The organism is Dyella subtropica, from assembly GCF_026283965.1.
Classification (GTDB): Bacteria; Pseudomonadota; Gammaproteobacteria; order Xanthomonadales; family Rhodanobacteraceae; genus Dyella_D; species Dyella_D subtropica.
Genome location: NZ_JAPDPD010000013.1, coordinates 1 through 55866 on the forward strand (window position 1 = coordinate 1; position 55866 = coordinate 55866).

Consider the following 55866-nt stretch of genomic DNA (forward strand, 5'->3'; position numbering starts at 1 on the left):
CGCTGCCGCGTGGCGAAGCGCCTGACTGGCCGTCAGGTCGAGCCGCGCGGCAGCGGCAACGCCCTTTCTGGATATCACCCTGTCGTTAAATTCATAAGTGAGGGCCGTTGCTGTTTGCGCGCAGTTCACCGCCACGCTACCTCGACAGACGTCCAGTCTGCTGTCGGCAGCGCAACGGCGATCTGCGCGCAAACAGCAACGGTGACGCCTGCGTGGAATCGATCAGAGGATCCCTCTCCACGGGTAAGACGGTGTATGTACCCACCGAGCCTACCCCACATGTAGACGCCATGAACCGTGCCAGATGAGACGGGCCCCTCGTTCGGCTAAAATGCCCGCTTTGGCAGCCGGGACCCGGCTGCTGCCCGTCATCACACCGGAGGACGCTGTCTCATGACCATCAAGGTCGCCATCAATGGTTACGGTCGCATCGGCCGCAATGTTTTGCGCGCGCTGTACGAATCCGGCCGCACCAACGAGTTCCAGATCGTTGCGGTCAACGATCTCGGCGACGCCGAGACCAACGCCCACCTCACCCAGTACGACACTGCCCACGGCAAATTCCCAGGCACCGTGTCGGTGGACGGCGGCGATCTGATCATCAACGGCGACCGCATCAAGGTCTGCGCCGAGCGCGATCCGTCGAAGCTGCCGTGGAAAGACCTGGGCGTGGACGTGGTGCTGGAATGCACCGGCTTCTTCACCTCCAAGGCCAAGGCCAGCGCGCACATCGCCGCCGGCGCCAAGAAGGTGGTGATCTCCGCCCCGGGCGACAAGGACGTGGACGGCACCTTCGTCTACGGCGTGAACCACGACCAGATCAAGCCCACCGACCAGGTCATCTCCAACGCCTCTTGCACCACCAACTGCCTCGCGCCGCTGGCTAAGGTGCTGCACGACAAGATCGGCATCGTGCACGGCCTGATGACCACCATCCACGCCTACACCAACGACCAGGTGCTGACGGACGTCTATCACTCCGACCTGCGTCGCGCTCGTTCGGCCACGATGAGCCAGATTCCGACCAAGACCGGCGCCGCCGCCGCGGTGGGCCTGGTGCTGCCGGCGCTCAACGGCAAGCTGGACGGCTTCGCCATGCGCGTGCCGACCATCAACGTGTCGGTGGTTGATCTCTCCTTCGTCGCCGCCCGCGAAACGACCAAGGAAGAAATCGACGCCGCCATTAATGAGGCCGCCAACGGCGCGCTGAAGGGCATCCTCGCGGTGAACACCAAGCCGCTGGTGTCGATCGACTTCAACCACAACTCGGCTTCCTCCACCTACGACGCCACCCAGACGCGCGTCATGGGCGGTACGTTGGTGAAGGTGTTGAGCTGGTACGACAACGAGTGGGGTTTCTCCAACCGCATGCTCGACATCACCAAGGCGCTGATGGCGGCGAAGTAAGTTTCGCCATCACGCCAATGAAAATGCCGGGCTTTCGCCCGGCATTTTTTGTTTCTATAGGAGCGCACCCTGTGCGCGATGGGTGCTTGGAAAGGCGCCGCGCGAAGAGCTTCGCGCACAGGGTGCGCTCCTACAGGGGAGTCAGCTCAGCGTCGCGAGCGCCGCATCGTAATTCGGCTCGTTGGCGATCTCGCCGACCATTTCAGCGTGCAACACCTGGTCGTTCGCATCCAGCACTACCACAGCGCGCGCGGCGAGGCCGGCCAGCGGGCCAGAAGCGATCGCCACGCCATAGTTCTTCAGGAACTCATGGCCGCGCTGGGTGGACAGCGTCACGACCTTGTCCAGACCTTCGGCGCCGCAGAAACGCGCCTGCGCAAACGGCAGGTCGGCGGAGATGCACAGCACCACAGCGTTATCCAGCTGACTGGCACGCTCGTTGAAGCGACGCACCGAAGTGGCGCAAGTCGGCGTATCGACGCTTGGGAAAATATTCAGCACTTTGCGCTTGCCGACAAAACTGGCCAGCGCGACGTCCGACAGATCCTTGGCGACCAGGGAAAAGGCCGGGGCCTTTTCGCCGGCGGCTGGAAAGTGACCGTCGACCTGAACTGGGTTGCCCTTGAGGGTGACTTGGGACATGGAGGGAACTCCTGGCGGGTGAGAGGACGGTGCTCGTGCTTCGTATCGATCACCAAGCACAGGGCAACCGCGTGACAATAGCGCCGCTACCGCGGCGCGTCACTCACTCCATGCTCATCCCGCCATGCTCATCGCAGATGGCGCCGGAATGACATCACTGCTTACGCCTTCGACGACGCAATCACCTGCTCGATCGAACCGAAGATCGAAGCGCCGCTCTTGTCAGTGACATCGATGCGCAGACTGTCGCCAAACTTCAGGAACGGCGTGCTCGGCTTGCCATCACGCAGGGTTTCCACTGTGCGCTGCTCGGCCAGGCAGGAGGCGCCCTTGCTGGTGTCTTCGTTGGCAATGGTGCCGGAGCCGACGATAGTGCCGGCCGTGAGCGGACGGGTCTTGGCCGCATGCGCCACCAGCTGCGCAAAGTTGAACTGCATGTCCACACCGCACTCGGCTTCGCCGAACCACTGGCCGTTGAGCCAGGTGCGCATCGGCAGGTGCAGCTTTTCGCCCTGCCACGCGTCGCCCAGTTCGTCCGGCGTCACCAATACCGGCGACAAGGCGGAGCGCGGCTTGGATTGCAGGAAGCCGAAACCCTTGGCCAGCTCGCCCGGGATCAGTCCGCGCAGCGACACGTCGTTGACCAGACCCACCAGCTGGATATGACCGGCGGCTTGCTCCGGCGTTGCCGCCATGGGCACGTCGTCGGTGACCACGACGACTTCGGCTTCCAGGTCGATGCCGTAATCCTCGCTGGGTACCACGACGGGATCGCGCGGCCCCAGGAAACCGGCGCTGACGGCCTGGTACATCAGCGGATCGACGTAGAACGATTCCGGCACTTCCGCGCCGCGCGCGCGGCGCACGCGCTCCACGTGCGGTAGATAAGCGCTGCCGTCGACGAACTCGTAGGCCCGCGGCAATGGCGAGGCCAATGCGGCCATGTCGAGCGCGAACACGCCGCTGGCCTTGCCGGCATGGAGGTCGTCGGACAGCGCGTTGAGGCGCGGAGCCACATTCGACCAATCATCCAGCGCCGCCTGCATCGTCGCCGCTATGCCAGTGGCTTTCACGGCCTGCTTCAGATCGCGGCTAACCACGATCAGCGTGCCATCGCGACCACCTTCCTTAAGACTGCCCAGTTTCATAGTTCCACTCCGTTGTGCCGCGCTCAGCCGCAGCCTTCGACGTAATCGATCTGCGGGGGAATACCCACCCGCCACTTATTTACTTTGCCTTCGGTGCCGATCTCGAACAGCAATACGCCGTGATCGTCACCCGCGACGCGAAGCGTGCTCGCGCCGGGTACATATTTGTCGGGCTGCTCCTGCGTCTTGCCTGCATACAGCGACAGCAGCCTCGCCTTCTCCATGCCCACCATGCCGCCGCCCGGCGCCGTTTCCTTCGTCGTCGTGACGTCATAGCGGACGAATTTGCCGCCCTCGAACATGAAGCCGATCTCGGCCGGCGCCTTCACCCATGTGGGATACAGGTAGGTGCAAGTCGAGCCAGCCGCCGGCGACTGACCTTTCAGGTCGCCGCCCCATGCCTTGCGAAAGGTCGATTCGTCCATGTCGAAACGCATGTCGCCGTAGCCTTCATACGTAGCCGGTGCCAAAGGCGGCGTGACGGATGCGCTCGGCGTTGCCGCCGTCACCGGCGCAGGCGGAGCCGATGCCTGGGGCGCCGGCTCGCCTGCACTGCAGGCCGCGAGACCTGCTGCAAGTAAAGCGATGGCCATCATGTGATGCAGCTTCATGCGGCTCACTCCTTGTGGAAGTGCTTCTGAATGCCCTGCCAGCACTCGTAGTAGTTGCGCTGCAGCTGCGGCGCATCGAGCGCCTGCTGGGTCGGGCGGATCACTTTGCGCGTTTCGAACATGAAGGCCATAGTGCCGGTGAGATGGTCCGGCTTGATCAGCTCGGCGTTGGTCGCCTTCTCGAAGCTCGCTGCATCCGGACCGTGGCCGCTCATGCAATTGTGCAGGCTCGCACCGCCCGGCATGAAGCCACCGGCCTTCGCATCGTAGACGCCTTCGATCAGGCCCATGAACTCGCTCGCCACATTGCGATGGAAGTACGGTGGGCGGAAGGTGTGCTCAGCCACCAGCCAGCGCGGCGGGAAAATCACAAAGTCCACGTTGGCCGTGCCTGGCGTGTCGCTGGGCGAGGTGAGCACGGTAAAGATCGACGGATCAGGATGATCGACACTGATCGAGCCGACCGTGTTGAACAAGGTCAGATCGTACTTGTACGGTGCGTAATTGCCGTGCCAGGCCACCACATCCAGTGGCGAGTGGCCGATCTTTGCGGACCACAAGGTGCCCTGGAATTTGGCGATCAGCTCGAAGTCGCCTTCAACGTCTTCATAGGCAGCGTGCGGCGTGAGGAAGTCGCGCGGCAAGGCCATCGAGTTGGCACCAACTGGGCCGAGGTCGGGCAAGCGCAGCAGCGCGCCAAAGTTCTCGCATACATAGCCGCGCGCCTCGCTATCCAACAGCTCGACGCGAAAACGCACGCCACGCGGGATCACCGCGATCTCCAGCGGCTTCACTTCCAGCACGCCGAACTCCGTCGCCACGTGCAGGCGCCCCTGCTGCGGCACGATCAGCAGCTCGCCATCGGCGTCATAGAAATAGCGCCCTTGCATGGAGCGGTTCGCCACGTACACGTGGATGCCGCAGCCAGCCTGCTCGGCCGGACTGCCATTGCCAGCCAGGGTGACCAGGCCGTCGACGAAATCGACGGCTTCCGTCGGCATGGGCCATGGGTCCCAGCGCAGTTGGTTCGGTGTCGCCGGCGCTTCATCGAAGCGGTTATGGAAACGCGCATGCGCACGCGGCTCGAACGGCTGATGTACCGCGGCGGGACGAATGCGATACAGCCAGCTGCGGCGGTTGCTGTGACGCGGCGCGGTGAACGCGGTGCCGGACAGCTGTTCCGCATAGAGACCGTGCGCTACACGTTGCGGCGAGTTCTGCCCCACTGGCAGCACGCCGGGAATCGCTTCGCTGGCAAATTCGTTGCCGAAGCCGGATTGATACTGCTGCTTGCTTGCTGACATGGAAGCTCCACGATCTGCCCAGTTGGCGGCACCGCACACGGCGACGCACGATCCTATTACTCTTGGCCCCGCCTCGCTCAAGGACTGAGGCCACATCCATTTACTGCAACGATTGCAAAGGGGAAAACATGTCCGATCAATTCGCCTCGCTCAGCCAGGCCGAATCGAACCATTCTGTCAGCGAACTCAGCCAGCCACTCGCCTCGGGCAGCGGCTGGATGAAGTTCGTCGGCATCATGTTCATCATCCAGGGCGCCATCACCGCCATCACCATCGTCGGCATCATCATCGCCTGGTTGCCGATCTGGATCGGCGTACTACTGATGCAGTCCGCTGGCTCCATCGAACGTGCCCAGCTGAGTGGCGATGCCGTTGCGCTGAAAGAAGCCCTGGCCAAGCTGAAAACCTACTTCGTGATCCAGGGCGTGTTGTACCTGGTCGGTATCGCGCTGATGGTGCTGTACTTCATCCTCTTCGGCGCGATATTCGCCGCGATGATCAAGAGCGGCGGCTTCCCTCACACGGACTGATCTCCAAGCGTGGCCGTCCGCAACGGACGGCCACGTCAGGCGTTTTACAGCACGCCACGCTTCATCTGGTCGCGCTCGATCGACTCGAACAGGGCCTGGAAGTTGCCTTCGCCGAAACCTTCGTTGCCCTTACGCTGGATGATCTCGAAGAAGATCGGGCCGATGTTGTTCTGGGTGAAGATCTGCAGCAGCTTGCGCTGCTTGGTCTCCGGGTCGGCGTCGATCAGGATCTTATTCTTGGCCAGACGCGGCACATCCTCGCCGTGGTTCGGAATGCGCATGTCGATCACTTCGAAATAGCTGTCCGGCGTATCGAGGAACGCCACGCCCTTCGCACGCATCGCCTCCACCGTGTCGTAGATGTTGTCGGTGAAGCAGGCGATGTGCTGGATGCCTTCGCCGTGATAGGCGTCGAGGTATTCGTTGATCTGCGACTTCGGGTCGCTCGACTCGTTGAGCGGAATGCGCACGATGCCGTCCGGCGCCGTCATCGCCTTGGACACCAGGCCAGTCTTGGCACCCTTGATGTCGAAGTAGCGAATCTCGCGGAAGTTGAACAACCGCTCGTAGTAGTCCGACCACTTCTGCATGTTGCCGAAGTAGAGGTTGTGCGTCAGGTGGTCGATGAAGGTGAGACCGAAACCGGCGGGGTTCTGGTCAGCGCCCGGGATCGGCGCGTAATCGCCGTCGTAGATGCTGCCCTTGTCGCCATAGCGGTCGACCAGATAGAGCATGCAGTCGCCGATGCCCTTCACCACCGGCGCGTTCACCGCCTTGCTGGCTTCCTTGTCGGTCAGGGCTTCGCCGCCGTTGCCGAGCACGGTCTGATTCACCTCGGCCGCCGGCTTCTTGAAGCGGATGGCGAAACCACAGGCGCAGGGACCATGCTTGGCGGCGAAGTCCGCGGCGAAGGAATCCGGGTCTTCGTTGACCAGGAAATTCACCCCGCCCTGGCGGTAGACGGTGATCGGCCGGCTCTTATGCTTGAGTACGGGGCTGAAACCCATACGCTCGAACAGGGCGTGCAACTCACCACTGCGGCCCGCCGGGGCGGCGAATTCGACGAATTCGAAGCCGTCGATGCCCATGGGGTTCTCGAAAGTGGTCACCTGCATGCCAAGATTGGGCTGCGTGCTCATGGGGAAATCTCCTGGGTTCGATGCCTGGGGTCGGTTATACGGCTCACTACATGTTGGTCGCTGCGACTAGCGTGCGACCAACCGGATAATCTGAGTGTTATAGTTACATATGAAACCATTTGCAAGGAGTGGTGCAGCAGTGTCTGCCGAATCCAAACCTGACCACGCGCCGCTGGAGCTGGAACGCTTCCTGCCCTACCGCCTGTCGATCCTGTCCAACACCGTCAGTCAGGCCATTGCCGACGACTATCAGCAACGCTACGACCTGACCGTGACCGAATGGCGGGTGATGGCCGTGCTGGCCCGCTTCGACGGCCTTTCGGCACGCGAAGTGGCCGAACGCACGGCGATGGACAAAGTGGCGGTAAGCCGGGCGCTGGCGCGACTGGTTGAAGCGGGGCGCGTCCATCGCGGTACCCATGACGGTGACAAGCGCCGTTCCGTGCTCAGCCTCAGCGAGAACGGCTGGCAAGTTCACGATGAAGTGGCGCCAATGGCGCGGGCGCGGGAGCGCGAAGTGCTGGCGAAGCTGGATGATGAAGAGCAGGCGTGGCTGACGCGGATTCTGGACAAGCTGCAGCCGCTCTGAAGCCCGGTTCCTCCCCCTGCCCTCGGGACTAGCCTTGCGTCGCAAGCAGGGGGAGGAAAAGGGCTTACTTCACACCGTGCATCAGCTTGTTGATCAGCGGCGCGATCAGGAACAGCAGCATGCCGGCGCCCAGCAACAACCAGAAACCGAAGGTATAGCCCGATAGCGCCGAGGCCACGGTCATGCCACCCGTGCCGCTGACGTGCCCGGCGAAGATGCCGGACAGGTTGTTGCCGATGCCGGTGGACAGAAACCAGCCACCCATCCCGAAGCCGACCAGGCGCAGTGGCGCCAGCTTGGTGACCATCGACAGGCCGATCGGCGACAGGCACAGCTCGCCCACCGACTGGATCACGTAGACCATGAACAAGGTCCAGAAGGGGATCTTGCCCAGTTCATTGACCAAGCTGGACAAGGCGAACATCAGCAGCGCGAAAGCCAGTCCATTGAAGATCAGGCCCAGACCGAACTTGCGCGAAATCGACGGATTGGCCCGCCCCAACCTCACCCACAGCCAGGCCAGCACCGGCGCGATGGTGATGATCGCCAGCGAGTTGACCGACTGGAACCAGGCCACCGGGAAGGTCCAGTCGCCGAACTCGCGGGTGACGATCTTTTCGGCGAGGAAGTTGAACGAACTGCCTGCCTGCTCGAAGAACATCCAGAACAGCACGTTGAACACGAAGATCAGCAGCATCGCCAGCGCGCGGTCGCGCTGCACCGCGCCCTCGCGCACACCTTCGGCGATGATCAATGCACACAGAACCACGAACATCGGCGTCAGCACCCACCAGTTGAGGGTGTGCGCATCGATGGTCAGCAGAAAGTAGATCGCCGGGATCGCCACCAGCGCGCCGACCAACGTGAGCAGCACGCGGCCACGATGCTCGCCGCCGGCCGGTGGACGGCCGATGCCGCTGAGCTGGCGGCGACCGAACCAGAACCACACCAGGCTGAAGATCATGCCTATGCCGGCCGTGATGAATACCACCTTGTACGCCGGCATGCCTTCGCTGCCGAACACCTTGTCCGATAGCCAGCCGGTCAGGATGGGCGAGATCATCGCACCGAGGTTGATCCCCATATAGAAAATGGTGAACCCCGAGTCGCGGCGCTCGTCACGCACGCTGTAGAGCTTGCCGACCATCGTCGAGATATTGGGCTTGAACAGGCCGTTGCCGGCGATGACCGTCGCGAGGCCCAGCTTAAATACCTCCTGATTCGGCACCGCGATCAGGAACAAGCCGGCGGCCATGATCAACGCGCCGAGCAAAATGGAGCGCTGATAGCCGATCACCCGGTCGGCGACATAGCCACCGAAAATCGCCGCTGCATAAACCAGCGCGAGGTAAGCGCCATAGAGCTGATTGGCAGGCTGCTCGCCAGTACCGCTGCCTTGGTAGAACTGAGCGACGATATACAACACCAGCGCCCAACGGATGCCATAGAAGGAGAAGCGCTCCCAGAACTCCGTCATGAACAGCATCCACAAGGGGCGCGGATGGCCCAGCGTCTGCGGGAAATCCGGCACCGTAGGCGCCGTGGTTGTGGTGGTGTCGGTCATGGTTCCCTCTCTGATGTGAACCGGCATGTCTTGTGCCGATCAAGATGAACGCAACCTAGGTGATGTACCGGCCGAAGGAGCTTCCGGTCAATAGCTGCACAAGAACTTTCGGATTTTTACTATCCACAGATGCCGTTATGACTCACGTAGCAAGCTGGCCTCAAGTGCTCGCCCGCAAGATAGGGCACCCTCCCCTGCATGCGTCGATTAAGGGGTGCCCTTCGATCGCAGCAGAGGAGGGTAAGGGTGGGATGTGGCCGTCACGCCATGGAGGCGTGCAAGCTCACTTCACGCCGTGCATGAACCGGTTGATCAACGGAGAAACCAGCAGTAGCAGCACGCCAGAGCCTGCCAGCACCCAGAAGCTGAAGGTGAAACCGCTCAAGGCGGACGCTGCCGTCATTCCGCTTTCACCGCTGATCCGCGCAGCCAGCATGCCCGACAGATTGCCGCCCACGGCCGTCGCCAGGAACCAGCCGCCCATCGACAAGCCCACCAGCCGCGGCGGTGCCAGCTTGGTCACCATGGACAAGCCGATAGGCGACAGGCACAGCTCGCCGACGGCCTGCAACATGTAGCAAGCGGTCAGCGGCCAGAACGGGATCTGGCCCCGAGGGTCGATCAAGTGCGACAGCGCATACATCAGCGCCAGGAAGCCGAATCCGTTGAAGATCAAGCCCAGGCCGAACTTGCGCGGGATCGACGGCTCCTTGTGCCGCTTTGCCAGAAGAGCCCACACCAGCGAGACCAGCGGCGCAGCCAGGATGATCGTCAGCGGACTCACCGACTGAAACCAGCCCACCGGGAATACCCAGCCACCGAACATTTCGCGGTCGACCATGTTCTGCGCGAGGAAGCTGAACGACGTGCCCAACTGGTAATAGAACATCCAGAACAGGATGTTGAACGCAATAATGGTCAGCATGGCAATCACGCGCTCTACCTGCACGCGATCGTGGCGCACCGACTCGATAATCAGCATCGCCGCCACGCCGACAAACAGCAGGCCCAGCAGCCACTGTAGGCCCACCGCACCGATCGACGACAACAGCCAATACACCACTGGCACCGCCACGACCACGCCCGCAGCCACCCACGCCACGCGCATGCGGCTGGTCGCGCCCGCCGCCGGACGCCCTACGCCGCGCAGCCCGCGCCGACCGAACCAGAACCAGAGCAGGCTCAGCACCATGCCTACGCCCGCGGCACCGAATACCAGCCGGTAGTTCTGCTGCAGCGGCGTATCGGTGACGTAGCTGGCCAGCCAACCGGTGACCAGCGGCGCGACAAACGCACCGCTGTTGATGCCCATATAGAACAGGGTGAAGCCACGATCGCGGCGCTCGTCACCAGGCGGATACAGCTGCCCCACCATCGAGGAAATATTCGGCTTGAACAGGCCGTCGCCGACGATCACCATCGACAAACCCAGCAGCAAGGCCGACTTGCTCGGTACCATGAGCGCAAACAGGCCCGCCGCCATCACGGTCGCGCCAAGCAGGATCGTGCGCTGATAACCAATCAGCTTGTCCGCCACGTAACCGCCGAAAATACCGGAGCCGTAAATCAACGCGGTGTAGGCACCGAAGATGCCGCTGGCCCAAGCCTGCCCGGACGGATCACCCTGATAGAACTGCGCCACGATATACAGCGCCAGCGCCCAGCTCACGCTGTAGAACGCGAAGCGCTCCCAGAACTCGGTCATGAACAACATCCATAGCGGGCGTGGATGGCCTAACAGTTGCGGAAAATCCGGCACCGCCGGCGCCCGGTCGTTGATGGTGTCGCTCATGCTTTCCCCTTGTGATTGGCCGGCATCCCCTGCCCTGGCCGATGATTTTGGCGCGCGCGCAGATGTAGCCGGCAGCCCGCCCAACGTCAATTTGCCGCGCGGGTCAGTTGCCCAGCACGGTGCGCACATCCAGCAATTCGGGGAAGAATTCCAGCTCCAGCGCCTTCTTCAGGAACGCTACCCCGGATGACCCGCCGGTGCCGCGGCGATGGCCGATGATCCGCTCCACCGTCTTCATATGGCGGAAACGCCAGAGCTGGAAACTGCCCTCCACATCCACCAATTGCTCGCACATGTGGTATTCGGGCCAGAAATCTGCACGGTTCTCGTAGATGCGCTTGAACACCGGCAGCAAGCCTTCGTGGCGCTGATAGGGCTGGGTCCAGTCGCGGTCCAGCAACTCCGCCGGTACGGCGTGGCCGCGACGCGCGAGGTAGCGCAGGAATTCGTCATACAGACTCGGCGCTTCCAGCACGACGCGCAGGGCGGACTCCGCCGCAGGATCATGCGAAAACACCGCCAGCATCTGCGTGTTCTTGTTGCCGAGCAGGAACTCGATCTGCCGGTACTGCAGCGACTGGAAGCCGGAAGACGGCCCCAAGATGTCGCGGAATTCCAGGTATTCCGACGGCGTCAGCGTCTCCAGCACCGCCCATTGCTCGAACAGCTGACGTTGCACGTGCTTCACCCGAGCGAGGATTTTGAGGCAGGGGTCGAGGTCGTCCTGGCGCAGGTGCTCGATCGCCGCCTTCAGCTCGTGGATGATCAGTTTCATCCACAGCTCGGCCACATGGTGCTGCACGATAAACAGCATCTCGTCGTGGTGCGGCGGCTGGCTCAGCGGTTGCTGGGCGGAGAGCAGCACGTCCAGGCGCAGGTAGCCGCCGTAGGTGAGTCGCCCGGTCAGGTCGAGCTCGATGCCAGCTTCGAGGTCGCGCCGATTGTCCGTCATGGTCGTCCGTTGAGGCGGGGGAAAAGCCCATGTTACCTGCGTTTAACACCCTGCCCGTACCGTCCCGCATGCTGCACCGTACCTTGCAGCGCAACATCTCCCCCTGTTATCAAATGCGGTCTTGTCTGGGACTTTTGCGCGCGCTAGACCTCACTGGATGGGTCGCCGCCAACCCGCTAACTCACACCCATCCCCTACCCACCTCCGGGAGCGAGTCGTGTCAATCGCCGCCAAGTTCGAAATCGAATATCTGCAGTACCTCGATGCCGAGGGCAAACAGGTCCGTGACGACCTGCCTGCCTTCGCCAACGATCTGCCGCACATGGTCGAGCTGTACAAGCTCATGTTGTCCACCCGCGTGTTCGACGCCAAGTCGGTCGCCCTGCAGCGCACCGGCAAGCTCGGCACCTACGCCAGCTGCCTCGGCCACGAAGCCGCTCACGTCGGCATCGGCAGCGCCATGAAGCCGGAGGACGTGCTGGCCCCCAGCTACCGCGAATACGGCGCGCAGCTGTATCGCGGCGTGCAGCCGCGCGAGGTGTACATGTACTGGGGCGGCGACGAGCGCGGCAACGACTACCAGAAAGAACCGGCGCGCCACGACTTCGCGTGGTCAGTGCCGATCGCCACACAGTGCCTCCATGCCGCCGGCTCTGCGCTGGCGTTCAAGATCCGCAACGAGCCGCGCGTGGCCGTGTGCACCATCGGTGACGGCGGTTCGTCCAAGGGCGACTTCTACGGCGCCATCAACATCGCCGGCGCGCAGAACCTGCCGATGGTGGCGGTGATCGTCAACAATCAGTGGGCGATCTCGGTGCCGCGCAAGATCCAGTCCGGCGCGCCCACGCTCGCACAGAAGGGCATCGCCGCCGGCCTGTTTTCGATCCAGGTGGACGGCAACGACATCATCGCCGTGCGCAAGGCGATGGAAGACGCGCTCGAGCGCGCCCGCACCGGCAAGGGCGGCAGCGTGATCGAGGCGGTGACCTACCGCCTCGCCGACCACACCACTGCCGACGACGCCCGCCGCTACCGCGGCGAGCAGGAAGTGAAGGACGCCTGGGCCCGTGAGCCGATGAAGCGCCTGCGCAACTGGCTCGTCGCCAAGGGCGTGTGGGACGACGCGAAGGAAGAAGCCTGGAAGACCGAGTGCGACGAGTGGATGGACAACGAGGTGAATGCCTACCTCGAAACCAAGACGCAGCCGGTATCGGCGATGTTCGACTACACCTTCGCCGAAGTCCCCGCCGATCTCGCCAAGCAGCGCGATTACGTCCTCTCGCTCGAAACCAAGGGTCACTGAGCCATGGCACAAATCACTCTTATCGAAGCCGTCACCCAGGCGCTCGCGTATGAAATGAAGCACGACGACAGCGTCGTAGTGCTCGGCGAGGACGTGGGCGTCAACGGCGGCGTGTTCCGCGCCACCCAGGGCCTGCAGGAAAAGTTCGGCGAGCTGCGCGTGCTCGACACGCCGCTGGACGAAACCACCATCGCCGGCGTCACCGTGGGCATGGCCGCGCAGGGCATGAAGCCAGTCGCCGAAGCTCAGTTCGAAGGCTTCATCTATCCGATGATGGAACAGATCGCCTGCCACGCCGCGCGCCTGCGCAACCGCACGCGCGGCCGCATCACAGTGCCGGCCGTGTTCCGCGCGCCGTGGGGCGGCGGCATTCGCGCACCGGAGCATCACTCCGAAGCGAACGAGCATTTGTTCACCAATATCCCGGGCCTGCGCGTAGTGATGCCGTCGTCGCCGGCGCGCGCCTACGGCCTGCTGCTCGCCGCGATCCGCGATCCGGATCCGGTGATGTTCTTCGAGCCCAAGCGCATCTACCGCCAGTACAAGGAAGAAGTGCCGGATGACGGCGAGGCCCTGCCGCTCGACGTGTGCTTCGTTCTGCGCGACGGCACCGACGTGACCCTGGTGACCTGGGGCGCGCAGGTGAAGGAATGCCTCGAAGCCGCCGATGAACTCGCTCAGGCCGGCATCAGCGCCGAAGTGATCGACGTCGCCACGCTGACCCCGCTCGATTTCGACACCATCGCCGAGTCGGTGCAGAAGACCGGCCGCTGCGTGATCGTGCACGAAGCCCCCAAGACCGCTGGCTTCGGCGCCGAAATCGCCGCCCGCCTGGCCGAGGAGTGCATGTACGACCTGCTCGCACCGGTCGAGCGCGTCACCGGCTTCGACACGCACATCCCGCTGTTCCGCCTGGAAATGAAATACCTGCCGAGCACCGAGCGCATCGTCGACGCGGCCAAGCGCACCCTGGCAGCTTCGTAAACACACAACCTACGGAACGTCATTCCGGCGAAAGCCGGAATCCAGCGAAATACGCAGTGCGAAGCACACGAACTGTGTCGCGATAACCGATCACTGCGCTACTGGATCCCGGCCTACGCCGGGATGACGGCAAAGAACCAAACACTCAAGCCTGATTACCGGAACCGACTCATGGCCGACATCAAAACATTCCACCTGCCCGACCTCGGCGAAGGCCTGCCCGACGCCACCATCGTCGAGTGGCACGTGAAAGAAGGCGACTACATCAAGCTCGACGCACCACTGTGCTCGATGGAAACCGCCAAGGCGGTGGTCGACGTGCCCTCGCCGTACACCGGCACCGTGAACAAGCTCTACGGCGCCCCGGGCGACATCATCGAAACCGGCGCCGCACTGGCCGATTTCGCGCCCGATCCGAACGCCAAGCAGCGCGCCGAAGCGGAAGCGACCGGCCACCACCACGGCCCCAAGAAAGGCGCGGGCAGCCCCGCACCGGCGGATGGCCACAAGGTGGTCGCCTCCGATGAAGGCGGCGAAATCGATTCGAACACCAAGGCCGATCGCGAAGACGAAGGCACCGTGGTCGGCGCGATGGTCAGCGGCAGCCACGTACACGTCGAACAAGCCGCCAGCATCGGCGGCGTAAAGGCCGTACCGGCCGTGCGTGCACTCGCCAAGAAGCTCAAGGTCGACCTTGCCCGCGTGCGCCCGACCGGCGCCGACGGCGTGGTCACCATGCAGGACGTCAAGACCGCCGCCGCAAATGGCTCGGCCGCACTCGGCGCCGCTCCCGCACGCGCGGCTCCTGCTTCGGTCGGTCGCCACCTCGCTCCCGAACTGCCGCAGCCAGGCCATGCTCCACAAGAGCAGGCCCGCACTCCCGTATCGCTTGCCGGCAAGCCCGTTCGCACCGCACCGCCGAGTGTGCAGGCCAGCGGCCAGCCGGAACAGCTCAAGGGCGTACGCCGCAACATGGCGCGCGTGATGGCCGAAGCCCATGCCAACGTGGTGCCCACCACGCTGGTGGACGACGCCGACCTGCACGCCTGGATTGGCAAGCAGGACATCACCGCCCGCCTGATCCGCGCCATCGTCGTCGCCTGCAAAACCGTGCCGGCGTTGAACGCGTGGTTCGACGGCAAGAACCTCACCCGCACCCTGCATCCACATGTGGACATCGGCATCGCCGTGGACACCGATGATGGCCTGTTCGTGCCAGCGCTGCGCAATGCCGACGTGCTCGACGGTGCCGGCGTGCGTGCCGCCATCAAGCGCCTGCGTTCGCAGGTGGAGGATCGCTCGATTCCGGCGTCCGAGTTGTCTGGCTACACCATCAGCCTGTCCAACTTCGGCATGTTCGCCGGCCGCTATGCCACGCCAGTGGTGGTGCCGCCGACCGTCGCCATCATCGGCGCCGGCAAGCTGAGCCATGACGTGGTTGCCGTTATCGGCGGTATTGAGGTGCATCGCCGCATGCCGCTGTCGCTGACCTTCGACCATCGCGCTGCCACCGGCGGTGAGGCCGCGCGGTTCCTCAAGGCCATGCTCGACGATCTGGGCCTGCCGAACTGACGTTCTGCGAAACTCATTCGGGATCAAGAAACGGGGCGCCTCTGGCGCCCCGTTTTTTTCACGGTCACCCATGCAGACTGTGGCTGCTGCAACCACTCGCCATGCGCCTGACTCGGGCGTGCAAGCGGAGACCGTCATGCATCACAGCCGACTGAGCACCCTGGTACTCGACTGCCGCACCAGCGATCTGAAAGAGGCCGCCACGTTCTGGAGTCGCGCGCTCGGGAAGCCGATCGTCACGCTCGACCAGGACGGCGACGGCAAGTACGCCGAGCTCGCCACGCTGGCCGACGAACCCATCCTCCTACTGCAACGCGTGGATCACGACAGCCGCGTACACCTGGACATCGAAACGGATGACCTGGAAGCCGAGGCGGCACGTCTGGAGAAGCTTGGCGCCAAGCGTATCGCGCTGGTGCGCGAGCGCTGGTGGGTGATGGAAGCACCAAGCGGGCATCGCTTCTGCGTGGTGCAGAAGCAGCGCGAGGCGTTCGGGCCGCATCTCAATCGGTGGGAGTAGGCGGTGCGATGATGCGCGCCGGTTTGTCACTCGGGCCATCCCATGGCCCTCGCCCTGGGGCGGCTAGCGCCGTGCAAACCGGCAGTCCTGCCGGTTTGTCGCCCACAGGGTGGGCTCCTACACAGTCGCGATCATCGCGGCTTTGAGCGCCAGATCAGATAACGCACAACCATCGCCACGACCAACACGACCACGCACGCGCCGTAGCCATAGAGCGCCGGCAACACCTGCTGCCAGATGGCGCCGCTGGAAGGACCGAACTGGCCTACGGATGGCACTGTGGCCGCCTCAAAGCCGAGTACCGCCGACTGCACAGCCGCCACGGCGGCGAGCAACAGCACGACGAGGTCGAAGGTACGGCGGACCGATGTCCGCGGAAGACTCTTCGGATAGGCCCAGTAGGCCCAGCCGAGAATCAGTAACCAAGGGGTGAGCAGCAGGATGGCGAGGTAACGCATCAGTCAGGTCACTCCTGCGCAGCGAGCTGGTCCAATGCCTCACGCAAACGCGTGAGTGCTTCATCGCGGGTCTCTTCGTCGCGGTAGTCGGGCGTGCTGGCTACGTGTTCGCCGTCCAACTCCAGGTTCAGGGCCAGCCGCTTTACTTGCAGCACAGCGGCCGTGGCGCCTAGTCCTTTGAGGCGCTTCTGCAAAGCACCCGCGGCCTTGGGATCGGCAAACGACTTCGACAGCAACAACTCCTCGCCCTCCGCAGAGAACAGGCGGAAGCGGAAGCTACCGTCGCCATCGCGGAAACTGGCGAAGCGCGGTTTGTTGCCCGCCTTGCTCTCCTCTTTCGCGACTGCCGGTGCGACGGCGATGGACACGCCCGACCGCAGACCGATCGCATCGCGCAACTCGGCAATCTTGGGTGCGGCGACGGCGCGCGCTTTCTTGGCGCCTTCGTGCAGGATCTCTTCGATCACGGCCGGGCGCGCGATCAATGCGTCGTAGCTCTCACGCATCGGCGCCACATCGGCCTCGATGCGTTCGAACAACACCTTCTTGGCCTCGCCCCAGCCGATGCCGTCGAGCAGCGCCTGCTTGAAGGCACTGGACTCCGCCTCACTGGCAAAGGCGCGGAAGATGGTGAACAGCGAGGAGCTGTCCGGATCTTTCGGCTCACCCGGCGTGCGCGAATCGGTGACGATGCGCATGATCGAATCGCGCAGATGCTTCTTGCCGCCAGCGAACAGCGGAATGGTGTTGTCGTAACTCTTGGACATCTTTCGGCCGTCCAGACCGGGCAAGGTGGCCACCTGCTCCTCGATCACCACTTCCGGCAACACGAAGAATTCGCGGCCGTAGATATGGTTGAAGCGCTGCGCGATGTCGCGCGCCATCTCGATGTGCTGGATCTGGTCACGACCCACCGGCACCTTGTGCGCGTTGAAGGCCAGGATGTCGGCGGCCATCAGCACCGGGTACATGTACAGGCCAGCGGTGACGCCGGCATCCGCGTCCTCGCCCGTCTCGGCGTTCTTGTCCACCGCCGCTTTGTAGGCGTGCGCACGGTTGAGCAGACCCTTGGCGGTAACGCAGGTGAGGAACCAGGTCAGCTCCGGAATTTCCGGAATGTCCGACTGCCGGTAGAACGTCACCCGCTGCGGATCAAGGCCGGCAGCCAGCCACGTGGCGGCGATCTCCAGACGCGAACGCTCGATGCGCGCCGGGTCGTCGCTCTTGATCAGCGCGTGGTAGTCGGCCATGAAGTAGAACGCGTCCACATCGGCGCGGCGACTGGATGCCACCGCGGGGCGGATCGCGCCAACGTAGTTACCCAGATGTGGGGTGCCGGTGGTGGTGATGCCGGTCAGTACACGAGTCTGCATGTTGGTCGCTTATGTCGTCTTGATGCTGGGAATGGCGCTTAGCGCATCAGCGTGGATTTGCCGAACAGCGATTCGACCAGATCCACCGCAAGCTTGGCCGTTTGGTTGCGCTTATCGAAAGCCGGATTCAGTTCGACGATATCCAGCGAGGCCATGCGACCGGTGTCGGCGATCATTTCCATGCACAGCTGCGCCTCGCGATAGTTCGGCCCGCCACGTACCGTAGTGCCGACGCCGGGTGCGATGGCCGGATCGAGAAAGTCCACGTCGAAGCTCACATGCAGATGGGTGTTTTCGTCCATGCCATCGAGCGCTTCTTCCATCGCGCGCTTCATGCCGACTTCGTCGATGTGGCGCATGTCGTAGATGCCTACGTTCGCCTCGCGCACCAGGCGCTTTTCGCCGTCGTCCACCGAGCGGATGCCGATCTGGCGATACACCTCCGGCAAAGTCGCCGGTGCGCTGCCGCCCAGGTGAGTCAATTCCTCCGGCCCCATGCCGCACAAACAGGCCACCGGCATGCCGTGGATGTTGCCCGAGGGGGTGATCTGGGCGGTATTGAAATCGGCATGTGCATCCAGCCATAGCACACGCAGCTTCTTGCCCTGCTCGCGGCAATAGCGCGCCACGGCGGTGATCGAACCAATCGCCAGGCAATGGTCGCCGCCCAACATCACCGGCAGACGGCCGGCCGTCAGTTCGGCGTAGATGGCCGTATATACGGCATGGTTCCAGGCCACCACGCCAGGCAGGTGACGGTATCCGTCCTGCGGCGGCTGCCACGGATTGAGCGGACCCTGCAAGTTACCGCAGTCGATCACATTCAACCCACGCGCCACCAAACGGCCCATCAGATTGGCCACGCGCAGGGCTTCCGGCCCCATCGAGGAGCCACGATGTCCGGCTCCGATATCGGTGGGGACACCGATCAGCGATACAGCCTGATTACCCATGTTTCCTCGGTCGATCTGCATGTCAGGGAGTGGAGGCGCCTTCGCGCACCAGCGGTAGCTCTTGCTTGCGCCAGGCGTTGATGCTTCCGTCCAGCAGGCGCACATGGCTGTAGCCCTGCGCCTGCAGAATCTCCTGCGCGTGCGCGGCACGACGCCCGGAGACGCAATAAACCACAATGTCCTGATCGCGTGGCACACCCAGCGCGGCATAGCGCGCGGCCAGCTGCTCGACAGGAATGTTCAAAGCACCGGCGATGTGGCCATCGCGGTATTCATCCGTATGCCGGACATCGAGCAGCATCGGCGCCTGGCCTGCTTGCTGCAGCTGTACCAACTGCGTTGGCGCCAGCGGCTCGTCGGTTGCCATCGCTGTACCGGCGCTCGCCAACCCGATCAAGGCGACGAAAGCGACACGTCGCCCACGCGCCCAGCCGCCGACGCGAGAGGCGGCGTGGAAGGGCCATGCGAAACGACTGTCTTTCATGCGCAAACCGCTCACGGTGTCAAACGATGACGCACCGGATGATCTAAGTGCGATCCGGCAAGTCTACAAGAACGCATCCATTCGGTACCTTGCAGCGCAACGGACAAGATGGGGCGTCAGGGCTCCATCCATGGCTTGATCGGGCGTTCGGAGGCCGCGAGCCATTCGGAAAGCGAAAAGCTGCCATGCCGCCCAAGCGCCTCGCCGTGCTGTACATACCAGAGTTCGGCCGTAGCGCGGCCGAACTCGCGCAGCGCCTGCAACGGATTCGAACGCGTATCGGCCGCCGAATGCCCGAGCGCCGCCAGCCCCTCTTCGGGCGCAACGATATGCAGGCGCAAGTCGCGTATCTTGCGTTCGACGGATGTCGGCCACAGGTGGTGCTCCGCCTGCTCTCGTGCCCTGGCGATGTCTCTCAGCTCGCGATGGAAGGCGGCGCTGAAGGAAAGTTCGACAGAAAGCGCCAGAGACTCTCTCGCATGACGTGGCGTCATCGAGCGCAGAAAGGGCTGAAGAAGAATGCACAACAGATCGTCGCCGCCACTGTGCAACAACGGCTCCAGCGCTGGATTGCCGGCAAACCCGCCATCCCAATAGGCCTCACCATCGATATTGACCGCGGGAAACAGCGGCGGCAGGCTCGACGAAGCGAGCAAGGCGTCGTGGCTCAAGCGCGTGCCGTTGAATACCGTCAGCGCGCCATCGCGAATGCGCGTCGCGACCACATGCAGGGCGACAGGCCTGGCGCGCAGAACGTCGACGTCGAAGAATTCCTCCACCAACGAACGCAGCGGATTGAAGGCTGCCGCACCATGGTTCATGGCGGGCCATGGGAAGTTTTCGCCCAGAAACCACGATGGCGCGCCCCACCAATCCAACACCGCGTTGCGCCCGCCCAGTGTCATCCAGAACGCCTCGAGCGTTTCGCGCGCACCCGCCGCACCGCCGCGTGCCCAGCCTTGCGCTAAGGCCGCGGCATTCATCCCGCCGCTGCTGGTGCCGCATACGGATTCGACCACCAACCCGGGGATTTCCAGCAGGCGATCCAGCACGCCCCAGGTAAATGCACCATGCGCGCCGCCGCCCTGCAGGGCCAGCTTCACCGGGATGGATGCCATCGGGCGATTGGTGCATTGCATCATTCGATCTTGGGCAGATCACCATGCAGCGTCAAGACACGACATGAAAAACCCGCCATGCGGCGGGTCCAGGCAAAGCTTGATTGGTGCCGACAGTCTGACTCGAACAGACGACCTACCGCTTACAAGGCGGTTGCTCTACCAACTGAGCTATGCCGGCGAAGACGCGGAGTTTAGCAGGCCCTGGCGAGTCGCTGTAGAAGCCATGCGCTTGTTTAGAAACACCCTGTGCTGTGCGAACCCACGGTGCTGTTGCGCAGGCGGCTGCGCCAATCGAAGCGGGTGCCGTCGGCGACCGCCAAGTCGAGCCAATACTCCGGCACGGTCTCCGTGCGCTCGGTCATCTGCGCGGGAAAGCCAGCGGAGACGACTTCGTCGCGACGTTTGCGCGCGTTGGCCGGATCCTTGAACAGACCTAGCGAGATCGTATTTGGCTGGCCGCCCGAGCCGACCACGAAGTAGTCGTTGATGTTGGCGGTGCTGAGCTTGCGAGCCTGTTCCAGCGCTTGCTCGCGACTGGAACTGGCCGGCAGATAGACCCACCAGCCACGCGTCTGGGTGGTTTGTTCCTGACGCGACTGCATACGTGAGGCCTGCGCGCTGAGTGCGCTACGCGCATTGCGCAGATCGATTGGCGTGGCGAAGGGGCCAATCGAGATGCAGGTGTAGCTGATCGGGCGCGTCGGCGGCACCGCTTTGGCGGTGGATGCCGCCGCTACCGGTGCAGGCGCCGGTGCGGCCGGCGCCACAGGCTCGGTATTCGCCACAGCCACGCTACTGGCGGGCGCGGCAGGGCGCTCCGACAACAGGTGCAGGGTCGGCACACCGGGATCGGTGGGACTGCGCCCGTGCGCGTCGTCCTGCCCAAGCAACAACCACGCCCCCACCGCGATATTGAGGGCAATCAGCAGGACGAAGAGCAAACGCAGAACCATTCAGCGATCCGGGAAAGCACGAGCAAGAACCGACATTCTAAGAAACCTGGATCGACGGCGACTGCGCATTCGCCCACACCGCCAGCCCATGCAACACGCCGTCTTCGGCCAGTTGCGCGGGCAGGCTAAGCAAGGGCAGCAAGGCTTCGGCATCGCCACCGCCCAGGCGCAGTGACGGCGCGCCGCCCAACGATGGCGCCATACGGGTGGCGAAACGTTCGATCAGGGCGGCGGCGGCCTGCCAGCAACCGGAGGCCACGGCGTCGGCCGTGTTGTCGGCCACCTCCAGCACCTGCCCGGGTCGTTCAGGACGCACACGTGATGTCGCGCCCACCAGGGATTGCTGCATCAATTGGGGGCCGGGAGCGATCAAACCACCGAGGTGACGACCATCAGCCGCCAAGGCATCCAAGGTGAGCGCCGTGCCGACACCGGCCAGCACGCAGGGTGTGTGCCCTCCCGCATGCACAGCCACCATGGCCAGGAAACGATCCACACCCAGGCGTTGCGGCTCGGCGTAGGCGTTGCGCACGCCACAGGCTTCGGCTGGCGTGCGCAGCCAATAGGTATCGAGCGACCAGTGCGCCTTGGCCGTTGCTGCGACATGCGCCTCACGACCTTCATCGACCACCGAAGCGCCCAGCACTTCCAGCGGTCGAGGCAAGGCGCCCCAGGCGTCCCGTAGGATAGTGCCGACGTCCTCATCCCAGCCCGCCGCTCCGCGAGCAAGCCAATGTGCGCCATCGTGCAGTGCCCATTTCAGGCGGGTGTTGCCAAGGTCCAGCAAGAGCTTCATACGCGGCGCACCGAAACGTCGGCGCTGTCGATGCAATGCAGGCCATCAGCCGCCTGTACTTGCAGGGCACCGCGAACGTCGACACCGGCGCCGGTGCCATCCAGGACGCCCTGCGCACCATGCACGCGCAAAGGCGCCCCCTTCAGCAGATCGTGTTGGGCGTATTCGTCGACGAAAGCAGCGAAGCCTTCGCGTTCGAACTGCCCCAGGCCTTCGGCCAAGGCGGAAATCAGCGCAGCGGCTACCTGGTTACGGTCCGGCGGCGTGCCGACCAGGCTGGCCAGGTCGCAGGTAGGTTGACCGGCCTGCTCGCGCAAGGCATCGGTGAGCCGCAGGTTGAGACCCACGCCGATCACCGCGGCGCATGGCCCCTGATACTCGCCGCTCAGCTCGACCAGGATGCCGGCGAGTTTGCCACTCCGTGCCAGCACGTCGTTCGGCCATTTCAAGCCGGCCTCGGCGATACCGAGCGAAGCCAGCGCGCGCAGCAGGATCACCCCCACCGCCAGCGACAAGCCTGAGAGCGAGGCAAAACCCGCATCGAAGCGCTTGAAGCAGGACAGATACAAGTTCAGCCCCGGCGGCGACAGCCAATGGCGACCACGACGACCGCGGCCGGCACTCTGCGTTTCCGCCAGCATCATGCTGAGATCACCCAACTCCGCCGCACGCCGCTGCAATTCGCTGGACGTGGAATCGAGTTCCCAATGGACTTCCAGCGACCCTAGTCGCTTGCGTAGCGACGCCGGCACGCCGGCCCGGATGCGCTTGATATCCAGCATCTGCAACGACCACGGCAACCGATAACCCGCGGCACCACGCGCTTCGATCGGCACGCCGCGCGCGCGCAGGGCTTCGACCTGCTTCCAGATCGCGGCTCGCGTCACTCCTGCGCGCTCGGCAAGCCATTCGCCGGAAACGGCCTCTCCTCCAGCCAGCAGAGCGAGCAGTTGCTGTGCTTGCATCAGTGGACGCCGCCAGTTGAAGGGACCCGATACACGGTAACGACCGCCAGGGGACAAGGGATTGCATGCATCGCGCCATCTTAGAGCCTGTCCCCCACGGCGAGTAGACGAAGCCGGCTTCCGCTGCACAGTACTTGTGGGACTGGCATCGCCATGAGGAGGCACTGGCATCCGCCAGACGATTCTGCGACGATCCGGTCCTTCATTTGCGGATCAAGGGGTTGAGCCGCCATGGGCATTAGGCAGTTCCTGTTCGCGTGTGTTCTGAGCGTCGGCGGCATCGGTGCCGCATCGGCCATGGACGCCGATTCCCAGGAATTGGGCTCCCTGCAGCGGGTCAGCGCCGACAGCGCGGTTAGCCATGAGGGCGGCGGCAACAGCGGCGATGGCTTGGGCGTGCCCCGCGACACCTCCCCGCAAACCAGTCCGGCTTCCAGCTCCAGTAGCGAAAACTGCCCCACAGGCAGCGGCGGTTCCTCCGGCACTCAGCGCAGCCGGCGCATCAGCCTGGGCTGGCAGTCACTGCTGCCGGGCTCGATTCAGTAAACCGTTCCGTGCCGGGGGCTTGGTGGCGACAGTGGCTGTCGCGCTTCGACCCACCGCCTATTCCCGATACTCTTTGGCGCCGCGCACTGGCAGCGTGCCCGCTGGCGCGCCGTCTCGATGACAACCGCCTGCAGGCCCTGCGCCAACTGACCGTCGCCTTTCTCGCCCGCAAGCGCTTTCATCCGCTCGCCGGCACCGCGCTCGATGACAGGCTGCAACTGCTGATTGCCATGCAAGCCTGCTTGCCGGCCTTGCAACAAGGTGTACGCAGCCTGCGCGGCTGGCGCGAGGTGCTGGTGTACCCCGGCGAGTTCAAAGTGCGCCGCAGCCATCACGACGAACACAGCGGCGTGGTCAGCGAGGCCGATGACGTATTGATTGGCGAAGCCTGGGAACGCGGCCCGCTTATCCTGTCGCTGGCCGACGTACAGCTGGACCTCGAACAACCCTGGGACGGCTACAACGTGGTCGTCCACGAGATGGCCCACAAGTTCGACATGCTCGATGGCCCACCCGACGGCGTGCCGCCGTTGCCGCACGATATTGGGCGCCGCGAATGGATCGTGGCTTTCCAACGTGCCTACGATCACCTCTCGAACGATGTGGCCCGCGGCCGCGAGACGCTGATCGACCCTTACGCCGCGGAAGGTGCCGATGAATTCTTCGCCGTGGTCAGCGAGATGCACTGGTCGCAGCCTGGGCTGCTGAAACGTGCTGAACCCGCGGTAGCTTCGCTGCTGACGGCCTACTACGGACCGTCGCCCGCGCCGGAATGAGCCTTGGGGATGCTCTGATCTATTCAACGCAGGCGAGCTGATACGATGACGCCTGCGTTGAATAGATCAGAGCATCCCTAGCCCGGCGGCAGCCGGACACTGAAGCGGGCACCGCCGAATTCGGGCGAGCGATCCACCGTCAGCTCACCACGATAGGCCTTGATGATGTCCTGCACGATCGACAGGCCGATGCCATGGCCCTGCACACGCTCATCGCCACGCACACCGCGCTGCAAGACTTTCTCGATCTTGTCGTCATTGATGCCGGGACCATCGTCCTCGACGCTCATCCACAGACCCGGGCGCTGGCGGCCAGCCATGGGCTCGGCTTTCACTACCAGCAACACGCGGTGACCCGCCCACTTGAACGCGTTCTCCAGCAAGTTGCCCATCAGCTCCAGCAGATCGCCCCGCTCGCCGTAGAAAGCGGCGCCTTCATCGATGTCGAACTCGCACAGCACGTTCTTTGCCGCATAGACCTTTTCCAGGCTCTGCACCAGGTCCTCGGCATGGCCCGCAATGGGAATGGCGGTGGCGAAGGTCTGGCGCCCGGTGGTTGCCGCGCGCGCCAGCTGATAGGCCACCAGTTCGTCCATGCGGCGCACCTGATCGAGCACATCGCCACGCAGCGGCGAGGCCCCATCGACAGATTCGAGGCGTGAGCGGATCACCGCCAGCGGCGTTTTCAGGCTATGCGCAAGGTCGGCGAGCGTGTTGCGGTAGCGCGTGCGCTGTTCGCGCTCACTGTCGATGAAGGCATTGATGCGTTCGGTGAGACCGGTGAGTTCCAGCGGGTACTGACTGTCCAGACGCTCGGTGTCGCCCCGCTCAACACGGCTCATATCGCTGGCCACCTTGCGCAAGGGCGTGAGACTCCAACGCAACAAGAGAAGCTGCAGCAGGATCAGCATCACACCCAGCGACGCCAACCAGAAAATCAGACTGCGCCGGAATACCGCATTCTGGCCTTCGAGTTGATCCTCGGCCTGCGCCACCATGAAGGTGAGCTTCACCGATTTCTTCTCGGAGGTGTCCAGCGCCACGCCATAGGCGTAGTAGTACAGCCGGCCCATGCGTGTCTCGATCGGGCCGACAAACTGGCTCTGCCCAGGCTCCAGCTTCTTGAGGAAGGCAAAGTCGCGACCGATCGCCGAAGGTGATTCCAGCTTCGCCCCGTTCTCGCTCAGCGCCAGCGCGTACAGCCCCGATCCCGGTTGCGAGAAGCGCGGGTCCGGCGGTGTATCGGGCAGCAGCACCTTGCCGGAGCGCCCGACTTCGGTGCCGGCCAGATAGGCCACGACAAAATTCTGCAGGTGATCCTGCAGGTCTTTCAGCGCGGTTTCGGCGCTGGTGCGGGAAAGGGTCAGCCCGACGACGCCCAGGAAGGCCGCCAGCACGAAGCCGGTAGCCAACGCCGCTCGCGCCGCCAGTGAAAACGGGCGGCGCGGCGGGCTGGGATCATTCGTCGTCGGCTTCGCTGCGAGGGATGGCAAAGCGGTATCCGCGTCCACGTACCGTCTCGATGGGCTTGAGGGTGCCTTCCGGGTCGAGCTTCCTGCGCAGACGGCCGATGAAGACCTCCAGCACATTGGAGTCGCGGTCGAAATCCTGCTGGTAGATGTGCTCGGTGAGGTCGGCCTTGGAAACCAGCTCGCCCGCGTGCAGCATCAGATATTCCAGCACCTTGTATTCGTAGCTGGTGAGGTCGACCAGCTTGCCTTCCACCGCCACCGTCTGCGCAGTGGTGTCCAGCTTGATCGGGCCGCAGGCCAGCACCGGCTTGGACCAGCCACTGGCGCGACGCACCAGCGCATTGATGCGCGCCAGCAGCTCCTCGACGTGGAACGGCTTGACCAGGTAGTCGTCGGCGCCGTGCTTGAGGCCCTCCACCTTGTCCTGCCAGCTGCCGCGCGCGGTGAGGATAAGAATGGGGTAACGCTGGCCCGCTTCACGCAACGCCTTGACCAGGTCCATGCCGGACATCCTGGGCAGGCCCAGGTCGATGATGGCCAGATCGAACGGCACCTCGCGACCGAGATAGATGCCCTCTTCGCCGTCCTGCGCCGCGTCGACGGCAAAACCGTCGCGCTTCAGACGTGCGGCGAGCGTCTCGCGCAGCGGCGCCTCGTCCTCTACCAAAAGGATGCGCATCAGTGTTTCTCCTTATTGCCCTCGCCGTCGCCGGCCGGGTTCTTGGTTGATTCCGAGGAAGCCGGGTTCTTGCCTGCTTCCGTATTCACAGTGACCACGCGTACATGCCCAGACGGCGTGAGCACCTTGATGCGATGCTCGAACGCATTGCGCCCACGCCGCACCGTGCTGGCCGACAGCACCTTGCCGCCGGTGTCGCGCTGCACCTGGTTCACCGCCTCTTCCAACGTCATGGACGGCTCCAGCGCCTGCGCAGCCACCGAAACGGTCGCCAGGAGCAACAATAGGGCCGACATTCGTAGGATTGTCTTCATTTCGCCAACAAAACCTCGTGGACGGTACCGTTAGGCCGGCTATCCTCGTTCAGCCTATGAAACCGGGCCTGAATACTGACCCGACAGCCGCGCGCTGTCACGCGGCGACCCGCCGTGGCGCCATGGCCTGCTCAATCAAGCCCCAGCCCGCGCCGGGCAGATGAGCCCCCTCGCTGAGCATGCGGCGAAAGCCGCGCGCACCCGGCTCTCCTTGATAGAGGCCAAGCAAATGGCGACTGATGTGCTTGAGCGAGGTGCCGCGCGCCAGCTCTGCTTCGATGTAGGACTGCATATGGCGTAGCACGTCGTCGCGTTCCGGCAGCGGTTCGCCGTACAGCGCCGACTCGACCAGGGCCAGCAAATAAGGATCGTGGTAGGCCGCGCGCCCCAGCATCACGCCGTCGACCTGGGCCAGATGCGCCTGCACCTGCTCCACCGTGGTGATGCCGCCGTTGATGATGATGCTGAGCTGGGGGAACTCGCGCTTGAGCCGGTACACGCGCTCGTAGTCCAGCGGCGGGATCTCGCGATTCTCCTTCGGGCTGAGTCCCTGCAGCCAGGCCTTGCGCGCATGCACCACCAGGATTTCCACACCGGCGGCGATCATGGTTTCAGTGAAGCGCTGCAGGTCGGCGTACTCATCCTGCTCGTCCACGCCAATGCGGCACTTCACTGTCACCGGCACGTCCACCGCATCGCGCATTGCCTTCACGCAATCCCCGACCAACGTCGGCTCGCGCATCAGGCAGGCACCGAACTTGCCCGACTGCACACGATCCGAGGGGCAACCCACGTTGAGGTTGATCTCGTCGTAGCCCGCATCCGCGCCATAACGCGCCGCCACCGCCAGCTCCTGTGGCTCGCTGCCACCCAGCTGCAGCGCCACCGGATGCTCCTGCTGACTGTGTTCCAGCAGTCGCAGTTGTCGGCCACGCACCAGCGCCGCGCTGGTGACCATCTCGGTGTACAAGCGCGCGTGCGGAGAGAGCAGCCGGTGGAAATAGCGGCAGTGCCTATCTGTCCAGTCCATCATCGGCGCAACCGATAGCTGGAAGTCATTTCGATCGATTGCATGCATGGCAAATATTGTACCTGCATGCTCAAGGCGGCGAAGTCATGTAGCGCGCATTGAGTGGTTAACCCCATCCCTTCGGCCATGGCAACGCCTCTCCGTGGCCATCGCGCCACTCAATCAAGGCACCGCCATCGATGCGTTTTTCCGAAGGCTTCCTTAGACTCCGATGAGAACCATCGGGGAATGATGTGATGCAGCGTTCGGGGCTTCTGATTTCTCTTTACATGCTTATGGCTCTTATGGTCGGAAGCAGTCTGGCGTCGGCTGAGCCTGCCCAAATCGCACGCATCACCCTTGGTCATTCGACCGTCCCCTTGAATGGACCGTGGCGATTCCATGTCGGCGATGATTCTCGCTGGTCCTCATCGGACTTCGATGACAGCTCGTGGGAAACCGTCGATCTCACTCCTGCGCCAGGTGCACATGACGGCGACGTCGGACTACCGGGTTACGTATCTGGATGGAGCCGACGCGACCATGCGGGGTACACGGGTTATGCGTGGTATCGGATCAAAGTTAGCGTCGATAGCGGCACGGATACCCCGCTTGCATTGGCAGGACCGACATTGGTCGATTCGACTTACCAACTTTATGTAGACGGAAAACTGCTCGGTGGCCCGGGTGTATTCTCGGGTACGGCACCAACGGTATTCGGCGTGCGGCCGAGTGTATTTCCGTTGCCATCCTCATCATCGGCAAGCTCGCAAACCCACCTTATTGCATTTCGCGTGTGGATGGATCCCATTGATGCAGGTGAGGACAATGGCGGCATTCATGTCGCGCCGACGATCGGCGACGCGGACGGCATCGATCTGTTGCATCAAGTGCAATGGCTACAAACATTCAAGGGTTACGTGGTGGATGCGATTGAGCCAATCGCATTCGTTCTGCTTGCGCTTATGGTCTTCGCGCTGATCGCGTGCCGAACCAGCGACTCCCATCACTGGCTAGCCGCTGCGCTGCTTCTCCTTGCACTTCTGCGTGTCAATCAGGTGCTGTTTTACTGGACAGACTTTCTAAGTTTGCGCTGCTATGACATCGCGACTGGCGTGATACTTAAACCCCTCAATTTGGCAGCATGGACGCTGGCATGGCGAGACTGGTTTCGCGTGAGTAAATATCCATGGCTGCGTTACGTGATCAGCGTGCTTACCGTGGTTTACATGGTCTTCGCATTTATTGGCCGTCCGTGGTTTATGCCGGAAGCGACCCCCGGCCTCAAGATGGTCGCCGATATCGTTGTCGAAGGCGTTCGTCTGACCTATGCCGCGCTCTATCTATGGATCATTGGGCTGGGCGTGATCCGACTGGCGAAGCCGTCCGCTTATCTGGCCGCGCTCTCCGTGATCATGGTCGGCATTGGCCTGTTCGCGACGGAACTCAACGCTCTGGGAATTCCGGGAATCTGGTTTCCTTATGAAACGGGAGTGGCAAGGGGCCAGTATGCGTATGCCGTCTTCATCCCGCTTTTGTTCTTGCTGATTTTGATGCGGTCGGTTGGCTATGCGCGAAGAAAGTAACGAAGGGTGCTGCCGCCGCCCCAGAAATCTGGCTGTACGTTGTGCGGATGACGTGATGTGTAACCACCTTTCCGGCACGGGCTGAACATCGCGCATGGTGATGACCACCATGCCATTGATGGCTACTTTGAGTTGAAAGCTGATCTTTGGAAGCTAGGTCAAATGAAGAGGCCACCTTCCTGAGGGCCACCCCGCAACTCCCGTGGTACTTCAATGAAGCTAGACGACACTTGGATCCAGAGCCTGAAGGTTTGAATGCGAAGCGGCAGCGACTGGGGAAACCAAGGACCAACCTAGCGCCTTGTACAGTGCCGCCCCCTCTTCCGTTGCAACCAGCACACCCTGCTTTACTCCGGAATCTAGCGATAGGCTGGACAGTATGGACATGACGTACCGACCAAGCCCTCTTCTTCTGTGGGCTTCGGCTGTGACAATCTTGTCGAAAGTTGCAAACGAGTCGGCAACGGCCATCTGACCACTAGCTGCAAGATCTCCCGCGGCCGTAATCAGTTTGACAAACGTGAGCGCCCCTGAATTTTCGGTTTGGACACGGTAGCCCTCAACGGCAGGGACATCGTCGCCGATGAGGTTTGCGCTCATCAAGAACTCTGGCGCGTGGATGTCCCAGCCGCCCGAAAGCAAGGGAGACAATCTATCGATCGGTGCACAGACCTTTAACCAACTCCCAGGACCGGCCTCGGTACTGACGAGTCGTTGAATGAGCTCTTGATCGAAATGGGGGAGAACGTAGCGCGTTGTCTGATCGGGCTTCCCAACGAAAATCTGAAAATATCCAACTCGTTCCATCGGAGTTTGGGTATGCCGGGAAACTGCCCAACCATAGGTCCAGGCTCGAGCAACGATGGATCGTTCGCGCGCATCAAAACTGCAGGGGTGGATTGAGTTCGAGGGGAGCAAATTCACTGACCTGAAATGAAAGTTGACTAAATGTTCGCAGGGAAGCATTGGACCATGGTTCCGAAACGTTTCGAGCGCAACGGCATGGTCGTTTAGCCAAGCCTACCGGAAATGTCCGTATTTGGACTCCTCTATCACAACGACACGCCGATCAGCATCACGCCTCCGACAATGCGTGCGCAGTCGCCTCGAGATGATCCATATAAGCCTCCACACGCCGTCTGAAGACGGTCGCACCAGAAAGCGCCTCATAACGCGCGTCCGATTCCAAAGCATGCTTCAGCGCTACCCCTTCCTCGGTAAGCGGCGTGCTGCCGAATATCTGCAGGCCGCCGAGCAGGCGGTGTATCCAATGGGCGACGTCGGCGGAGCGACGCTCGGCGATCAGCGCGTCGAGCGTCGCCAAGTCGATTCGCGTAGTCCTTACAAAGCGCATTATCAGGGAGTGGATGACCTCATCGTCGCCGAAGCTCTCACGCAGCACATCGAGGTCGACCGAAAATGCCGGCGCGTCCAGGATGGGAGATGCGGCTACGGGGACCGCAACCGCGAATACCCGCTCCAGCTTCATGTCCAATTCGGCGATACGCACGGGTTTGGGCAGGAAGTCGTCCATGCCGGCACGGGTGCATCGTTCAAGTTCGCCCGGCATGGCATTGGCCGTCATGGCCAGGATGTGCAGATGCCCACCATGAGTGATTTCGCGACGGCGTACGGTACGGGCCAGTTCGTAGCCGTCCATCGACGGCATATGGCAGTCGGTGATCAGTAAGGTATAGGCATGACGTTCCAGTGCCTCAAGCGCCTCTATGCCATTCTCGACGACGTCGCAGGTATAGCCGAGTTTTTCCAACTGCGCCGCGATCAGTGTCTGGTTGATGGGGTTATCTTCGGCCACCAGTACGCGCCGCTCGTGAGGCGCGGCATCTGGTAGTGCCGAACTTTCGTCTTCGCCATCCTCAAGGCCCAACGCGCGCTGGCAGGCGATGGCAAAGGTCGACCACTTGAGTGGATTGCTGGTGATCGTGATGCCGCACGCGCCGCTGGCATAACCATGCGGGTCGGGAATGCCGGTAACCGTCATGCACGCTTGCGCGCCGCTTGGTCGCGTCCCGCCGAATTCGTCGTCGATGAAGAGCAGGTCCGGCTTGTCGTCGCCTGCCCCCACCATCATGCCCAGCGCCAGCACGTTCTGCTCCAGCGCATGCGCCACCGCCGCATCCTCCAGCCGAATCTGCACCACGCCCCCACGCAACACGTGGTGGGGACGTCGGCGACAATGGATCGGCATCAGCAGCTCCACGTGCATGCGCGTACCCTTGTTCACCTCGCTTTCCAAGGCGATGGTTCCATCCATCAATTCGACCAGACGGCGGCAGATGTACAGGCCAAGCCCGGTTCCGCCATAACGGCGACTGGTGGATGACTCCGCCTGGGTGAAGGGCGCGAAAAGGCGGTCGGCCTGGTCGGCGGACATGCCGATGCCGGTATCGATGACGCTCAGCCGAACTCGCTGCTTGTCATCGACCTCCTCCAACACTTCTACCCGCACATCCACGGAACCCAGCGCAGTGAACTTGATCGCGTTGCTGAGCAGGTTGAGCATCACCTGACGAAGGCGCACGTTCTCCGCGCTTACCTCCGCAGCAAGTCGCGCGTCGATATCAACGCTGAGCGACAGGCCCTTCCGGTGTGCTTGCGCGGCCAACACGCTGACCGTGCTGTCGACCAGGTCGCGGATGTCCACGGGCACGTATTCCATGGTGAGTCGGCCGGCCTCCATCTTCGAGAAGTCCAGCACATCGTCCAAAATCTGCAGCAAAGCAGTGGCGGAGATCTCCACGGTACCGAGCATCTGCCGCTGCTCCTCGCTCAACGAGGTGTGACCCAGCAGCTCGATCATGCCGATGACGCCGTTCATCGGCGTACGAATTTCATGGCTCATGGTGGCCAGGAATTCCGCCTTCGCCTGCGTGGCGGACTCCGCCAACTCCTTCGCCTTCGCCAGCTGCTCGGCCTGCAGATGCTGCTCGGTGACATCCACCCAGTAGCCGCTGAAATGCACGGCGTCGCCTTCTTTGCGGGGAATGGCGTTGGTGTATATCCAGCGCAATGTATCGCCCACGCGCACACGCATGGCGGCCTGCATGGAGGTCATCGTGTTCGCGGCACGCTCTACCTCGACCATCAGCGCGTTCCGGTCTTCTTCGACCACCGTAGCCAGAGCGCGAGGCCTGTCGTCGATAAAGACCTGGGCGGGCATCCCGAAGATCGGCTCCGGATTACCGCCCACAAACAGGAAGCACATGCCCTGTTCGCGCGTGTAGCGGCACTTGTAGACCACGGCAGGCAGGTTGCGCGTGATGTCGGTCAACTGCTGCTCGCTGCGTTGGCGTTGGCGTGTCTCGCGGCGAAGGCGCCAATACGCATAGGAAACCGTGAACAGAAACAACAGCACCACGGCGATCACCGGCAGTGTCTTGCGCGTTATCTCGCGCCATGACCCGCCGTACGTATAGTGCGAAGCCAGCCAAGTGTTGCGGATGGCCTGCTGCCTGCTGTCAGGCAGGCCCATGAGTACCCGGTTGATCAGCGGTACTAGCGGCGAGTACTGCTTGACGACGCCCATCGCCAGCACCACATGGTCGTCCGTAGGCGCGCTGATCTTCAGGCGACCGGCGAAACGCTCTCGTAAGACGTAATCGGCGTTCGCCAGGTCGCCAATGAAGGCGTCCGCGTTGCCATCAGCCACTTGGGCAAGGCCTTGCTCGGTGGTACCCACCGGGATCACCGTCACACCACGCAAGCGATCCATCACTACTTTGATCGATTGCTTGGACGTGTTCGCCGTCACCCGCATGCCGACGAGATCATGGGGACCGGTAACAGCATTTGCGTCTACGCGGGTCACGATCATGACCGGGTAGTCCATGTAGGCGACGCTGAAATCCATCCGTCGCGCGCTCTCCGGACTGAAGGGCGAAACGGCCGGCAGCAGATCGACTTTGCCTTCCTCCAGCAGTTTGGTCGCTTCGGCCCAGTTCTGTGCTGGCACATAGGTCAGGCGAAGATGGAGCGCCTTGCTGACTTCGCGCAGGTAGTCGCTGGCGATGCCCGCCGGCTGCCCGTTGCGATCTAGCAGGGTGTAGGGCGGCGAGGTGGGGTCCATGGCCACCCGGAGCGGTGGCAAGGTCTGCAGCCAGGAGCGCTCCTCGTCGTTGAGCGGCACGGGGCCGTCTTCGCCATGCGTCTGACCGAGGTCACGGTTGAGCCAAGGGGCCCTCAATCGCGCGTGGTCCTCCGTGGTGAGCTTCGCCAGCCCTTTGTCCAGCACATCGATCAATACCGCGCGATCCCTGGGCGCCGCGAAGCAAAGTGCAGAAATGGGCAACGCCACAAGCTTACCCACGCGCAGTTGGTTCTGTAGCCCCGTCGCGGTAATGGCCGCACTTGCAGCATAGGGGTCGTCGATATAGGCGTCCGCTCCCCCGCTAGCCACTAGCTGGAGCGCTTCACGGGTGCTCGGCGCATGGATGAGTTTTATGCCTGGGATGTACTTCTGCGCTGTTTCGGCGGTGGCATCGTCGACCAAGCTAACCAACGTTGCGTTGCGGAGCCCGGACATATCACGAACGTGATCGTTGCTCACCCGGGTCACCAGCGCGGGCAGATGTTCGAAATACGGCTGGCCAAACCGCAAGTACGCCATCCGCTCCGGTGTCGGCGAGGCATTCATCACCAGATCGACGCTTCCATCGCGCGCCGCGCTGAGCAGAGCGCGCCAACTCGGAAATACCCGGTACTTCACCTGGATGCCGAGATGATGCGTGATCTCGGTCAGATAGTCCGGCCCCAACCCCTGCGGATGGCCGGACACCACGCTTTCAAAGGGCGCGAAGCCTTCTTCGTACGTCCCCACGGTAATCACCGGGTGAGCGCGCAGCCAACTCTCTTCCGCAGGCGTCAAGGAAACGCTCTCGGCCTGCGTTAGGCGAGCGGTGCAGAAAACCACGATGAATAGGCAAAATCGCAACCAAGCCATGCAGCACGTATCCGTCTTGAGGTGAGGACCCAGCCTGGTGCCGCCTTCGGGTGTCACCTTGTCCGGGGTTCCGCTTACACAGCAACTTGGCGGGCCTGCCGCGCTGACCCTTGGGATGGCAACGAGAGTGGCGTGTCTTGCTTGCGAATCAACACCCGTTCAGAGCAGGCCACCTTAGCCACCTGCTCTGAAGCTGAAAATAAGACGACGCTGAAATATCTACCCGAGATGGAAAAATCGTAGCAATCAGTCCAAGTATTGAATCGGAACTGATCTTGGCTAGATCAGCTCAAATAATTCCATGCTCTCGGGCATAAGCGACCATGTCGCGATCGTGCTCCAAACCCAGCTTGCGCATCGCCTGGCGCTTCTGGGTACTGACCGTTTTCACGCTGCGACTGAGTCGCCCCGCGATCTGGCTGACGGAAAGGCCGCCAACATACAAGCGAAACACTTCCATCTCCCGAGGCGAAGGGAGGGACGCACCGCCGATAGGATCAGCATGCTCCGTCAGTTCGAACCGCTCGCGGAAAGAGGCGCTGATAAACGTCTTCTTCGCCGCAACAGCACGCACCGCCTGCACCAGTTCCGTCATCGGCGACCGCTTATCAGCCAAGCCGGCCGCACCTTGCTGAAGCGCACTCCTCAGGACGCCGACATTGTTCACCATGGTTTGCACGATCACCGGAATACCCGGGAAACGTGAAGCGAGCATCGCGATCAGCGGAAGTCCGTCACCATGCCGGCTACCGGGCATGGTGAAATCCGTAATGATGACATCGCAAGGACAGCGGCCGAGTAGATCGATCAATGCGTCGCCATTGCTGGCTTCGCCGACGATTTTGATATCGGATGAACGCTCGAGTACTGCCTGGACACCCGCCAGGACTATGGGGTGGTCGTCCGCGATGATGACTCGAATCTGCAAACCACCCTCTCCCACGTGCAGGCTTCCGTGTAGGTCATTCGACCGGTACCACACGTCATCCTCATCTCGTATGGCCGGCAGCGGTGCATGCCCATCCGCGTTGCTATCAGCGGCGTCGGCGGCGCAACCATATTCACAGAGAATATTCCTAATTTCCATGGCCTTGCAGAGTCCGTGTTTGAAAACAGAGGGCTGACGGACAGTAAGTATTGGACACTGAAATGTATATGACCCCAGAGATGCTCTGATCGATTCGGCACAGGCCTCATGGTGTCCAGAAGGCTCCGCGTGCGCCGACAACAGCCTGCCGGCCAAGTGGTGGCATAATGTGCGCCTGCAGCTGCACCCTCGGGCAGCACTCGTCAGGCAGCGGCACCCGCCCACTCGCACGAGTCCGACGACCGGTTCATACCAGCCGCCCTGCACTGCAGCTAACCCTGACCTTGAGACGGTAACCACGCATGGTGGCATTGGCGACGGAGCACGTGATCGACGTGCACCACTGGAACGACACCCTTTTCAGCTTTCGCACGACGCGCGATCCCGGCTTCCGCTTTGACAGTGGCCAGTTCGTGATGATGGGGCTGGAAGTGGAGGGGCGTCCGCTGATGCGCGCGTACTCCATCGCCAGCGCCAACTGGGAAGAGCACCTGGAGTTCTTCAGCATCAAGGTGCCGAACGGGCCACTCACCTCGCGCCTGCAGCACCTCAAGCCCGGCGACCCGGTGATCGTCAGCCGCAAGCCCACCGGTACCCTGGTGCTCAACGACCTCAAGCCCGGCAAGCACCTTTACCTGCTGGGCACCGGCACGGGCCTGGCGCCATTCATGAGCATCGTGCGTGATCCGGAGACTTACGAGCGCTTCGACAAGATTGTGGTGGCCCATGGCGTGCGCCACATCAATGACCTCGCCTATGCCGACAATCTGGAACGCGAACTACCCCAGCACGAATACCTCGGCGAACTGGTGCGCGAGAAGCTGATCTATTACCCAAGCGTCACGCGCGAACCGTTCCGCAACCGCGGGCGCATCACCGACGCCATCGCCGATGGCCTGATGAGCGAGTCCATCGGACTGCCGCCGCTGAACCCGGCAACGGATCGTGTGATGCTGTGCGGCAGCCCGGCCATGCTCGACGATATCTGCGCGCTGCTCGACGGCCGTGGTTTCCATGCTTCGCCGCGTACGCGCGAGCCGGGCGATTACGTGATCGAACGCGCTTTCGTCGAAAAGTAATCCCGCACCTCACGCGCAGGTAACGACGATCGCGGAAGCTACTGGCGAATGCGCCCCTGCCCTTCGTTGTCCCAGTAGCCGAAGATCTTTCGTGCAACCAGCTTGTACAGCCGCTTGAAGGTAGCCCGCCACAGGCGGGCGTGCGGCGCCGGCGTGGCGAGGATCGCGCACTGACGCGCACTCAGCGCCTCGGGGCAATACGTACGTTTGTGCTTGAGCAGGTGGCGCAGATCTTCGCGCGCCAGCAAGCGAAACAGGGTGCCCCGACGTCCGCGTGTCCATGCGATCTGGAAATCCACCAACGCCGGCCGGCCGTCCTCACGCACCAACCAGTTCGGTTCCTTGGCCAGATCGTTATGCACGATGCCACGACGATGCAACACGGCAAGCAGGCGCAGGGCATCGCGGTAATAGGCACGATCGCGCGGCTGCGCCTGCTGCATCGGTGCACCGGCGATATAGCCGCGCAAGAGCTGACGACCATCCCAGCCCAACAGGGCAGGAACGCCATCCACACCATCGAGCTTGGCCAGCGCACGCGCCTCGCGTGCCGCCGCGCGGCGCGCGAACGCACGCGCCCACCAGCGCGCAGCGGCCACATCGCGGCGAATGACCGTAACGCCGTCGCGCTGTGCGATCTCAATGCGCCCCAGTTCGTCGGCCTTGAGCAGAGTGGTGTCGGTGATGTTCACATGGCTTCCGGCAAGCTGCGACAGGGGTAGACTCACCCGCGATGTCGCCGTGCGTCTATTGTGGCCGATCCATCAGCCGCCTGCGCCATGCTGTGACCATCAGCGGGACCATCAGGAAGTACATCGCCATGCCTTCGCGCCTGCCATTGTTGCTCGCCCTGCTGCTGACCGGCGGTGCCGCGCTGTGTCCCGACATGGCCATGGCAGCCTCGCCTGCGCGCGCCGGCTCCGAGTCGTCGCGTCACGAACATGGCGTACTGGCCGGCCATCGGTACACCATCGATCTGACCCAGGTTCCGCTGGATACCCGCTGGACCCCGTTGCGGCAGGCACTCGACAACTACGCCGCCAGCCAACGCAGCGCGTTTCTCGACAAGGTCAAGAACGCCCCGCCAAGCCGTCTACCCGCACCCTGGAAGCTGTCCGTGGATTTCAGCGTGGCGGCCCACTCGGATCGCTTCGTTAGCGTGGTGGCCTTTGGCGACATCGAGCCCGGCGGCGCGAGCCCGAGCGCCATCATCGACAGCTTCACCTACGACACGAAAGCCGAACAGATGATCTCGCTCTCTGATCTGTTCGACGATTTCGCTCCCGCCGAAGCCGCCCTCGCCGCGAATGCGCGCGCGCAGCTGCTGGCCAAGCTGAAACCCGGAAAACATCACCGTCCACTCGCTTCCGATGCCGCCACGGTGCGCAACGGCACCGAGCCAGGCAAGGAGCGCCTCCGCATGTTCGTGCCGATCGTCCGCAAAGATCACCAAGCACACGGACTCAGCCTGATCTTCCCTTCACACCAGGTTGCCGCTGACACCGCCGGCCCGCAGGACGTGGACGTGCCGACCGCCGCATTCGCGCGCTGGCTGAAGCCCGAATACCGCGACGCCTTCCACTAAATATTCTCACTGCCTGGAAAGACATGGATATCGCCCTCTATGGCCTTGCCGCCGTACTGATCGTTGCCGGCGTCGCCGGCACCATCCTGCCGGCCTTGCCCGGCATCCCGATGATCTTCGGCGGTATCTGGCTAGTAGCCGCGCTGGATAATTACCAGCGCCTCGGACTGTGGTGGCTGCTGATCATCGGTGCGCTGGGCACGCTTGGCGTGATCGTCGACTTTGTCGCCGGCGCGCTCGGCGCCAAACGGGTGGGTGCGAGCCAGCTCGCGCTATGGGGCGCCACGCTGGGCACCATCGTCGGGATGTTCTTCGGCCTGCTCGGACTGGCGCTCGGGCCTTTTGTCGGCGCACTGGCCGGCGAACTGGCCGCAGGCAACAGCGTGTTGCGCTCCACTCACGTCGGAATTGGCACGTGGCTGGGTCTACTGTTTGGCACGCTGATCAAGCTAGTGATCTCCTTCCTCATGATCGGCCTATTCGGCTTCGCCATGCTGGTGAGCTGAAAGGCTTCGGCCCTGGAGCGTCGAATGCCGGACCTTCGGCACAGGCACTCGGCAGGGTGGGCTTTTACGCTGCGCCGTCTACACAAGGATTTCCACACCATGTCCAAGCGCCTCGCCTTTGTCATCGCAGCCACCCTGGCCGCAGCCGGTTCCGTGCACGCGCAGCCCAAGGCGCCGGACTGGATCGAGCGCAGCAACGCGAACGCCAAGGCCATGCTCGATGTGATGGCCCGCTTCACGCCCGAGTCCGCCTCGCAAGTCGGCTTGGCCGGCTACGACGACAAGGTCGCCGACCTCAAGCCGGGTGTGGATGATCGCCAGCGCGCCGCCTTGGTCGAAGCCAAGGCCAAGTTGCAGAAGCTGCTGGTCGCCGAGAAGGACGCCAATGTGCGGCAAGATCTGCAGATCATGATCAAAGCCGCCGATGAGCAGATCGAAGGCATCGACCTCAACCGCAAGTACATGTTGCCCGTACAGGATGTCGGCCAGCTGATCTTCAACGGCGAATTCACCCTGCTGAAGGACGACGTGGATCCCAAGCGCCGCGCGCTGGCCTTGAACCGCCTCCAGTGTTACGTCGGCAAGACCGCGGGCTGCACACCGATCGTCGAGCTGGCCAAGGCCCAGACTACCGAACGTCTCGGCAACCAGTCACTGCTGGGCCCGTACAAGGGCGACATCGAACAGAAGTTGTCGAACACGCAAAGCTATGTCGACGGCATCCGCCAGCTGTTCGCCAAGTACAAGCTGGACAACGCCGATGGCAAAGCCGCGCTGGATGCGCTGGACAGCCAAATGAAGGACTACGACGGTTGGGTGCGCAGCACGGTGATGCCGCGCACGCGCGCCGACTTCCGGCTGCCCGAACCACTTTATGCCTACAACCTCAAGCAAGTCGGCATCGACATTCCGCCGCAGGAGTTGATCAAGCAGGCCGAGCTGGAATTCGTCGAGCTGCGTTCCATGATGCAAGTGATGGCGCCGATCGTGGCGAAGGCCGAAGGCATCAACGCCACCGACTACCGCGACGTGATGAAAGCGCTGAAGAAGCAGCAGCTGACCAAGGACCAGGTCATGCCCTGGTATCACGAGGTGATCGCCAAGATCGAAGACATCATCCGCCGCGAGCGCATCGTCACCCTGCCGCAGCGCAAGATGGCGATCCGCATGGCCTCCGATGCCGAGGCTGCCGCCGTACCGGCGCCGCACATGGACCCGCCGCCCTTCATCAACAACAAGGGCGAGCAAGGCACCTTCGTGCTGACCATGGGCAACCCGTCGGCCAAGACGGGTAGTTCCGATGCCTACGATGACTTCACCTACAAGGCCGCCGCGTGGACACTCACCGCGCATGAGGGCCGCCCCGGCCACGAACTGCAGTTCGCCGCGATGGTGGAACGCGGCGTGTCGCTTGCGCGCAGCCTGTTCGCCTTCAACAGCGTGAACGTGGAAGGCTGGGCACTGTACGCAGAAGCTGAAACGCTGCCGTACGAGCCGCCGGCCGGTCAGTTCGCCGCCTTGCAGGCTCGACTGATGCGTGCGGCCCGCGCCTATCTCGACCCCATGCTCAATCTAGGCCTGATCACGCGCGAGCGCGCGCACGACATCCTCATCCATGAAGTCGGCCTGTCCGAGGCCATGGCGCGCCAGGAGCTGGATCGCTATACCTTCAACAGCCCGGGCCAGGCCACGGCCTATTTCTACGGCTATATGCGCCTTCAGCAGCTGCGCCTGGAAACCGAACTTGCGCTCGGCTCGCGCTTCGACCGCAAAGCCTTCAACGACTTCGTGATCGGCCAGGGCCTGCTGCCGCCGGAACAGTTGGCCGAAGCGGTGCACTCGCAATTCATCCCGCAGCACACCAAGAAACCGTGATCTGCGAACGGACGAGGGCGGCATGCGCCGCTCTCGTCCGCCGCTCTCGTCCGATTCCATCAGCGGCGACGTTTCGATGCCGGCTTCGTGGGTGGAGCGGCCATGCTGCGTGCCAGCCATTCGGCGAAGACGGGGGTATCGCGCGTAAGCGACGGCGGCAACAGGATGTACTGCCGGCTCGGTGCCGCGCCGGGCTTGGCCACGAGACGCGAGGCACCTGCCATAGCCAGCAGCGCAGCCTGATCACCCGGCGCCAACTTCAAAGCAAGTCCTCGCTCGGTAAGCCAGGCACAAGGACGCTCGGCCATATAAGCCATCAAGCCACCGAACATGGGATGGAAGCGCAAATCGTGCGCCAACCCGAGATGCGTGGCGGCATCGTCCAGGTCGCGCCGCAGGGCCTCCAGCGCCGCGCTCATGCCGCGGTGTCGGGAATCACGTAAAGCAGCACTGCAAGGTAATGCAGCACGCTGCCGGCCAGCACGAAGAAGTGCCATATCGCATGGTGATAAGGCATACGCCGCGCCAGATAAAACGGCACACCCAGCGTATAGGCCACACCGCCGGCAATCAGCAACACCATGCCGCCGGTTTCCAGATGGGCACTGAGCGGTTTGAAGGCGACCATTCCCACCCAGCCCATCGCCACATACAACAGCACGGCGAACCGGCGGTAGCGCTTGAGCACGCCCAATTCCAGCGCACTGCCCGCGACAGCCAGCGTCCAGATCGCGCCGAACAGGCTCCAGCCCCAGGCGCCCGGCAGCGCGACCAGGGTGAATGGCGTATAGGTGCCGGCGATCAGCAGGAAGATCGCGATGTGATCCAGCGTGCGCAGCACGCGCTTGGCCAGCTCACCAGGAATCGAGTGATAAAGCGTCGAGGCGGTGTAGAGCAGGATCAGTGTGCTGCCGAACACCGCGCTCGACACCACCGCACGCACGTCGCCGACCATCGCCGCATACGCCACCAGCGTCGCCAACCCAGCGATGCTGAGCAGAATACCGATGCCATGGATGACGCTGCTGGCGAGCTCATCGCCAAAGGCATAGCGCGGAACGGCAGCGCCAGTGGTGGCGGACATGGGTATTCCTCAAGGAAACGGGGGCGCCAGTTGACGCTCCCGTCACCTTACCTGCGCCGCCTGCGATTGCATACTCTAGGGATGCTCTGATCTATTCCACGTACCCGGCATGACGTCCAGAAGGCCCGCAGGGTGTGGTGCGTGGCACCGGGCAGACTGGCCGTCTGTTCAAGCCGCGCGGCGCAGCCTGCGGGCCTTCTGGACGTCACCCCATCATTCAATTCAACACGTTGGGGCTGCCCTGGATGCGCGCAGCGCTTCGCCCCAGCGGCTCGACAGACAGCCAGTCTTCCTTCCTCGCTCCTCAGAGCCGAGTCCATCCATGGACTCTCCCCGCGTGCGCCGCTGCGACAAACCGCTGCGCGCATACAGGGCGGTGACGGGTGCGCGGAATAGATCAGAGCATCCCTAGCGAACGGCACTGCTATTCGATGATGAAGGCGCCAAACGCAATGCCCAGGTTCCAGCCCTCGCCCGTGCCGCTCAACGCCAACGACACATTGCCCTTGGTCAGCACCTGGGCGGCAGCCGACTTCTCCGCGCCGGCATGCACCTGCGCGTTGGCGTAATGGCCCTTGATCTCACTGACGCTGGACACGCCGGTGAACTTGCCGACGCCGTCGGTAATCTTGCTCTTGCCGAAGGTCAGCCCGCCGCCCTTGACGCGAATCCTCACGTGCATGCTCTGCCCATTGTCGCAGTGGACAGTGCCCGTGCCCGTCGCGGTCTGGTAGAACACCGACCAGCCGACCAGCTGGAAATTCATCTTGCAGGAGATGTCGGCCGCTGTTGCCGGTGCCGGCATCGCCAGCCATGCCACTGCCAACACAACGCCACCCAGCCGCTTCCACATGATCGCTCTGCCTCCACCGATGCATGCCGGCGTATGCCGGACCGCACGATTGTGGCAAGAAAGCATCAACTTGAGAGCCTGTTCACGATTCCCGCGTGATTCGCGTTCAGCCGTGAACGCCTCATTCACGCGCCTTGAACGCCGCCGAAAGGTGTTACCGCGTAGCTTGAATATTCCGGGCATCACCCTCTCTCCCCGATGCCCGGCCTATTCAGCCCCGCCCCCTGTGCGGGGCTTTTTTTGTCCCGGGCCTAACCGCATCCAACGACCGCGGGTCAAGAGCCGGTCCTCGCTGTCAGCATGGACCGCTGCGACTCAACCCATGGGCCGGATCCGTTTGCCCGCATGTCTGCGTCATCACTCGGTTGCGTATGGACCGTACACGTCCTCGTTCCTCAAAGCCTGCGTCGTCCATGGCGCCTCCCTGCGCAAACAGCTCCCGGCACGGGCTATGCGGACGATAAGGACTGGCTCTAAGCTGGAACCGGCTTGGCGAACAGGAGCGACCCGATGTCCAGCACCGATCTTCTGCTCTACCTCCAGGAAATCGATCTGCACACGCCCGGCCCACGCGCCGCGATCGCCCTGGCGGCAAGGCTCGGCGCCCGGCTGGATGGACTCTACGTGGCCGACCTCCCCGCCGCAGCCTTCAGCCTTCCCGAGGCGGTCCCGGTGCAGTTGGAGGAAACCCGCCGACGTTGCGTAGAAGCAGAGGAACACGGCGGCGAATGGCAGAGCCTGCTCGCCGCGCACGCCCTGGCTGGCAGCTGGCGGGTGGCTCAGGGCGATACCGTGCAGACCGTGTGCCAGGCGGCCGCCGGCTACGACTACTTGATCATGGAGCGCAGCCAACAGCGCAGCGATGCACCCGTCGGCTTCGGCACCGTTTCGCGCTGTGTATTCGGCAGCGACCGCCCCGTGCTGGTGGTGCCCGACACCGCCCGCATCGACAAGGTGGGCGCACGCGTCCTGGTGGCCTGGAACGGCAGCCGCGAATCCGCGCTCGCGCTCGCCGCCGCGGTGCCTGTACTGCAACGAGCGGACGACATTCTCTTGCTCGACGGCAGCGAAATGTATGCCGACAGCATTGCGGTACTTCCGCCACCGGGCCTCGCCGACTGGCTGGAGCGGCATGGCATCAAGGCCCGCATCCACACCCTGGACGCAGGCCCGACGCATGCCGCCGGCGCGCTGATCCTCGACGCGGCACATGCCGATCGCGCCGATCTGCTGGTGATGGGCGCCTGGAGCCGCTCACGTCTCGCTCAAATGGTGCTCGGCGGCACCACTCGTCACCTCTTCATGCACGGCGACCTGCCCATGCTAGTAGCGCACTGACCCTTCCCCGTAGGAGCGCACCCTGTGCGCGAAGCGGCCCTATAGGGCCGCGCTCTTTCGACGCGCTACCACCGGGCCCTGCCTTGCAGGGCTTCCGCGCACAGGGTGCGCTCCTACAAAAGCGGTCGATGGGCCGCTTTTCGTTTAGCCTTCCAAACACCCTCTTGCGCAAACGCTTTCGACAAGCTTAGTCTGGCCTCGCGTTCCGCACGATCCCCCTGCGCCCCCACGCAGCGTGCCCAGATCGCATCCCACCATCGAGCTGTCAGGAGGTCGCTTATGCCGTCCGCAAGCCTGGCTGTTGTTCATCGTCCGCATCCCGACCACGTACGCATCGCCGCTCTCAGCGCGGCCATTGCCGTCAACCTTGCCGTCCTGCTGGCCGCTCTGCGGCCGATGACGCCACAGATCATCGAAAGCCTGCGCCATGTGAACGATGTGCCGATCCGCTGGGTTACGCCCCCGGAAGTGAAGCCGCCGCCGCCGCCGATAGAGATAGCGCCTTTGACCAAAGCCCCAACGGTTCCGCGGGTGCATGCGCCACCACAGCCCGCATCACCACCGGTTACCGTGCCTACGGATCAAGGAAGTGTCGAAGCGCCTCCGGTCAGCACCACGCCAAGCATTGAACCCACAACGACAGCCACGCCCGTGCCCAACGCCGCACCGATCGAGGCCACACTGGCCTATCGCGCGTCGCCGCTCACCTTCCCAGCGATAGCCATACGGCAGCATATGCACGGCACCGTGCTGCTTCGCGTACTGATCGACGAGGAAGGCCGGCCCGTTCAAATAAGTATCGAAAAGAGCAGCGGCTATGCCTTGCTGGATCGCAGCGCACGCGAGCAAGTCATGGCGAACTGGCGGTTCCAGCCCGCTGTGGTGCAGGGACGCTCGGTACAAGCGTGGGCGAAAGTGCCAGTGAGTTTCGAATTGCGCGAGTTCTAACTCGCAAAGGTCACTGTAAAGGAGGACCCGGTCGACCTCACGCGCCGGCCGGGCCCCTCCACGGCAAACCATCGCACGACATCAATGCGCCGACGTAGCTTCGTTCGGCGTATGCGTGTTTGTGTGCGCTGCGCGTACAACGATCCACACCAGCGCCACCACCAACAACCCGGGTAGGAGCAAGGGCAACAGGGCCAGCGCTACCAATGGCGCAACAACGATCAAAGCCAAACCGCCGAACACCAACCCCAGCAGCGAACCCACGATACCCAACACACCGCCCACCAGGGCAAAGGTCAGCTTGAACACCGCGCCGATCAGCGAACCGATCAACCACAGCGTCAGCACCAGCATGACAACCACGCTCATCGCGATCATGACGCTCTCCTACGTTTCGTCTCGTTGAAGCAAGCAAACAACGCAAGCAGAAACCTGGACTGCACACGTGACATCCTGCGCCTGGACATCATTACCCGCATGTTGCAGAAGTCATGGCAATACCTTTGTCCACACCAACATGGGGTTACAGGTCTTTAACGATCACCATGCTCCACTGCGCGCCGGTTCCAACCGGGTCCCATTGCATGAGCCAACCCGTGCACACCCTCAAGGCGCTGCGTGACATCGCGTTCGACCTCGGCGTCGGCCAACACCCCGATCTCGCGGCCATGGCGCGCGAACTGGGCAGCATCGTCCATCGGGATGGACAGTCGTTGAACAAAGGACTGGCGCACCTGCGTAACCGCCAGCGCGGCTTTGAGCGTTGGCTGCTAGCCGAGCGAAGCAAGCCCGCGCTGAGCATGCTGGTGATGGCATGGCCCGCCAACCACGCGACACCCGTGCACGACCATGACGGGCTGTGGGGGCTTGAGATGGCGCTGCATGGCGCTCTTGAGGTGCAGACCTGGTCGCGTGATCCCTCCTCCGATTCTTTGCACCTGCAAAGCCAGGATTGGCTCGGTCCCGGCGACGCTACCTGGTTCGATACGGATAACGCCTACGCGCACCGGTGTCGTAACCTTTCACGACATGACACCGCACTGACGCTTCACGTCTATGGCGGCGATCTGGCAAAGTACTTCGCGTACGAGCAGGTCGGTCAGGCCGATCAATGGCTCGCACGACCGCAGCGCACAGCGATTGCCGGCCGGCTGAGCGCCTGATCGTCCCGTCCCAAGGCACGCCCCAAAGCACGCCCAAAGACACGCAATAAAAAAAAAGGAGTGGCATGTATCGACGGGTCGCCATTATCGGCGGCGGCGCGGCAGCGGCAACGCTGTTGAGCGAGCTGCTGGATCGCCAGCCGCCGCAGCCGCTGCATCTGGATTGGTATACGGGTGACGGTACGCGAGCCCGCGGCATCGCCTATGGCACTCGCTCGGAGCGGCATCTGCTGAACGTGCGCGCCGCCTCCATGAGCATGTTCACCAGCAAGCCGCGTGGCTTCCTCGATTTTGCCCAGCGTGGCGATAGCGCCATCGCCGGCAACGATTTTCTGCCGCGCCGACTCTACGGCGACTATCTCGAAGCCGAAGTCACTCGCGCGCTGGAGCGCGCGTCTGCACACGGCCACGACGTGCGCATCATTCCGTTCGCAGCGGACGCGCTGGTGCCGGAGAACGACGGCGTCACGGTGATGCAAGGCGAGGAAAGCACACGCGTCGATGCCGTCGTGATGGCGCTCGGCGCGCTGCCGCCACAACCGCTGAGTGGCGTCAGCGATGCCGCCCTTGCCAACAAGCGCTACATCACCCATCCGTGGCCTTTCCTCGCTGACGCACAGCCGGATCCAACGCCACGCAAGGTCGTACTGGTCGGCCTTGGCCTGACCGCCGTCGACGTGCTGCTGGAGCTGTCTGCGCTATGGCCGAATGCGAGCTTCACCGCCATCTCGCGTCACGGCCATCTGCCGGAGGCCCATCTCGCCGCCGCCACCGCACCGGCCGACGACAGCGCCGATTTGATCGAGAGCATGCACGCCGCACCGGACATCCGTACCTGGATGCGCCTGCTGCGCGAAGCCATCGCGCAAAGCAGCGACTGGCGCGTGGTGATCGACAGCCTGCGCCCGCATACGCCCGGCCTATGGCAAAACCTGCCTCTGGCCGAACGCGCACGTTTTCTGCGCCATGCTCGCTGGGCGTGGGAACGCGCGCGCCACCGCATGGCGCCGCAGATACTCGAAACCATTCACGCCATGGAATGCGCGGGCCGCCTGCAACGTCGACGCGCGCGCCTGCACGCCGTGGATGTCGAGGGCGATCATCTGCACCTCAGCATCACGCCCACCGGTAGCCAGGTGCCCACGCCGATGGATGCCGACCTGGTGATCCAGACGGTAGGCCTCAACACCGACGTGCGGCGCACCGGGCATACCTTGGTGCACCAGCTGGTCACCAATGGCCACATCACGCCCGACCCGCTCGGCCTTGGCTGCAACGCCACCGCCGAAGGCCGCTTGCAGCACAACGGCGATACCTGGCCGCACCTGTACGCCATCGGCAGCTTGCTGCGCGGCACGTTGTGGGAATCCACCGCCATGCCGGAGATACGTCAGCAAGCACGCAACCTGGCCGATCGCCTACTCGCCGAATAACGTGTAGGAGCGCACAGGGTGCGCTCCTACATGCAGCATCCGAAGACTACGCAAACCCGCCCAACACCAACTTGCCTATCGTGTTGGCGCTCTCGACGCGCGCATGCGCCCGCCGCAGGTTGACGGCATCGAGTGCGCCAAGGTACTCCCGCAACGTCGTACGCAACACGCCGGCATCCACCAGGTCGGCGACCTCGTTGAGGATCCGATGCTGCGCTTTCATATCCTCGGTCTGGAACATCGACCGGGTGAACATGAACTCCCAGTGCAGCGACAGGCTTCGCCGCTTGAGCAGGTTGATATCCAGCGGTGTTTCCGGATCATCGATCAGACCCAGTTTTCCCTGCGGCTTCAGCAGCTCGACGATAGCAGCGTAGTGCTGCTCGGTATGGGTCAGGCTGAGCACGTAGTCCACGCCCTGCGGCGACACGGCGAGCACTTGCGCCTTCAGGTCGCCATGATGATCCACCACATGATGCGCGCCCATCTCCCGCACCCACTCGCGTGTCTCCGGGCGCGAGGCGGTGCCGATCACGGTGAGATTCGTCAGCCGGCGCGCCAGCTGCACGGCCATCGAGCCCACGCCACCGGCAGCGCCGGTGATCAGCACCACACCACTCTGCGCCGCGTTGCCGCGCGGGATACCGAAGCGGTCGAACAGTAGCTCCCACGCCGTGATGGTAGTGAGCGGCATCGCCGCGGCCTGGAAAACATCCAGCGTGGAAGGCTTGCGGCCTACGATGCGCTCGTCGACCAGTTGCAGCTCGGCATTGCTGCCAGCCCGTTCAAGAGCACCAGCGTAGTACACCTGATCGCCCGGCTTGAACAACGACACGTCTTCACCCACCGCCACCACGGTGCCGGCGGCATCCCAACCCAGCACCTTGTCCGCGCCCTGTGGGTCGATGCGCCTGCGGATCTTGGTGTCGACCGGATTCACTGAGATGGCCTCCACGCGCACCAGCAGATCGCGTCCACTCGCCATCGGCTCTGGCAGGGTCACGTCGATCAGGCTTTCCGTGTCGGTGACCGGCAGCGAGCGGCGATAGGCAACAGCTTTCATGGAGGTCTCCATTGGGAACAGCAGAGGTATCGTATGCGGCGTGATCAAGGAATGATCCTGCGCCCAAGGGCATCATCGAACAGTGATGCGATTGATTGCCGATGATTCAAGCGCTGGCGGGGCATGGCGTTGCGACGATGACGCGACGCCGCTCGATCGCCACACTCCACAACGTCGCCAGCAAGCCCAGCACCGTCATCGCGGCACCGGCAACACCCAACATGGACAAACCGAGTCTTGCGTCGATCACCAAGCCGCCGATGAAAGCGCCGATGGCGTTACCCAGGTTGAACGCGGCGATATTCAACGTGGACGCGAGATGCGGCCCGTCCACCGCTTGCTGCACCACACGCATCTGCAGCGGCGGCACCGTGGCGAAGGCGGCAACGCCCCAGACGAACACGGTGACAATCGCCGCCACACTGCTATGCATGGTCCAGCTAAAGGCCAACATCACCAGCGACAGCAAGACCAGGATCGCCACCAGCGATGGCATCAGGCGCCAGTCGGCCAGACGGCCGCCCAGCAAGTTACCCAAGGTCGTACCCACACCGAACAGCACGAGCACCCAACCGGTGGCCCCCACGCTCACGTGCGACTGCGTTTGCAGGATCGGCGCGATATAGGTGAATACGGTGAACACGCCACCGAAGCCGAGCACCGTCATCGCCAGCGCCAGCAGCACTTGCGGCTGACGCAGCACAGCCATCTCCTTGCGCATATTTGGCGAGTGCAAGTCCGGCAGCGGCGGCACCAAACGCCACACGCCGATGGCCGCAAGCACACCCAACCCAGTGACCGCACCGAACGTCGACCGCCAACCCGCCCACTGTCCCAGGAAGGTGCCGAACGGCACGCCAAGCACGTTGGCCAAGGTCAGCCCGGCAAACATCAGCGCGATGGCACGGGCGCCCTGTCCGCGCGGCACCACATGCGAAGCCACCACCGCACCAATGCCGAAGAACGAGCCATGGCAGAACGCCGCCACCACACGCGCCAGCATCAACACCGCATAGTTGGGCGCGACGGCACACAGCGCATTGCCGAGAATGAACAGGCCGAGCAGCGCCAGCAGCGCATTGCGGCGTTCCATCCGTGCCGTCAGCGCGGCCAGCAGCGGTGCACCCGCCGCGACGCCCAGCGCATAGCCGGACACCAGCAGGCCTGCGGACGGAATGCTCACACGCAGATCGGCCGCCACTTCCGGCAGCAAACCCATGATCACGAACTCGGTGGTGCCGATAGCGAACGCCGCTACCGACAAGGCGAACAACGCCGCCCTGGAAGGGTCGCGACTCATCGCTCCACCTCTCGCACAGCCGCCAAAGGGATCTGACTCAACATCGGGAAACACTCATCCGTGGATCGAAGCCGGCAGGGTGCAACTTGCCGAATTGGATGAGAATTCACCAAACTACATAAACATCTTTTCCAAGAAATTGAAGATGATCGATCTCGAAGACATGCGTCTATTCGTGCGCGCCGTCACCGATGGCAGCCTCTCCGCCGCCGGACGCGAGCTTGGGCTGTCGCCCGCCGTCGCCAGCAAGCGCCTCAGCCGGCTCGAACGGGCCCTGGGCGTGCGCCTGCTCCAACGAAGTTCGCGCCGTCTAGTGCTGACTGACGAGGGCAGCTGCTACTACGAGCGCTGCGTCAGCATCCTGGCCGATGTCGACGACGCGAACACGATGGTCGGCCAGGGCCAGATGGAAGTGCGCGGCGCCCTGCACATCACCGCCTCACTGGACCTGGGTCGGCAATACATCGGCCCGATGGCGGCGGATTTCGCCGCACGCCACCCCGCGCTGCGCATGCGCATCAGCACCTCGGACGCCATGCTCGACCTGTTCGAACACGGCGTGGATGTCGCCATCCGTAGCGGGGCCATGGCCGATTCGCGACTGATCTCGCGCCGCCTCGCACTCAACTATCGCGTGATCTGCGCGGCGCCTTCCTATTTGGCCAAGCACGGGCGCCCGGCCAGCACCGACGATCTGCAGCGCCACACTTGCCTGATGTTGCACCGCCCGGGCCGCGGCATCCTGCCGTGGATGCTGCAGACGCCGGACGGGCCGCGCCCGTTGCGCGTAGACGCCACCCTCACAGCCGACAGCGGCGACCTCATGCGCGAACTCGCCGTGGCTGGGCACGGGTTGGTTTTCAAATCCATCTGGGATATTGCCGCCGACGTGCGCGCCGGGCGACTGGAGCCGGTGCTTACCGACACAGCCATCCAGGAGGCCCACATTTACGCCATCTACCCGAGCCGCGATTTCCTGCCCGCACGCATCCGCCTGTTCGTCGATCACATCCACGCGCAGATGCAACAGCAGGAGCAAAATGTGCTCGGCCTCATCCATAGCGTGCGTGGGTAGGCACGCCGGCCATCCTTCCGTCCACGGGGATCGCGTCCATGAGCTACCGCCTCGCCCTAGGGCTCCTGTTGATGATCGCCAACCTGCCCTCCCATGCTGCCTCAGGTCAGGCCTCCCCAGGTCATGCCGCCTCAGGTTTCGTCGAGCACGAAGTCGCCGTTGACGGGCAGACCTATCGCTACCAGGTTTTCGTGCCCGCCGGTTGGACGGCCGGCCGCAGCTGGCCGGTGGTGCTGTTCCTGCACGGCATCGGCGAGCGCGGCAGCGACAATCAGAAGCCGATGCGGCAGGGCCTGCCGCGGTGGCTGAAGGAACATGGCGCGAATTTTCCCGCCGTGGTGGTGATCCCGCAGGCTCCTGAAGAACGCTATTGGAACGGCGAGGTCGAGCAAGCCGCTATGCAGGCACTTCAGGCCAGCATCGAGACCTACCACGGCGATCGCCAGCGCATCTATCTCACCGGTTTGTCCATGGGTGGCTACGGCTCATGGCAGCTTGCCATCGATCATCCGGATATCTTCGCCGCCGCGGCCATCGTTTGCGGCGGCGTGCTGCCACCCCGCGAGGGAGCGAAGCTGCGCGTCGAAGGTGTGCCTGCCGATACCGAACCCTATGCCTGGGTGGCCGCGCATATCGGCAAGCTGCCGGTGTGGATCTTCCACGGCAGCGCCGACGTGATCGTGCCACCGCAGGGTTCGCGCGCCATGCACGCCGCGCTCGAAGCCCGCCACGCGGAAGTGCGCTACACCGAGTTCCCCGGCATCAAACACGACTCCTGGACGCCAGCGTATGCCACCGCCGAATTGTGGCCATGGATGTTCGGCCATCGGCTGGCGGCACCGGTGACGGACGACAAATAGCAGCGTTGAACCCGTAACCGCTCTGTACTTACGCCTGCCAGGAGCAGGAGAAGGAGCAGGAAACTAGCCTTGCAGGCCGGTGGTCTCGCCATCCCGTCGGCGCCCGACCAGCAGCCACCAGGCCAGGAACACCCCCACCACCACGCCCACAAACTCGCAAAACACCCGCGTGCCGATGCCGTCGGGGTCATGCACCTCGGCCAGTTTGGCCTTCAGCAATTGCAAGGATTGCAGGCGGGCGTAGTTGAAATAGAACATGTCCCACAGATCGCCGCCGCCGGCCAGGAACAGGGCCAGCAGATAAGACCAGCCTAGCTGTGCACCCTGGCTCCAGCCGTTCCGGCGGCCTATCCAACGAAACAGCACGCAAAGCAGGAAACCCGCTGCTGCCGCGATGGCCCCGGCCTGCAGACCGCCAACCATCCCAAAGCCCATCCACGATTGGTCGTAATGCATCTGTCCTTCCGGTGCGTCCTCTTACCATCGCCCATTATGCCCGTCGGCCGAGCTCAGCCCGCCTCCACGGCCCACGACGGCGACACCTAGTCATTCACTGACATGAATGCGGCGAATACCGCCGGGACCAGTCGCCCAACGCGTCACATCTTGGCCTACAGGGCTGACGCTAGACTCGTCTTCCCCAAACACGTGTGCCGTGACCTTCATGCGACATCCCATCAGCGAACGCGCCGCCCTGATCCTCGTCGATGTGCAGCCGGACTTCATGCCCGGAGGAAGCCTCGCCTGCCACGAGGGTGACGCCATCGTGCCGGGCATCCGCCACCTGCTGGAAAAACGCGTATTCCGCTACGTGGTCGCCACGCAGGACTGGCATCCGCAGGGGCACGTGTCCTTTGCCAGCAGCCACGCCGGCCGCAAACCGTTCGACCGCATCCCACTCTACGGCCACGCCCAGACCCTGTGGCCCGACCACTGCGTGCAGGGCACGCCCGGAGCGGCACTGCACCCGGCCATCAACCATTCGCTGGTAGACAAGATCGTGCGAAAGGGCAGCGATCCCAAGGTGGACTCCTACAGCGGCTTCCGCGAAAACTACGGTCCTCATGGCACGCGCGGCCCTACCGATCTGGCCGAATGGCTACGCAGCCATGGGGTGGACGAACTCTATATATGCGGGCTGGCGCGGGATGTCTGCGTGCTATGGACAGCGCAGGACGCCGTCGGCCTGGGCTTCAAAACCCACGTACTGTGGGATCTGACCCGCCCGGTCACGCCGGACACCGACATCGCCACGCGCGCCCGGCTCGACCAGTTGGAAGTGGATGTCCTGGAGGCCATCGCCACCCCGGCTTGAGGACGATCAGCCTTCATCCTCGGTAGCCGCACGAACCTGCAGCGTACCGTCCTCGTCGATCGTCACCGTCAGCACGATGGGGCAACAGCACACCTGGCAATCTTCGATGTATTGCTGGCTCTCCACCGAGCTGTCGATGAGAATCTCAAACGCTTCGCCGCAATACGGGCAGTGGATATGCGTTGGACTGAGCATGACGTGGTCTCCCGCGGCGTTCAAAGACACTTTCCAAGAACGCGTACCCCTACTGGCTGGCGTCATTCGGGGAAATATCAACCGGCAGCCAGCCGCCAGGCTGCCGGGGTGACGATAGCGAACAGGCCCTCTCGTGCCGTGCGACGCCCCAGCCGCAACACTTCCTTGTCCTTGCTGAGCAACCAGCGCGCCTGCGAAGCGAGCGCCAGTTCGAGAAATTTCTGGTCGTCGGGGTCCGCACAGCGCGGTAGCTTCACCCCATTATTCGCCAACAAGGCTTCGTCCGGCAGGCAACGCAAGACCTCGTCGTACGCAGCAAGCGCCGTCGCTTGCGCCGCCTCGTTCAGCGCCAGCTGCGGATAGGCCAGCACGCGCAGCCATTCCGCACGGCAAGCCGCATTTGTGACCGCCTCCACCGTGCCCTGCGCCAATGCCTCGCGCAGCGCAGCGACCTGCGCATCGCCGAACACGAACAGGTCGAGGCAGACATTGGTGTCCAGCACCAAGCGATCGGCGTGGCGGCCTGCGTAGTGTGTATCCGTCGGCGTCATGCCAAAGCTCGGCATCCAGGAAAGGCGAGGCACGTTAGCCCGGATCACACGAACTGTCGAACACCGAAGCGATCGGTCGACGGTACGCATCGCGGGCGTTCCTGCGGGTGTTGCGCGACAATGTCGCTTTGATCGACCGGTCATGCCGAGCGTAGCCATTCCATGAACGACGCAGCCTTAGAGCAATACCTCCTGAACTTGTTCGCCGACCACGACATCGAGCTGGAGCCGGACGAAGACGGCTGGCTGCTGACCGACGGCGACTTTCCTGCCATTCGCGCCACCTGGCACCCGGGCGACGGCGATCAGCCGGGCCGGCTCGACATCGACGTGGTGATCAGCGAGGAACGCCATATCGAGGAGAGCTTTGCCGGTTATGGGCAAGGTGACGCCGCCTGCCGCGACGCGCTCGACGCCTTTGTCGCACAGGCCCTGCACCCGCTGCTCGCCGCCTGCTGGTATGTCACCGACGATCGCAAAATCCACATCGAGGCCTGGGATATCGGCGTGCGCACCTGGGATGTCTTCCATGGAGCCACCGGCATTCGCGGCGCCCTCACGGTGCCGCCGGAAACCCGCACCGCGCTGGCCGATGCGTTGCGACGCATGGCGCTTACCCCTGAACTGCACTGGGTTCGCGTGTTCTATACGCGAGCCGCCGACGGCTCGGTCAGTGCCGAGGCCAGCTTCGACAACGAGCCATGGGCCGAAGGCACGGCCGCTATCACGTCGGCGGCCTGGCCACACCACGAAGAGGCCGGCAGCGCGCGCTGGTTGACCCTGCTCGACGTCCGCGACTACTGAACAAGGACTTTTGTGAAACTCCCCGAACTGCCTTTCACCATCACGCACTGGAACGATGTGCCCGCCACCCGTCATCCGGGCGAACAGGGCGAAGCGCTGTGGCGCTCGTTCAACGCTGGGGACCTGCGCGTACGCATCGTCGAGTATTCGCCGGGCTACCTGGCAGATCACTGGTGCGACCGCGGCCATGTGCTCTACGTGCTGGACGGTGAACTGCATACGGAGCTGAAAGACGGGCGCCGTTTCGTACTCACACCTGGCATGAGTTACCAGGTCTCGGATTTCGGCGACGCCGCGCATCGCTCGTCCACGCCGAGCGGCGTCAAATTGTTCGTGGTGGATTGAGCTCTGTAGGAGCGCACAGGGTGCGCTCCTACAGTGTCAGCAACACTTTGCCTATGGCACCGCGGCTCTCGATGTACGCGTGCGCCTTGGCGCCTTCCTGCAAAGGAAAACGCGCCGCGATGCGCGGCGTGACCACACCGGCGCGTATCTGCGCGAACAGGCTCGCCGCGCGTTCGCGCCGCACCGCCGCGCTGGTCAATACATTCCACAAGTCGCCGCCGGTCAGCGTGAGCGAGCGATCCATCAGTACGCGCGGATCGACCGGATCGGGGTCGCCGGCCGCCATACCGTAAAACACTACGGTACCGCCGACACGTGCAGCCGCAAGACTGTCTCCGAGCGTTCGACCGACCGAGTCGTACACCACATCGGCGCCGCGCCCACCGGTCAAGGCTTTCACCGAAGGAAGCAGATCGTCGTAATCGACCGCCGCATCGGCACCCGCTGAGATCACCGCGTCGCGCTTGGCCTCACTGGACGCGATGCCGAGCACGGTGGCGCCCATCGCCTTCAACATCTGCGTCAGCAACCAACCCACACCACCAGCGGCGGCATGCACCACGGCCACATCGCCCGGCTTCACCGCATAGCTGTCGCGCACCAGATAGTGCGCGGTGAGTCCCTGCAACAACACGGCAGCGGCGATGTCGGCACCGATGCCATCGGGCAGCGGAACCAGCTTGTCGACATCCACCGCGACGAGCTCCGCATTGGCATAGGGCATGTCCGCAAAACCCACGCGGGTGCCGGCAGGGAACAGCGCATCGCCCACCGCCGGTGTCTCGACCACGCCGGCCCCTTCATAGCCGAGAATCCAGGGAGCGGAACCGCTGAGATGGTAGTTGCCGTTGCGGCGATACACATCGGCAAAGTTCAGGCCGACGCATTGCACGCGCACCAGCGCC

The 55866-nt window shown here is 63.3% G+C and carries 56 protein-coding genes and 1 tRNA gene (1 of these 57 only partly in view); 23 read left to right on the forward strand and 34 right to left on the reverse strand.

Annotation, left to right across the window (positions count from 1 at the left end; all coding sequences use genetic code 11):
- Positions 1–393: 393 nt before the first annotated feature.
- Positions 394–1407 (forward strand): type I glyceraldehyde-3-phosphate dehydrogenase, encoded by a 1014-nt coding sequence (gap, locus tag OUZ45_RS12385; protein WP_266170425.1) that lies wholly within the window; start codon positions 394–396, stop codon positions 1405–1407.
- Between the two features lie 141 nt (positions 1408–1548).
- Here gap and tpx read toward each other — a convergent pair whose 3' ends face one another.
- The 4 genes from tpx to hmgA form a co-directional block, all read right to left on the reverse strand.
- Positions 1549–2049 carry a thiol peroxidase gene (gene tpx / locus OUZ45_RS12390; RefSeq protein WP_266170426.1) on the reverse strand — a complete coding sequence of 167 codons (501 nt, stop codon included), beginning with the start codon at positions 2047–2049 and terminating at the stop codon, positions 1549–1551.
- A 161-nt stretch (positions 2050–2210) separates the two neighbouring features.
- Entirely contained in the window at positions 2211–3197 is a 987-nt protein-coding gene (locus OUZ45_RS12395) for a fumarylacetoacetate hydrolase family protein (RefSeq protein ID WP_266170427.1), read from the reverse strand.
- Positions 3198–3220: 23 nt separating this feature from the next.
- Positions 3221–3808, reverse strand: coding sequence for a lectin (locus tag OUZ45_RS12400; protein ID WP_266170428.1), 588 nt, complete (start codon positions 3806–3808; stop codon positions 3221–3223).
- 5 nt (positions 3809–3813) lie between these two features.
- Positions 3814–5112: a homogentisate 1,2-dioxygenase gene (hmgA, locus tag OUZ45_RS12405; protein WP_266170429.1), complete on the reverse strand. Its 1299-nt coding sequence runs from the start codon at positions 5110–5112 to the stop codon at positions 3814–3816.
- A gap of 128 nt (positions 5113–5240) precedes the next feature.
- Here hmgA and OUZ45_RS12410 point away from each other — a divergent pair, with 128 nt between their 5' ends.
- On the forward strand, positions 5241–5642 hold the full coding sequence (locus OUZ45_RS12410) for a DUF5362 domain-containing protein (protein WP_266170430.1): 402 nt from the start codon (positions 5241–5243) through the stop codon (positions 5640–5642).
- Positions 5643–5686: 44 nt separating this feature from the next.
- Here the strand turns inward: OUZ45_RS12410 and hppD are convergent, their stop codons facing one another.
- A complete protein-coding gene (hppD, locus tag OUZ45_RS12415) occupies positions 5687–6781 on the reverse strand; it encodes a 4-hydroxyphenylpyruvate dioxygenase (RefSeq protein ID WP_266170431.1) in 1095 nt (364 codons plus the stop codon).
- Between the two features lie 109 nt (positions 6782–6890).
- Between hppD and OUZ45_RS12420 the strand changes: the two genes are divergently transcribed.
- The gene (locus tag OUZ45_RS12420; RefSeq protein WP_266170432.1) at positions 6891–7370 is read left to right on the forward strand and encodes a MarR family winged helix-turn-helix transcriptional regulator; all 480 of its coding nucleotides are present in this window, start codon (positions 6891–6893) and stop codon (positions 7368–7370) included.
- A gap of 64 nt (positions 7371–7434) precedes the next feature.
- Here OUZ45_RS12420 and OUZ45_RS12425 read toward each other — a convergent pair whose 3' ends face one another.
- From OUZ45_RS12425 to OUZ45_RS12435, 3 genes are all read right to left on the reverse strand, one after another.
- The gene (locus tag OUZ45_RS12425) at positions 7435–8934 is read right to left on the reverse strand and encodes a peptide MFS transporter (RefSeq protein WP_266170433.1); all 1500 of its coding nucleotides are present in this window, start codon (positions 8932–8934) and stop codon (positions 7435–7437) included.
- A 283-nt stretch (positions 8935–9217) separates the two neighbouring features.
- Complete coding sequence (locus OUZ45_RS12430) at positions 9218–10726, reverse strand: peptide MFS transporter (RefSeq protein WP_266170434.1); 1509 nt, start codon at positions 10724–10726, stop codon at positions 9218–9220.
- Between the two features lie 103 nt (positions 10727–10829).
- Positions 10830–11678, reverse strand: a complete 849-nt coding sequence (locus OUZ45_RS12435) for a tryptophan 2,3-dioxygenase (protein WP_266170435.1) — start codon at positions 11676–11678, stop codon at positions 10830–10832.
- A gap of 217 nt (positions 11679–11895) precedes the next feature.
- Between OUZ45_RS12435 and pdhA the strand changes: the two genes are divergently transcribed.
- The 4 genes from pdhA (at position 11896) to OUZ45_RS12455 (ending at position 16057) form a co-directional block, all read left to right on the forward strand.
- Positions 11896–12981 carry a pyruvate dehydrogenase (acetyl-transferring) E1 component subunit alpha gene (gene pdhA / locus OUZ45_RS12440; RefSeq protein ID WP_266170436.1) on the forward strand — a complete coding sequence of 362 codons (1086 nt, stop codon included), beginning with the start codon at positions 11896–11898 and terminating at the stop codon, positions 12979–12981.
- Positions 12982–12984: 3 nt separating this feature from the next.
- Complete coding sequence (locus OUZ45_RS12445) at positions 12985–13965, forward strand: alpha-ketoacid dehydrogenase subunit beta (RefSeq protein WP_266170437.1); 981 nt, start codon at positions 12985–12987, stop codon at positions 13963–13965.
- Positions 13966–14136: 171 nt separating this feature from the next.
- On the forward strand, positions 14137–15537 hold the full coding sequence (locus OUZ45_RS12450) for a dihydrolipoamide acetyltransferase family protein (protein WP_266170438.1): 1401 nt from the start codon (positions 14137–14139) through the stop codon (positions 15535–15537).
- A gap of 136 nt (positions 15538–15673) precedes the next feature.
- Positions 15674–16057, forward strand: a complete 384-nt coding sequence (locus tag OUZ45_RS12455; RefSeq protein WP_266170439.1) for a VOC family protein — start codon at positions 15674–15676, stop codon at positions 16055–16057.
- Positions 16058–16188: 131 nt separating this feature from the next.
- Here OUZ45_RS12455 and OUZ45_RS12460 read toward each other — a convergent pair whose 3' ends face one another.
- From OUZ45_RS12460 to OUZ45_RS12500, 9 genes are all read right to left on the reverse strand, one after another.
- The gene (locus tag OUZ45_RS12460) at positions 16189–16515 is read right to left on the reverse strand and encodes a hypothetical protein (protein WP_266170440.1); all 327 of its coding nucleotides are present in this window, start codon (positions 16513–16515) and stop codon (positions 16189–16191) included.
- An 8-nt stretch (positions 16516–16523) separates the two neighbouring features.
- Positions 16524–17888 carry a tryptophan--tRNA ligase gene (locus OUZ45_RS12465; RefSeq protein ID WP_266170441.1) on the reverse strand — a complete coding sequence of 455 codons (1365 nt, stop codon included), beginning with the start codon at positions 17886–17888 and terminating at the stop codon, positions 16524–16526.
- Between the two features lie 38 nt (positions 17889–17926).
- Positions 17927–18841: an arginase gene (gene rocF, locus OUZ45_RS12470; RefSeq protein WP_266170442.1), complete on the reverse strand. Its 915-nt coding sequence runs from the start codon at positions 18839–18841 to the stop codon at positions 17927–17929.
- A 22-nt stretch (positions 18842–18863) separates the two neighbouring features.
- Positions 18864–19325: a rhodanese-like domain-containing protein gene (locus tag OUZ45_RS12475; protein WP_266170443.1), complete on the reverse strand. Its 462-nt coding sequence runs from the start codon at positions 19323–19325 to the stop codon at positions 18864–18866.
- Positions 19326–19441: 116 nt separating this feature from the next.
- Positions 19442–20443, reverse strand: coding sequence for a patatin-like phospholipase family protein (locus tag OUZ45_RS12480; protein ID WP_266170444.1), 1002 nt, complete (start codon positions 20441–20443; stop codon positions 19442–19444).
- A 105-nt stretch (positions 20444–20548) separates the two neighbouring features.
- A tRNA-Thr gene (locus OUZ45_RS12485) sits at positions 20549–20624 on the reverse strand.
- Between the two features lie 55 nt (positions 20625–20679).
- Positions 20680–21399 carry an SPOR domain-containing protein gene (locus OUZ45_RS12490; RefSeq protein WP_266170445.1) on the reverse strand — a complete coding sequence of 240 codons (720 nt, stop codon included), beginning with the start codon at positions 21397–21399 and terminating at the stop codon, positions 20680–20682.
- A 37-nt stretch (positions 21400–21436) separates the two neighbouring features.
- Positions 21437–22195 carry a type III pantothenate kinase gene (locus OUZ45_RS12495; protein ID WP_266170446.1) on the reverse strand — a complete coding sequence of 253 codons (759 nt, stop codon included), beginning with the start codon at positions 22193–22195 and terminating at the stop codon, positions 21437–21439.
- Positions 22192–23160 (reverse strand): biotin--[acetyl-CoA-carboxylase] ligase, encoded by a 969-nt coding sequence (locus OUZ45_RS12500; RefSeq protein ID WP_266170447.1) that lies wholly within the window; start codon positions 23158–23160, stop codon positions 22192–22194. Before OUZ45_RS12500 ends, OUZ45_RS12495 begins: the two co-directional genes overlap by 4 nt.
- Before the next feature lie 231 nt (positions 23161–23391).
- Between OUZ45_RS12500 and OUZ45_RS12505 the strand changes: the two genes are divergently transcribed.
- Both OUZ45_RS12505 and OUZ45_RS12510 read left to right on the forward strand, forming a co-directional pair.
- Positions 23392–23706 carry a hypothetical protein gene (locus tag OUZ45_RS12505; protein ID WP_266170448.1) on the forward strand — a complete coding sequence of 105 codons (315 nt, stop codon included), beginning with the start codon at positions 23392–23394 and terminating at the stop codon, positions 23704–23706.
- An 8-nt stretch (positions 23707–23714) separates the two neighbouring features.
- Positions 23715–24482, forward strand: a complete 768-nt coding sequence (locus OUZ45_RS12510; protein WP_266170449.1) for a M90 family metallopeptidase — start codon at positions 23715–23717, stop codon at positions 24480–24482.
- A gap of 77 nt (positions 24483–24559) precedes the next feature.
- Here the strand turns inward: OUZ45_RS12510 and OUZ45_RS12515 are convergent, their stop codons facing one another.
- The 4 genes from OUZ45_RS12515 to dusA all read right to left on the reverse strand — a co-directional run bounded on the left by OUZ45_RS12515 (position 24560) and on the right by dusA (position 28025).
- Positions 24560–25975 (reverse strand): ATP-binding protein, encoded by a 1416-nt coding sequence (locus OUZ45_RS12515; RefSeq protein ID WP_266170450.1) that lies wholly within the window; start codon positions 25973–25975, stop codon positions 24560–24562.
- On the reverse strand, positions 25941–26633 hold the full coding sequence (locus OUZ45_RS12520; protein ID WP_266170451.1) for a response regulator transcription factor: 693 nt from the start codon (positions 26631–26633) through the stop codon (positions 25941–25943). The genes OUZ45_RS12515 and OUZ45_RS12520 overlap by 35 nt, the downstream gene beginning before the upstream one ends.
- Complete coding sequence (locus OUZ45_RS12525) at positions 26633–26929, reverse strand: PepSY domain-containing protein (protein ID WP_266170452.1); 297 nt, start codon at positions 26927–26929, stop codon at positions 26633–26635. Before OUZ45_RS12525 ends, OUZ45_RS12520 begins: the two co-directional genes overlap by 1 nt.
- 115 nt (positions 26930–27044) lie before the next feature.
- Complete coding sequence (dusA, locus tag OUZ45_RS12530; protein WP_266170453.1) at positions 27045–28025, reverse strand: tRNA dihydrouridine(20/20a) synthase DusA; 981 nt, start codon at positions 28023–28025, stop codon at positions 27045–27047.
- A gap of 188 nt (positions 28026–28213) precedes the next feature.
- On the opposite strand from dusA, the gene OUZ45_RS12535 reads away from it, so the two are divergent.
- Complete coding sequence (locus tag OUZ45_RS12535; protein ID WP_266170454.1) at positions 28214–29542, forward strand: glycoside hydrolase family 2; 1329 nt, start codon at positions 28214–28216, stop codon at positions 29540–29542.
- A 1075-nt stretch (positions 29543–30617) separates the two neighbouring features.
- Here OUZ45_RS12535 and OUZ45_RS12540 read toward each other — a convergent pair.
- Positions 30618–34502 (reverse strand): transporter substrate-binding domain-containing protein, encoded by a 3885-nt coding sequence (locus OUZ45_RS12540; RefSeq protein ID WP_266170455.1) that lies wholly within the window; start codon positions 34500–34502, stop codon positions 30618–30620.
- 289 nt (positions 34503–34791) lie between these two features.
- On the reverse strand, positions 34792–35589 hold the full coding sequence (locus OUZ45_RS12545) for a response regulator (protein WP_266170456.1): 798 nt from the start codon (positions 35587–35589) through the stop codon (positions 34792–34794).
- Between the two features lie 302 nt (positions 35590–35891).
- Between OUZ45_RS12545 and OUZ45_RS12550 the strand changes: the two genes are divergently transcribed.
- Positions 35892–36668, forward strand: a complete 777-nt coding sequence (locus OUZ45_RS12550) for a ferredoxin--NADP reductase (protein ID WP_266170457.1) — start codon at positions 35892–35894, stop codon at positions 36666–36668.
- Positions 36669–36706: 38 nt separating this feature from the next.
- Here OUZ45_RS12550 and OUZ45_RS12555 read toward each other — a convergent pair whose 3' ends face one another.
- Positions 36707–37360, reverse strand: a complete 654-nt coding sequence (locus tag OUZ45_RS12555; RefSeq protein WP_266170458.1) for a protein kinase family protein — start codon at positions 37358–37360, stop codon at positions 36707–36709.
- Positions 37361–37488: 128 nt separating this feature from the next.
- Between OUZ45_RS12555 and OUZ45_RS12560 the strand changes: the two genes are divergently transcribed.
- From OUZ45_RS12560 to OUZ45_RS12570, 3 genes are all read left to right on the forward strand, one after another.
- Positions 37489–38253: a hypothetical protein gene (locus OUZ45_RS12560; protein ID WP_266170459.1), complete on the forward strand. Its 765-nt coding sequence runs from the start codon at positions 37489–37491 to the stop codon at positions 38251–38253.
- A gap of 23 nt (positions 38254–38276) precedes the next feature.
- Positions 38277–38759 carry a DUF456 domain-containing protein gene (locus OUZ45_RS12565; RefSeq protein ID WP_266170460.1) on the forward strand — a complete coding sequence of 161 codons (483 nt, stop codon included), beginning with the start codon at positions 38277–38279 and terminating at the stop codon, positions 38757–38759.
- A 99-nt stretch (positions 38760–38858) separates the two neighbouring features.
- Positions 38859–40634, forward strand: a complete 1776-nt coding sequence (locus OUZ45_RS12570; protein ID WP_266170461.1) for a DUF885 domain-containing protein — start codon at positions 38859–38861, stop codon at positions 40632–40634.
- Positions 40635–40693: 59 nt separating this feature from the next.
- Here the strand turns inward: OUZ45_RS12570 and OUZ45_RS12575 are convergent, their stop codons facing one another.
- From OUZ45_RS12575 to OUZ45_RS12585, 3 genes are all read right to left on the reverse strand, one after another.
- A complete protein-coding gene (locus OUZ45_RS12575) occupies positions 40694–41053 on the reverse strand; it encodes a TfoX/Sxy family protein (protein WP_266170462.1) in 360 nt (119 codons plus the stop codon).
- Positions 41050–41718, reverse strand: a complete 669-nt coding sequence (gene trhA / locus OUZ45_RS12580; protein WP_266170463.1) for a PAQR family membrane homeostasis protein TrhA — start codon at positions 41716–41718, stop codon at positions 41050–41052. The genes OUZ45_RS12575 and trhA overlap by 4 nt, the downstream gene beginning before the upstream one ends.
- 424 nt (positions 41719–42142) lie before the next feature.
- On the reverse strand, positions 42143–42571 hold the full coding sequence (locus tag OUZ45_RS12585; RefSeq protein ID WP_266170464.1) for a hypothetical protein: 429 nt from the start codon (positions 42569–42571) through the stop codon (positions 42143–42145).
- A gap of 510 nt (positions 42572–43081) precedes the next feature.
- Here OUZ45_RS12585 and OUZ45_RS12590 point away from each other — a divergent pair.
- Both OUZ45_RS12590 and OUZ45_RS12595 read left to right on the forward strand, forming a co-directional pair.
- Positions 43082–43909 (forward strand): universal stress protein, encoded by an 828-nt coding sequence (locus OUZ45_RS12590; RefSeq protein ID WP_266170465.1) that lies wholly within the window; start codon positions 43082–43084, stop codon positions 43907–43909.
- A 279-nt stretch (positions 43910–44188) separates the two neighbouring features.
- Positions 44189–44857, forward strand: coding sequence for an energy transducer TonB (locus OUZ45_RS12595; RefSeq protein ID WP_266170466.1), 669 nt, complete (start codon positions 44189–44191; stop codon positions 44855–44857).
- 81 nt (positions 44858–44938) lie between these two features.
- On the opposite strand, the gene OUZ45_RS12600 is transcribed toward OUZ45_RS12595, so the two are convergent.
- A complete protein-coding gene (locus tag OUZ45_RS12600) occupies positions 44939–45235 on the reverse strand; it encodes a hypothetical protein (protein ID WP_266170467.1) in 297 nt (98 codons plus the stop codon).
- Positions 45236–45441: 206 nt separating this feature from the next.
- On the opposite strand from OUZ45_RS12600, the gene OUZ45_RS12605 reads away from it, so the two are divergent.
- Positions 45442–46020, forward strand: a complete 579-nt coding sequence (locus tag OUZ45_RS12605) for a cysteine dioxygenase (protein ID WP_266170468.1) — start codon at positions 45442–45444, stop codon at positions 46018–46020.
- A gap of 65 nt (positions 46021–46085) precedes the next feature.
- A complete protein-coding gene (locus OUZ45_RS12610) occupies positions 46086–47453 on the forward strand; it encodes an FAD/NAD(P)-binding protein (RefSeq protein ID WP_266170469.1) in 1368 nt (455 codons plus the stop codon).
- A gap of 46 nt (positions 47454–47499) precedes the next feature.
- Here OUZ45_RS12610 and OUZ45_RS12615 read toward each other — a convergent pair whose 3' ends face one another.
- Both OUZ45_RS12615 and OUZ45_RS12620 read right to left on the reverse strand, forming a co-directional pair.
- The gene (locus OUZ45_RS12615) at positions 47500–48516 is read right to left on the reverse strand and encodes a zinc-binding alcohol dehydrogenase family protein (RefSeq protein ID WP_266170470.1); all 1017 of its coding nucleotides are present in this window, start codon (positions 48514–48516) and stop codon (positions 47500–47502) included.
- Between the two features lie 106 nt (positions 48517–48622).
- Positions 48623–49816, reverse strand: a complete 1194-nt coding sequence (locus tag OUZ45_RS12620) for an MFS transporter (RefSeq protein WP_266170471.1) — start codon at positions 49814–49816, stop codon at positions 48623–48625.
- Between the two features lie 145 nt (positions 49817–49961).
- Here OUZ45_RS12620 and OUZ45_RS12625 point away from each other — a divergent pair, with 145 nt between their 5' ends.
- Together OUZ45_RS12625 and OUZ45_RS12630 are read left to right on the forward strand one after the other, a co-directional pair.
- Positions 49962–50891: a LysR family transcriptional regulator gene (locus OUZ45_RS12625; protein WP_266170472.1), complete on the forward strand. Its 930-nt coding sequence runs from the start codon at positions 49962–49964 to the stop codon at positions 50889–50891.
- Positions 50892–50929: 38 nt separating this feature from the next.
- The gene (locus OUZ45_RS12630) at positions 50930–51751 is read left to right on the forward strand and encodes a carboxylesterase family protein (RefSeq protein ID WP_266170473.1); all 822 of its coding nucleotides are present in this window, start codon (positions 50930–50932) and stop codon (positions 51749–51751) included.
- Between the two features lie 63 nt (positions 51752–51814).
- Here the strand turns inward: OUZ45_RS12630 and OUZ45_RS12635 are convergent, their stop codons facing one another.
- The gene (locus tag OUZ45_RS12635; RefSeq protein ID WP_266170474.1) at positions 51815–52207 is read right to left on the reverse strand and encodes a hypothetical protein; all 393 of its coding nucleotides are present in this window, start codon (positions 52205–52207) and stop codon (positions 51815–51817) included.
- Positions 52208–52415: 208 nt separating this feature from the next.
- Between OUZ45_RS12635 and pncA the strand changes: the two genes are divergently transcribed.
- Positions 52416–53066 carry a bifunctional nicotinamidase/pyrazinamidase gene (gene pncA, locus OUZ45_RS12640; protein ID WP_266170475.1) on the forward strand — a complete coding sequence of 217 codons (651 nt, stop codon included), beginning with the start codon at positions 52416–52418 and terminating at the stop codon, positions 53064–53066.
- Positions 53067–53072: 6 nt separating this feature from the next.
- Here pncA and OUZ45_RS12645 read toward each other — a convergent pair whose 3' ends face one another.
- Positions 53073–53261 carry a CPXCG motif-containing cysteine-rich protein gene (locus OUZ45_RS12645; protein WP_266170476.1) on the reverse strand — a complete coding sequence of 63 codons (189 nt, stop codon included), beginning with the start codon at positions 53259–53261 and terminating at the stop codon, positions 53073–53075.
- Positions 53262–53338: 77 nt separating this feature from the next.
- Complete coding sequence (locus OUZ45_RS12650; protein WP_266170477.1) at positions 53339–53812, reverse strand: putative toxin-antitoxin system toxin component, PIN family; 474 nt, start codon at positions 53810–53812, stop codon at positions 53339–53341.
- Between the two features lie 162 nt (positions 53813–53974).
- On the opposite strand from OUZ45_RS12650, the gene OUZ45_RS12655 reads away from it, so the two are divergent.
- Together OUZ45_RS12655 and OUZ45_RS12660 are read left to right on the forward strand one after the other, a co-directional pair.
- The gene (locus tag OUZ45_RS12655) at positions 53975–54616 is read left to right on the forward strand and encodes a DUF6348 family protein (RefSeq protein WP_266170478.1); all 642 of its coding nucleotides are present in this window, start codon (positions 53975–53977) and stop codon (positions 54614–54616) included.
- Between the two features lie 12 nt (positions 54617–54628).
- On the forward strand, positions 54629–54961 hold the full coding sequence (locus OUZ45_RS12660; protein ID WP_266170479.1) for a DHCW motif cupin fold protein: 333 nt from the start codon (positions 54629–54631) through the stop codon (positions 54959–54961).
- Between the two features lie 28 nt (positions 54962–54989).
- Here the strand turns inward: OUZ45_RS12660 and OUZ45_RS12665 are convergent, their stop codons facing one another.
- Positions 54990–55866 carry the 3' portion of a quinone oxidoreductase family protein gene (locus OUZ45_RS12665; protein WP_266170480.1) on the reverse strand. The gene runs 86 nt beyond the window's last position, so the window shows 877 of its 963 coding nt (coding positions 87–963); its start codon lies off the right edge, out of view; it ends in the stop codon at positions 54990–54992.

Bases quoted from the DNA above. Each gene is read 5' to 3' on its own strand.
- gap (WP_266170425.1), top strand. From the start codon at position 394: ATGACCATCAAGGTCGCCATCAATGGTTACGGTCGCATCGGCCGCAAT.
- tpx (WP_266170426.1), bottom strand. From the start codon at position 2,049: ATGTCCCAAGTCACCCTCAAGGGCAACCCAGTTCAGGTCGACGGTCAC.
- OUZ45_RS12395 (WP_266170427.1), bottom strand. From the start codon at position 3,197: ATGAAACTGGGCAGTCTTAAGGAAGGTGGTCGCGATGGCACGCTGATC.
- OUZ45_RS12400 (WP_266170428.1), bottom strand. From the start codon at position 3,808: ATGAAGCTGCATCACATGATGGCCATCGCTTTACTTGCAGCAGGTCTC.
- hmgA (WP_266170429.1), bottom strand. From the start codon at position 5,112: ATGTCAGCAAGCAAGCAGCAGTATCAATCCGGCTTCGGCAACGAATTT.
- OUZ45_RS12410 (WP_266170430.1), top strand. From the start codon at position 5,241: ATGTCCGATCAATTCGCCTCGCTCAGCCAGGCCGAATCGAACCATTCT.
- hppD (WP_266170431.1), bottom strand. From the start codon at position 6,781: ATGAGCACGCAGCCCAATCTTGGCATGCAGGTGACCACTTTCGAGAAC.
- OUZ45_RS12420 (WP_266170432.1), top strand. From the start codon at position 6,891: ATGAAACCATTTGCAAGGAGTGGTGCAGCAGTGTCTGCCGAATCCAAA.
- OUZ45_RS12425 (WP_266170433.1), bottom strand. From the start codon at position 8,934: ATGACCGACACCACCACAACCACGGCGCCTACGGTGCCGGATTTCCCG.
- OUZ45_RS12430 (WP_266170434.1), bottom strand. From the start codon at position 10,726: ATGAGCGACACCATCAACGACCGGGCGCCGGCGGTGCCGGATTTTCCG.
- OUZ45_RS12435 (WP_266170435.1), bottom strand. From the start codon at position 11,678: ATGACGGACAATCGGCGCGACCTCGAAGCTGGCATCGAGCTCGACCTG.
- OUZ45_RS12445 (WP_266170437.1), top strand. From the start codon at position 12,985: ATGGCACAAATCACTCTTATCGAAGCCGTCACCCAGGCGCTCGCGTAT.
- OUZ45_RS12450 (WP_266170438.1), top strand. From the start codon at position 14,137: ATGGCCGACATCAAAACATTCCACCTGCCCGACCTCGGCGAAGGCCTG.
- OUZ45_RS12455 (WP_266170439.1), top strand. From the start codon at position 15,674: ATGCATCACAGCCGACTGAGCACCCTGGTACTCGACTGCCGCACCAGC.
- OUZ45_RS12460 (WP_266170440.1), bottom strand. From the start codon at position 16,515: ATGCGTTACCTCGCCATCCTGCTGCTCACCCCTTGGTTACTGATTCTC.
- OUZ45_RS12465 (WP_266170441.1), bottom strand. From the start codon at position 17,888: ATGCAGACTCGTGTACTGACCGGCATCACCACCACCGGCACCCCACAT.
- rocF (WP_266170442.1), bottom strand. From the start codon at position 18,841: ATGGGTAATCAGGCTGTATCGCTGATCGGTGTCCCCACCGATATCGGA.
- OUZ45_RS12475 (WP_266170443.1), bottom strand. From the start codon at position 19,325: ATGAAAGACAGTCGTTTCGCATGGCCCTTCCACGCCGCCTCTCGCGTC.
- OUZ45_RS12480 (WP_266170444.1), bottom strand. From the start codon at position 20,443: ATGGCATCCATCCCGGTGAAGCTGGCCCTGCAGGGCGGCGGCGCGCAT.
- OUZ45_RS12490 (WP_266170445.1), bottom strand. From the start codon at position 21,399: ATGGTTCTGCGTTTGCTCTTCGTCCTGCTGATTGCCCTCAATATCGCG.
- OUZ45_RS12495 (WP_266170446.1), bottom strand. From the start codon at position 22,195: ATGAAGCTCTTGCTGGACCTTGGCAACACCCGCCTGAAATGGGCACTG.
- OUZ45_RS12500 (WP_266170447.1), bottom strand. From the start codon at position 23,160: ATGCAAGCACAGCAACTGCTCGCTCTGCTGGCTGGAGGAGAGGCCGTT.
- OUZ45_RS12505 (WP_266170448.1), top strand. From the start codon at position 23,392: ATGGGCATTAGGCAGTTCCTGTTCGCGTGTGTTCTGAGCGTCGGCGGC.
- OUZ45_RS12520 (WP_266170451.1), bottom strand. From the start codon at position 26,633: ATGCGCATCCTTTTGGTAGAGGACGAGGCGCCGCTGCGCGAGACGCTC.
- OUZ45_RS12525 (WP_266170452.1), bottom strand. From the start codon at position 26,929: ATGTCGGCCCTATTGTTGCTCCTGGCGACCGTTTCGGTGGCTGCGCAG.
- dusA (WP_266170453.1), bottom strand. From the start codon at position 28,025: ATGCATGCAATCGATCGAAATGACTTCCAGCTATCGGTTGCGCCGATG.
- OUZ45_RS12535 (WP_266170454.1), top strand. From the start codon at position 28,214: ATGCAGCGTTCGGGGCTTCTGATTTCTCTTTACATGCTTATGGCTCTT.
- OUZ45_RS12540 (WP_266170455.1), bottom strand. From the start codon at position 34,502: ATGGCTTGGTTGCGATTTTGCCTATTCATCGTGGTTTTCTGCACCGCT.
- OUZ45_RS12545 (WP_266170456.1), bottom strand. From the start codon at position 35,589: ATGGAAATTAGGAATATTCTCTGTGAATATGGTTGCGCCGCCGACGCC.
- OUZ45_RS12550 (WP_266170457.1), top strand. From the start codon at position 35,892: ATGGTGGCATTGGCGACGGAGCACGTGATCGACGTGCACCACTGGAAC.
- OUZ45_RS12560 (WP_266170459.1), top strand. From the start codon at position 37,489: ATGCCTTCGCGCCTGCCATTGTTGCTCGCCCTGCTGCTGACCGGCGGT.
- OUZ45_RS12565 (WP_266170460.1), top strand. From the start codon at position 38,277: ATGGATATCGCCCTCTATGGCCTTGCCGCCGTACTGATCGTTGCCGGC.
- OUZ45_RS12570 (WP_266170461.1), top strand. From the start codon at position 38,859: ATGTCCAAGCGCCTCGCCTTTGTCATCGCAGCCACCCTGGCCGCAGCC.
- OUZ45_RS12575 (WP_266170462.1), bottom strand. From the start codon at position 41,053: ATGAGCGCGGCGCTGGAGGCCCTGCGGCGCGACCTGGACGATGCCGCC.
- trhA (WP_266170463.1), bottom strand. From the start codon at position 41,718: ATGTCCGCCACCACTGGCGCTGCCGTTCCGCGCTATGCCTTTGGCGAT.
- OUZ45_RS12585 (WP_266170464.1), bottom strand. From the start codon at position 42,571: ATGTGGAAGCGGCTGGGTGGCGTTGTGTTGGCAGTGGCATGGCTGGCG.
- OUZ45_RS12590 (WP_266170465.1), top strand. From the start codon at position 43,082: ATGTCCAGCACCGATCTTCTGCTCTACCTCCAGGAAATCGATCTGCAC.
- OUZ45_RS12595 (WP_266170466.1), top strand. From the start codon at position 44,189: ATGCCGTCCGCAAGCCTGGCTGTTGTTCATCGTCCGCATCCCGACCAC.
- OUZ45_RS12600 (WP_266170467.1), bottom strand. From the start codon at position 45,235: ATGATCGCGATGAGCGTGGTTGTCATGCTGGTGCTGACGCTGTGGTTG.
- OUZ45_RS12605 (WP_266170468.1), top strand. From the start codon at position 45,442: ATGAGCCAACCCGTGCACACCCTCAAGGCGCTGCGTGACATCGCGTTC.
- OUZ45_RS12610 (WP_266170469.1), top strand. From the start codon at position 46,086: ATGTATCGACGGGTCGCCATTATCGGCGGCGGCGCGGCAGCGGCAACG.
- OUZ45_RS12615 (WP_266170470.1), bottom strand. From the start codon at position 48,516: ATGAAAGCTGTTGCCTATCGCCGCTCGCTGCCGGTCACCGACACGGAA.
- OUZ45_RS12620 (WP_266170471.1), bottom strand. From the start codon at position 49,816: ATGAGTCGCGACCCTTCCAGGGCGGCGTTGTTCGCCTTGTCGGTAGCG.
- OUZ45_RS12625 (WP_266170472.1), top strand. From the start codon at position 49,962: ATGATCGATCTCGAAGACATGCGTCTATTCGTGCGCGCCGTCACCGAT.
- OUZ45_RS12630 (WP_266170473.1), top strand. From the start codon at position 50,930: ATGAGCTACCGCCTCGCCCTAGGGCTCCTGTTGATGATCGCCAACCTG.
- OUZ45_RS12635 (WP_266170474.1), bottom strand. From the start codon at position 52,207: ATGCATTACGACCAATCGTGGATGGGCTTTGGGATGGTTGGCGGTCTG.
- pncA (WP_266170475.1), top strand. From the start codon at position 52,416: ATGCGACATCCCATCAGCGAACGCGCCGCCCTGATCCTCGTCGATGTG.
- OUZ45_RS12645 (WP_266170476.1), bottom strand. From the start codon at position 53,261: ATGCTCAGTCCAACGCATATCCACTGCCCGTATTGCGGCGAAGCGTTT.
- OUZ45_RS12650 (WP_266170477.1), bottom strand. From the start codon at position 53,812: ATGACGCCGACGGATACACACTACGCAGGCCGCCACGCCGATCGCTTG.
- OUZ45_RS12655 (WP_266170478.1), top strand. From the start codon at position 53,975: ATGAACGACGCAGCCTTAGAGCAATACCTCCTGAACTTGTTCGCCGAC.